This is a genomic window from Allosphingosinicella sp., assembly GCF_035626655.1.
Lineage (GTDB): Bacteria > Pseudomonadota > Alphaproteobacteria > Sphingomonadales > Sphingomonadaceae > Allosphingosinicella.
This window is the reverse complement of the sequence record NZ_DASPNF010000003.1, coordinates 1-53,601: the sequence shown is the minus strand read 5'-3', so window position 1 is coordinate 53,601 and position 53,601 is coordinate 1. Positions and strand designations below refer to the sequence as shown.

The following is a 53,601-nucleotide window of genomic DNA, read 5'->3' as shown; positions in this document are numbered from 1 at the left end:
CGCGGCTTGTCCGGAAGCAACGGCGCAATCAGCCGCCACTCCGCCTCGCTCAAATCATAGCGTCCCATCCAAGGCTCCTCCCAGCAACCTTGAATCAAGCCTCAAACAAATCAGCAAGCTTTATGAGTACAGACTCTAGGCAGAGGCGTCGGCGCAATTCATCGCTTGACCTCAACCATGGTTGAGGTTGCATGGGTGACGGCCGACGCCATTCCAGCAAGGATCGCCATGACCGCCGAAGCCGCCATCGACCCCCCTGCGCCGCGCCGCACCGACGGCTGGCGCGACCTGCTCGGCGAGGGCCGTGCGCCCGTGCTCGCCCTGCTGGTGCTCGGCTGCTGGGTGGTCGCGGCCGATTCGCTGGTCACCGCCACGATCATGCCCGCCGTCGGCACCGCCCTGGCCGGCTTCGCCTGGTTCGGCTGGGCCGCCTCGGGCTTCCTCACCGGCCTCGTCGTCGCCGGCGCCTCGGCGGGCTGGCTGGCCGAGCGGATCGGGCTGCGCGCGGCGATGATGCTTGCCGGGCTCGGCTTCGCGGTGGGCTGCACGCTGAGCGCGGTCGCCCCCGACATCATCCTCTTCCTCGCCGGCCGGGTCCTGCAGGGCTGCGCGGCCGGCTGGGTGATCGGCCTCATCTATGTGGCGCTGGCCGTCCTCTTTCCCGGGCGGCATCTGCCCCGGGCCTTCGCCACCCTGACCAGCGTCTGGGGTGTCGCCACCTTTGCCGGCCCGCTCGTCGGCGGCCTGTTCGCCGACGCCGGGGCATGGCGCGGCGTCTTCTGGCTGTTCGCGGGCCAGGCGCTCCTGTTCACCGCCGCGACCCGGCTGCTGATCCCGCGCGGCGCCGCCGTGGCCGAGGGGAGCCGGCTTCCCCTGCGCACCCTGCTGCTGCTCGCCGCCGGCATCGGCTGCATCGCCAGCGCCGGCGTGGCGGCAAGCCTCGCCGTCGCGGCCCTGCTAGCGGGCGGGGGCCTCCTCCTGATGCTTGCGGCGCTGGCGGCGGACCGCGCCGGGACGAACCGCCTGCTCCCACGGCGTGCCGCCGATCCCGCCTTCCCGCTCGGAGCCGCCTGGCTCGCCTATTTCGGCACGACCGCGGCAGGCGTCGCCTTCTCGCTCTACGGCCCGGCCATGCTGCAGTTCAGCTTCGGCCTCAGCGGGCTCGAGGCCGGCTATGTCGTCGCGATCGAGGCGCTCGCCTGGACCGCCGCCTCGCTCTCGGTGGCAGGCTCGGGCGAGGTCTGGCGCCGCCGGCTGATCGTCCTCGGCCCGGCGTCGATCCTGGCCGGCGCGACCGGCCTGACCCTGCTCATGGCCGGCACCAGCCTGATCGCCATCGCCGCCGCCGGCGCCCTGCTCGGCGCGGGCTACGGCCTGTCCTACTCGTTCATCGGACAGCGGGTGATCGGCTCGTTCGGCGAGGCGGAGCGGGCGCGTGGCTCCTCGGCGATCGGCGCGGTGCGCAATGCGGGCGGCGCGCTCGGCGCCGCTTTGGCCGGGGTCGCCGCCAATGCCGCCGATTTCGGGCGCGGCATCGACCCGTCCAACCTTGCGCCCATCGCCTGGGGCGCGTTCGGGATCGCCATCCCCTTCGCCCTGGCCGGGCTGCTCGCCGCAATCCGCCTGGCCCGCGCCCGGCCCGCCGAAGCCTAGACCGTCGCTGGCTGCGGCAGCACGGCCGCCTCGTAATCGCTCTCGGTCAGCCGGATCAGGTTGCGGTCGTCATGCTTCCAGGGATGGAAGCGGGGCAGGAAGAAAGCGAGCCAGGCGCCGAGGATCTTGCGCAGCATGCCGGGGTTGATCCAGGCGAACCAGAGCATCTTCCGCCAGGCCCTGAAGCCGGTGATCCCGTCCTGCCGAAGCAGTTCGAGCGTGCCCTTCGAGCGGTCGACGACGAAGTTGCGGGTCGTGAACAGCATCACCTTGGCCTTCACCTTCCAGCGCTTGCGGCGGCTCCAGTCCTTCGTCGCGTGCAGCCAGGTGTCGTAGGCGACGCCCTTATGCTCGATCTCCTCGATCGCATGCCAGCGCCAGAGGTCGCCGCTTTCCTTGTCAGCGCCGCGCAGATGCTTCGGATTCCTGAGCAGCTGGTGGGCGAGGATCGCGGTGAAATGCTCGAGGCACATGGTGGCGGCGAGATTCACGACGGGCGGCCGGTTGCGCACGACGGCGAGGCGCATCTCGAGCCGCGCTTCGAGCGGCGCCAGGTCGTAGCCGGCCTCGAGCGCGCGCTTGTTGAACGCGACATGCTCGCGGCTGTGCATCACCTCCTGGGTGGTGAAGGCACGGATCTCTTCCGCGAGCCGCGGCGGGGCGCCGTCGCGGAAATTGCGCACGCTCTCGACGAAGAAGGCTTCGCCCCTGGGGAAGGTGGCGGAGAGGGCATTGTAAAAGGCGGTGGCGACCGGGTCGCCGCCGAGCCACCAGCGCTGCTGCTTCGAGCCGCGCCCGAAGCGGCGGTCGCGCGGGGTGATGGTGAGGTCTTCGGGGGTGTAGGCCACTGCGCTGCCCTCGTCTTTTTCCGCTGGACTCGATGCCCGAGCGGGCCGAATCAATCCGGCATGATCCTGCAGACCACATATTTACACGAATGTCAATAGCTGCTGCCCGCCGCGAACGCCTCTCGCCCGAGGAAAGCCGCGCCGCCGCGCTCGAGGCCGCGCGCCGCCTGCTCATCGAGCATGGCCCGCAGGCGGTGACGCTGAAAGCGGTGGCCGCGGAGATCGGCAAGACCCACGCCAATCTGCTCCATCATTTCGGCTCGGCGGCCGGGCTGCAGTCCGCGCTCGCCGGGCTGATCTCGGCCCGGGTCTGCGCCGGCATCGAGGAGGCCGTGAAGCGCGCCCGGGCGCGGGAGGCGGACCCGATCGAGATCGTCGACCGGACCTTCGACGCCTTCGGCAAGGAGGGGGCCGGCGCGCTTGCGGCCTGGATGATCCTCTCCGGCAATCGCGATGCGCTCAACCCCGTGCTCGACGCGATCCACGAGCTGGTCGACCATCTGCGCGCCGGCCATGAGGACCGGCCGGTGGAGGAGACGACGCTCTGGCTGGTGCTGGTGGCGATGGGCGACTCCCTGCTGGGTGCGGAAATGGCCGGGGCGCTCGGGCTCGATCCGGACAAGGCCCGCGAGGTCGCCCGCCGCGCCCTGCTTGCGATGACCGCGCTCGGCGAAGAGAGGGAGAAATGATCACGGCCTGAGCCGCCGGATCATCCCGGGCAGCGGCGCATGCGGAACGAGTTGCCCGTGCCGATCTCGGAAACGTTCACGTCCTGACCGGCGCGCGAGAAGGACGCGAAATCGGTGATGATCGTGTCGCCGGTGGCGCTCTGGATGATCTCGAAGGATTCGCGGTCGCCGCGGAGCCGGATCCGCCGCGCGAGCACGGTGAGCTCCATCGGCGTCGTGCAATTGCCGTCCCGCGTCCAGCGTCCGTTGAGCCAGGCCGTGGGCGACGGCGCGAAGGCGATCCGCAAGGTCAGGGGAGAGGCGGCGGAATCCGTGCAATTGTCCGCCTGGCGCGGCGCCACCGCGGCGTTCTGCATGCCCGGCACGTCGTTCAGCCAGCGCGTCGCCAGCGTGGCAAGGCGCAGCGCCGCGGCGCGATCGCGCGGCGTGCAATAGACCATCTCCGCCTCGCCCGGCGACAGATCCGTCGTCCCGGCGGCGGCCGCCGGCCGGTAGCCCAGCGACAGGAAGAGGCGCGAGAAATCGTCGGCCGCGCCGTTGACGGGCGTATCGAAGGTGAAGCGCACCGGCACCGGCGTGCCGGGTGCGAAGTTCACGCGCGCCCAATATTCCGTCCGGCCCTCGCGCCGGACCGGAACGAGGCGCTGGATCAGGACCGGCGTGCCGCGGGCGATCAGCCCCATGGCCGGGCCCTTGCGCCCCTCCTCGCTCGGCGCCGTAGAGCGCAGAATGAGATTGTCGGCCATGAGGTAGGTGCCGCGGCCCACGGTCGCCTGGCCGGGGGGCACCCGGCGGCCGGCGGCATCGGTCAGGTTGGAGATCAGGCCCGCATCGGCCGCATAGGCGCTGCCGATCCAGACATAAGCGTGCGAGAAGGTGTCGCCGGTGGCGGCGCCGCCGGCGCCGGCGGTCGCCTGCGCGACGGTCTGCGCGTCGACCCGCTCGGTCTGGGCGGGCGACCCCTGCGACTTGCTGCCATTGGCCGTCCGGACAAAGGCGTCGGTGGCGCGAATGCCCTGGCGGACCACGTCCTCGGCCTGGTCCATCGCATTGTCCGCTGCCCGGTCGCGAAAATAGAAAAAGGCGGCGACGCCCCCGGCGACGAAGATCAGGATCAGCGCCAGCAGCGCCCAGCGGCCGAGCTTGCGCCAGCGGCGCAGCATGGTCCGGTCCAGCCAGGTGCGGTCCTGGCTGTCCTTCAGCAGCTTCTCGACCGCCTGCCATTCCGGCTCCTCGCCGATCTCGAGCTTGCCAGCGGGCCGGACCAGATAGGGCCGCACCCAGTCCGGACGCTCCTTGATCTGCTCGAACCAGGCGCTCAGCCGCTCGGTGGTGGCGCCGTCCAGATAGGCGCGGGGGTTCGAGCGATAGAAATCCGCATGCACGGCGAGCCAGCGCCAGAGCATCGCGTCCTGCGCCTCGCGTTCGATCCAGCCGACGGGCCGGGCATTGGCGTCGATCGCCTTGTCGCTCATCCGCGGCCAGGTCCGGATCAGCGCCTCGTGGCTGATGTCGATGACGCTCTCGCCCCCGATCTCCGCGGTCATCGCCTCGTAGGGCGTCAGGAAGGAGACGGTGTCGCGGCGGAAGGCGTCGACGATCGCGCGCGTCCCCGCCGCGTCCAGCCCGCTGAGCCGGGCGAGGCGCCAGTAACGCTGCGGGAAGCGGATCGCGCGGCTCTCGCTGTCCTTGCGGGTGAGCGCCCGGAAGATGAACTCGACCGCCCGCTCCTTGGCCGGGTCACCGCCCGTCGTCTCGGCCAGCACGCGGTCGGCATGGCCGGCGAGGATCGCGCCGAGCGGGCCCTTCTGCCGGGTCTGGCTGCTCTGCGCGGAGCCTTCCAGCGCCCGCTCGTAGTCGGCGAGGGCCAACCGCCCGCTGTCTGAGGCCAGCCACATCTGCATCAGCGCGTGCTGGATCAGCGGCAGCGAATCCTCCTCGCGCCGGGCATCGTCCGCCATCCGCTCGGCAAGGGCATGATCGACATGGCCCTCGAACACCTCCGCGGGTTCGCGGATCGCGCGGATCAGATCGTCGCGGCTCATATTCGGGAGCAGATATTGGGTGCGGTTGATCGCCTCGGCGAGGCCGGGATAACGCGAGCAATTGCCCAGGAATTCGGAGCGCATGGTGAGGATGAAACTAATCTCGGCCGGCACCGGCTCGGCCGGCCGCGCCGCCCCCTCCGCTTCCCACCAGCCGCCCTCCTCGTCGCCGCCGCCGCAGAGCTGGACGAGCAGATCGGCGAAGCGCTGCGCCTCCTCGAAGCCCTCGTCCTCGGCGAAGCGGAACAGCTCCTCGAACTGGTCGATGACGATGCAGAGCTGGTCGACGCCCGCATCGGCGGCGAGGCGCGCAACGCCGGCCCGCGCCGCCCCTGCCCCGCCCGAAATCGCGCGGTAGACCGCGTCGACCGGCGCCGGGCCGCCATCGGTCCCGCACAATTCGCCGAGCAGCCCGACCAGCGACTGCATCGGCTGGATGCCGGGGCGGAACGTCCCCGTCCTCAGCACCAGGCCGCGCCGCGCCCGCCGCCGCGCCAGCTGCGGCAGCACGCCCGCCGCGATCAGGGAGGATTTGCCGCAGCCCGAGGCGCCGTGGACGACGACCATATGCTGCTCGTTCAGGCGCACCAGCACCTGGTTGATCATCTGCTCGCGGCCGAAGAAGATGTCGCGCTCGCGCGGCAGGAACGGCCGCAACCCCGGATAGGGACCCTCGGCCATGCCTTCGAGCGGATCCGCCTCGAAGGCGCGCCAGGCCTTGTTCACGCCGCGGGCTCCGCGGCTCCGGCGCCGTCCTCCAGCCCGTAGCGCTGCCGGACCTTGCCCGCCGAGGCCGAAAGCCAGGTGCGGATATAATGCGGCCAGTTGCAGGAGGGCGCGTCGATCCAGTCGATGTCGAAGCGCCGGGCATTGCTGAGCCGCGCCGGCTTGGCCAACTCGCCGACCCGGTCGACCACCGCGCAGGGCAGATATTTCTTATATTTGGAGGCGATGAAGTTGCGCCGCTCGCGGCCGACCACGTCGAGGTCGAAATCGAGCTTCACGCCGTCGGCGGCGACCATCACCATCGCGTCGCAGCGGCTGGCGAGGCGCGCATATTCGTTGCGCTTGGCGCTGTCGTCGTCGGCATCGAGCGGCTCGGGCTCGCCCGGCGTCACCATGATGCCGAGCCCGTCCAGCTCCTTCCAGGTCGCCTCCCATTCGGCGACCTCGTCGTTGCGCCCGTAGAGATAGATGCGCTCGATCTCGCCTTTCTCCAGCCAGTCGACCAGCTCGATCTTGCGCGCCTTCTCGGTCAGCTCGCTGTCGAACGCCCTGAGGCGGCGCTGGATCTGGCTCGCCATCTCCATGAAGGCCTGGTGCATCTCGGGCGGGATGTTGCCGTGCCAGTCGGTCATCCAGCCATAGGGCAGCGGGCTGCCGCGGCGGTGGAACTCCCAGCCGACCGTCTTGTTGCCCTCGGCGTCGGTCAGCGGGGCGGGCCAGGCCAGATCGTCCGTGTCCATCGCCTTGGCGATGAAGATGCGGCCGCTGACCCCGCCGCCCCGTTCGGCGGCCGCCGCCTCGAACGTCTCCAGCTCGCGCCGGCACCAGTCGCTCTCCAGATATTGGGGCGACATCACGATCTGCAGCAGCGCCGACGCCCTGACCTTCTCGGCCAGCTCGGGCGCCAGGTGCGCGGTCTTGTTGAGCCCGTCGCCCAACGCATCGCTCTCGTCGAAGAAGATGCGCGGCGGTGGCTTCAGATTCAGGGAATCGAGCGTCTCGGACAGCGCCTGGTACAATTGCTTCGACCAGCGCTTGAGTTGCGCGTCGCCGCTTCGCCGCACATCGCCATGGGCGTAGGAAAAGAACATGTCGAAGTCGAAGCCGTGCCTGGCCAGATAACAGGATTCGGCAGAGTCTTTCCCGCTCATCGTCCCCCTGTCTTTTGCCTTTCCTGCCGGAGCGCGGACCATAACATTCTTCCCGATCCGCTCCTATCGTTATTGGGGCAGACCGGTTTGGGCCAGGTGAGCGGCGTCGCCCTGGGTCGCACGTCGCCGCCGACCCATCGGCGGCCCCTCGTTTGACTCCTGACCCGCCCGCCCTAAATGCCGCCCATGCATTTTCTCGACCAGGCCAAGATCTTCATCCGCTCCGGCGCCGGCGGCCCGGGCGCGGTGTCGTTCCGGCGCGAGAAGTTCATCGAATATGGGGGCCCCGACGGCGGCGACGGCGGCAAGGGCGGCGACATCGTCTTCGAGGCGGTCGAGGGCCTGAACACTTTGATCGACTTCCGCTACACCCAGCATTTCCGCGCCCCGCGCGGCACCGGCGGCTCCGGGCAGAACCGGACGGGCGCGGGCGGCAACGACCTCGTCATCAAGGTCCCGGTCGGCACGCAAGTGCTCGACGACGAGCGCGAGAACGTCCTCGCCGACTTCACCGAGGTCGGCCAGCGCGTCGTCCTGCTCCGGGGCGGCGACGGCGGCCGCGGCAATGCCAGTTACAAGAGCTCGACCAACCGCGCCCCGCGGCAGCACGGCACCGGCTGGCCCGGCGAGGAACGCTGGGTCTGGCTGCGCCTGAAGCTGATCGCGGACGCGGGCCTGGTCGGCCTGCCCAATGCCGGCAAGTCCACCTTCCTCAACGCCGTCTCCAACGCCAAGGCCAAGGTCGGCGACTATCCGTTCACCACGCTCCACCCGAAGCTCGGCGTCGTCCGCCACAAGGGCGTCGACTTCGTGCTCGCCGACATTCCGGGCCTGATCGAGGGCGCGGCGGAGGGCGCGGGGATCGGCGACCGCTTCCTCGGCCATGTCGAGCGCACCCGGATCCTCCTCCACCTGATCGACGCCAACAATGAGGACGTCGCGACCGCCTACCGCACCGTCCGCGACGAGCTGGAGGCCTATGGCGCCGGCCTGGACGAGAAGGTCGAGCTGGTCGCGCTCAACAAGGCCGACACGATCGACGACGAATTGGCCGAGGCCCTCGCCGCCGAGCTTGCCGAGGAGAGCGGGGCCCGCGTCTTTATCGTCTCCGGCGCGACCGGCGCGGGCGTGGAGGAGATTCTCGACGCGATCCTGCCCGAGCTTGGTGCGATCCAGCGCGAGGCGGTGGGCGACGACGAGGAACCGGGCTGGTCGCCACTATGACCCCCCCCACCCTCGCGATCACCGGCGGCACCGGCTTCGTCGGCGGCCATCTGCTGAGGGCCGCGCGCGCGGCGGGCCACCCGGTCCGTGCCCTGACCCGCGGCTGGCGCCCCGCCGAGCCGGGGATCGACTGGGTCGAAGGCGCGCTGGACCGGCCGGACAGCCTCGCCGCGCTCTGCGGGGAGGCCGACGCGGTCATCCATATCGCCGGCCTGATCAACGCGCCGGACCGGGCCGGCTTCGAGGCCGTCAATGTCGGCGGCACCGCCGCGACCGTGGATGCGGCCCGCGCCGCCGGCATCCGCCGCTTCATCCACATCTCCTCGCTCGCTGCGCGCGAGCCTGAGCTCAGCGACTATGGCTGGTCCAAGGCCCGCTCGGAGCGCGTGGTCGCCGCCTCGGGGCTGGACTGGACGATCGTCCGGCCGCCCGCCGTCTACGGGCCGGGCGACCGCGAGACGTTCGAACTGTTCCGCATGGCGAAGCGCGGCCTCGTCGCCTTGCCGCCCAGGGGCCGCTTCTCGGTCATCCATGTCGAGGATCTGTGCCGGCTGATCCTCGCCTTGCTCGACGCGCCCGCGAGCGTGGGCGAGACCTACGAGCCCGACGACGGCACGCCCGAGGGCTGGGACCACCGCCACTTCGCGCGCACGCTCGGCCGGGTCTTCGGCAAGCGCGCCGCGACCCTGGCCGTGCCCAAAGCAGTGGTGAAGGGTGCTGCCCGCCTCGACCGCCTGGTCCGCCGCGACAAGGCCAAATTGACCCCCGACCGCGCCCGCTATTTCTGCCATCCGGACTGGGTGGTCACCGCCGAGGCACGCCCGCCCGAGAGCCTCTGGCGCCCCGCCATCCGCACCCAGACCGGCCTCAAGACCACGGCCGAATGGTATCAGGAGCAGGGCTGGCTGCGCTGACTCAGAGATACTGGATCACGAACGCCGCGCCGCTCGCGATCAGGCCGAGCAGGAAGACGCGATAGGCCCAGGTCAGCATCCGGTACTTCTTGGTCTGCATCACGGTACCGGCCTGGTGGATGTCGCGGGCCATCGTCCGGTAGATGCTGTCCTCGGTGCGGAGCTTCGCCGTCACCTCGTCGATGAACTCGTCCTCCGCCATCCGGCTGAACGTCCCGAAGAAGAGAATGTTGGGCTGACCGCCCTTGCGCCTGGCGCTCGTCATCGGGATGACCGCCAGCACCGCGAAGATCGCGGCGAAGAAGGCCGCGCCGCCCAGGATCAGCAACGGCAGCGGCGGCAGGCCGCCATGCGCCTGGCCGATGGTGATGGTGAAGATCACGAAGGTCGCGCCCATCAGCAGGCTCGCCTTGGCGTCGGCCATCGCCGAAAGCTGAAGCTGGGCAAGCTGGGCTGTGCGCATCATATGGACCGCATTGGGCGGATAGACCGCGCTCGCCTCCGGCGCCGTTTCGTCGGTTTCGCCTGTCACACAAGAGTCCCTGTTTCGTCCCCGGGCCGTCATCGCACGCGGCGCGCGCTCTTGCCAAGCCGCCCCGCCCCCCGTCTCCAAACCGTCCCTTTCCTGCCGCAATCGCTTGGCACGAGGCCCTCGGAAACCTAAAGGACGGACATGACCGACAGAGACGAGACCTTCGACAAGGTCGCGAGCCTGATCGAGCCCTTCAACAAAAAGGGCGTCGCGCTCACCGAAACCACCACCTTCGCCGGCGATCTCGAATGGGACAGCCTGGTGGTGATGGACTTCGTCGCCAATGTGGAGGACGAGTTCGATATCCTGATCACGATGAGCCAGCAGGCCGAGATCGAGAATGTCGGCCAGCTCGTCGACGCGGTCGAGAGTCTGAGGACCGAAGGATGAGCAGCCGTCCCCTTCCCGCCGCGGATGCCTCCCCGGGCGCCGTCGACCTGTTCAGCAAGTTCGATCCTTTGATCCAGATCCGCGAGGGCCTGCTCGCTACCGGCGTCAAGGACCCGTTCGGGCTGGTCATGGAGAAGGTCCTCTCCCCCACCCGCGCCATCTGCAACGGCAAGGAGACGATCCTTCTCGGCACCTATAATTATATGGGCATGACGTTCGACGACGACGTCATCGCCGCCGGCAAGAAGGCGCTGGACGAGTTCGGCTCGGGGACCACGGGCAGCCGCGTCCTCAACGGCACCTATGCCGGCCACAAGGCCGTCGAGGAGGCTCTGAAGGACTTCTACGCCATGGATCACGCCATGGTCTTCTCGACCGGCTACCAGGCCAATCTCGGCATCATCTCCACGATCGCGGGCAAGGGCGACTATATCGTCCTCGACATCGACAGCCACGCCTCCATCTACGACGGCTGCAAGATGGGCGACGCGGAGATCGTCCCCTTCCGCCACAACGACATCAGCGCGCTCGAGAAGCGCCTCGCCCGCATCCCCGAGGGCGCCGGCAAGCTGGTCGTGCTCGAGGGCGTCTATTCCATGCTCGGCGACGTCGCCCCGCTCAAGGAGATGATCGCCGTCTCCAGGGCCGCCGGCGCGATGGTGCTGGTCGACGAGGCCCATAGTATGGGCTTCATCGGCCCCAATGGCCGCGGCGTCGCCGAAGACCAGGGCGTGTTGGACGATGTCGATTTCGTGATCGGCACCTTCTCCAAATCGGTCGGCACGGTCGGCGGCTTCTGCGTCTCCAACCATCCCAAGTTCGAGATCCTGCGGCTGGTCTGCCGGCCCTATGTGTTCACCGCCTCGCTCCCGCCGAGCGTCGTCGCCACCGCGGCGACCTCGATCCGCAAGCTGAAGCACGGCCACAACAAGCGCGCCCATCTCTGGGAGAATTCGAAGCGGCTCCATGCCGGCCTCAAGGCGCTCGGCTTCACGCTCGGCACCGACGAGCCCCAGTCCGCGATCATTGCCGTGATCATGCCGGATCTGGAGAAAGGCGCCGCGATGTGGGAGGCGCTCCTTGCGGAGGGCCTCTACGTCAACCTGGCCCGCCCGCCGGCGACCCCCGCCAACATGACCCTGCTCCGCTGCTCGCTCTGCGCCGAGCATAGCGATGCCGAAGTGGGCGAGATCCTTCAGATGTTCGAGAATGCCGGCAAGGCCGTCGGCGTGATCTGACCGGCGCACGCCGCGTTCAACGCCGACGCGTTCGTCACCGGCTCCGCTGCGGCCGATGCGAATGACCGGATCATCTACAACAGCGGCACCGGCCAGCTCTTCTATGATGCCGACGGCAACGGGGGCGGCGCCGCGGTGCTGTTCGCGACGCTGCAGGGCAATCCGGTGCTCGCGGCCAGCGACTTCACGGTGATCTGACGGGCACGGGCCGTACTGGGAGGACCCTCACCTCTGCGGCGGCGCCCCCCTTTCGTCATTCCTGGCGTCGCGGTCGGGGACCGTTTGACTGAGTTTGTGGAACCTTTCCCTGGATCCCGCATAGAGTGGAGGACACAAGGGAGAGGCTCAGGATCCGGTTCGGGCGCGGGGAGTCGGGCCTTTCCCGCCTTATACCCCATTGAGTTCGTTTAATGTATGATCGGGTGATCGTCGCACTGCCCGGCACGGGAGATAAGAAATGCCGCTGATCGTAGGAACGAATGAGGGGGAAACGCTGGACGGAACCTCGGACGCCGACACCATCCGCGGCCTTGGCGGGAACGACCATATCGACGGCCGCGAAGGCGCGGACCAGCTCGAGGGCGGTACCGGCGACGACGTCTTTGTCGTCGACAATGTCATGGACGTCATCGTCGAGCTCGACGGTGAGGGCTTCGACACGGTCCTGCTCGACGCGGCTGCCCTCTTTCTGAAGACCTACGTCCTTGCCGCGGAAGCGCATGCGGAATGGCTCTCGACCACCTGGACCGCAGGCCAAATGCCCGTCGACATTACCGGCAACGCCTTCGACCAATATCTTCTCGGCAACAATGGCAGCAATGCTCTCAATGGCATGGGCGGCGCCGATGTGATGATCGGCTATGGCGGCAGCGACAAATATTATGTCGATAATGCGGGCGACCAGATGTTCGAGGCGACCAACGCCGGCGGCACCGATATCGCCTACATCTCCGTCGACTACACGCTCGCTGCGGGAGTAGAGATGGAAATTCTGCAGTCAAACATCGCTACCCCCAACAATGGCGCCGGCCTCAAACTCACGGGCAACGAAATTTTCAATTGGCTCGCCGGCACCAACGGCAAGGACGTCCTGGACGGCGGCGCCGGCGCCGACAGGATGACCGGCGCGGACGGTGACGACATCTACATCGTCGATCATGCCGGGGATGTGGTGGACGAGCTCCTCGGCGGCTTCGACGTCCTCTATACGAGCACGAGCTATTCGATCGATGAAGTGTATCGGGTCGACTGGCTGTCCACGTCCCGCACGGCAGGGACTGACGCGATCGACATCATCGTCAGATCGAACGGCACCGCTCAACAGGCGCTGAACCAGTATCTGCTCGGCAACAACGGCACGAACACGCTCGACGGGGGGCGGGGCAACGACGTGATGATCGGTTTCGGCGGCGACGATGTCTATGTCGTGGGCAGCGTCGGCGACACGGTCTACGAAAATGCCGGGGAGGGTTTCGACACGATCCTCACCCAGGTCAGCTACACGCTTGCGGCGGGCCTGTCGGTCGAATGGCTATCCGCCTTCAGCACCGCGGGCTTCACCGTGCTCGATCTGACTGGCAATGAATTCGCCCAGCATCTGCTCGGCACCAGCAGCGCCAACGTGCTGAACGGCATGGGAGGTGCCGACACGTTGCTTGGCTTCGGTGGTGCCGACACCTTCGCCTTCACTACCGCTCTGGGTGGCGGCAATGTCGATCTGATCGCCGATTTCCTTGGCGGCACCGACAAGATCGCGCTCGACGATGCGATCTTCGCCGGCATCGGCGGGCCCGGCGCGTTCAACGCCGACGCCTTCGTTACCGGCTCCGCTGCGGCCGATGCAAATGACCGGATCATCTACAACAGCGGCACCGGCCAGCTCTTCTACGACGCCGACGGCACCGGCGCCGGCGCTGCCGTTTTGTTCGCGACTTTGCAGGGCAATCCGGTGCTCGCGGCCAGCGACTTCACGGTGATCTGAGCCGCTAGCGCCGCATCAGCTCGCGGCTCGTCTCGACGGCCGGCCGGCCGACCGGCTGGCTTGCCGCGGGCGGCAGGCGGCGGTCGAGCGCCGCGAGCCAGCGCTCGGCGCCGGCGCCGATGCTGACCTGCGGCTCGGACGGCCGGACCGGGAATTGCGCCTCCCAGCTGGTGATCAGAGCCTTCGCCTCCGTGAAGGCGGCGCGGAGCGGCTGCGGCTTGCGCAGCGCGTGGTTGATCATCGCGTCGCCGAAGAATGTCCAGTCATTGTCCGCGACGCAGCCGAAGGAGGAGCGTTCCGACGAGGCCGCGGTCACGATCGCCGTCGTGTCGGACTGGAGCCGCGGCACGAACACGCCGGAATAGCAGGCGCTGAGGATCAGCAGCCGGTTGCGGATGCCGGTCCGGTCGAAAATCTCGCGCAGCCGGTTCGGCGAGATCGCGCCATAGCCGTTGTCGGCGTCGTGATAGATGATCCCGAACGGCGTGCCGTGGCTCGTCGTGTACACGACGACCACGTCCTCGTTCCTGTCGATCAGCTCGGCGATCCGGGCCAGCGCCATGGCCAGCCGCTCCGGCGTGCCGCGCGGCAGCGCCGAGGCGGCATTGCCGTCCGATCCCGCGAGCACGATCGTACGGCCGCGCGCGCCGTAGCGGGCGCCGAGCACGTCGCCGGCCACCCGCGCCTCGCGCCCGAAGACCGGGTCGCTGTCGAGCGCGATCGAAATCACATAGGCATCGACCGTCCCGGCCCGCTGCGGCAGCAGCGCCCGCAGCGCCCGATCGAGCTTGCGATGCTCCGCCAGCTCCACGGCCGGATCGCGCGCCTGCTCGATCTGCATGCCGGCATCGGCGCGCATCCTGAGCGTCGCCTCGTCCGGGACGAGGAAGAAGGGGGAATTGCGGCTGGTGTGGCGCGGCGCCTGATAGCCGGTGCCGCCCTGAGTCGAGGCGACCGCCGGCAGGGTCAGCAGCAGAACCGCGAAAGCACGCAACATTGTCCGCACAGGCACTCCCTCGCCGACGCGCTCCAGCTTTGCCCGGATTACGCCGGAGTCAAGCAATCTAGCTCACTCAATACACCTCAGCAGTTCAACCGATATCCAAATCGTAGGGAATTAATGCGCCGCCGCTAACGCGGCCTAGCCGTTCGTACGCTGTCCAAGAATCCAGCGCCGGCAACGCGCACCTCAGCTCCATCATAGTATAGAGTCCGAGACTGACTAGGGAAAATCACTATCACTTTAATACGCCGGCCATCTACGACGGCGGAAGCCGTAGCGTCTGGATATTGGGAATAAACAGAGGATATCCACATGTAACCTACAGTGAACATAATCGACAAAAACAAAAGCACATAACCAGCGTATCCTGCAATCAGGCCTGCTATCAGCGAAGATGTAGATTTCTTAGCCAATGATATTCGACTTGATGCCCACCATGATAGCCAAACCAAAAGACCAGTCATCGTAACAATTGTTATTGACCTGTAAAGCACATATAGCCACACCGCCTGCCCGACAACAGCGATAGCAATAACTACTAATGCTATAATTGCCGCTTTCCGCCTATCACGCTCCGGTTTTGAATTGATCTTATTTAATATAAATGAAAATGTCGTGTGCAGTATCATTATGAATACTAAGCTCCCCAAGAAAAAGGGGAGGGACATTGTTACGATGTTGAACACGTCATCCATCTTAAAGAGAGGAAAAAACGCCAACTCCGAAGCATAAAACATTCCAAGAGCAAAGAACAAAGATGATATATAGGCGGTCGCAGAAATTGTAGCGAGCAGCCCAACTTGAAGCGCCAAGGCTAGGCCAATTCTTGCAAGAATGCCCCAACCGACCTTCGGATCCGAGAGTGTTGGCAGCTTATTCAATAGACACGCGCCTTCGGCTTGATGTACGCCACCTCGTCGGTGAGCGTATATTCGTGCACCGGGCGGTAATCGAGCCGGACATTGCCGCCCTGGCCGCCCCAGCCGTCGAACCAGGCCACCGTATGCTTCATCCAGTTCTTGTCGTCGCGCTGCGGATAATCCTCGTGCGCATGGGCGCCGCGGCTTTCCTTGCGGTTGACGGCGCCGGCGATGGTGACGCTGGCCTGGGCGATCAGATTGTCGAGCTCCAGCGTCTCGATCAGGTCGGTGTTCCAGATCAGGCTGCGGTCGGTGACCGCGATGTCGCCCATGCGCTTGTAGGTCTCGGCCAGCCTGGCGACGCCCTCCTGCATCAGCTCGTCGGTGCGGAAGACGGCGCAGTGGGTCTGCATGTTGCGCTGCATCTCGACGCGGATCTCGGCGGTCGGCGAGCCGCCCTTGGCGAAGCGGAACCTGTCGAGCCGGGTGAGCGCCAGCTCCTCGCTCTTCGCGGGCAGCGGCTTGTGCGCGGTCATCGGCTTGATGATCTCCGCGAGCCTGAGGCCGGTCGCGCGCCCGAAGACGACGAGGTCGATCAGGCTGTTCGAGCCCAGCCGGTTGGCGCCGTGCACGGAGACGCAGGCCGCCTCGCCGACCGCGAACAGGCCGGGGACGACCTTGTCCGGATCGCCGTCCTGCAGGGTGACCACCTCGCCGTGGAAGTTGGTCGGGATGCCGCCCATATTGTAATGGACGGTCGGCGTGACCGGCAGCGGTTGCCGGGTCAGGTCGACCCCCGCGAACACCTTCCCCGATTCCGTGATGCCGGGGAGGCGTTCGGCCAAAATCTCGGGCGCTATATGGTCTAGGTGCAAGTAAATATGATCTTTGTGCGGGCCGACGCCGCGGCCTTCACGGATTTCCATCGCCATCGAGCGCGAAACGACGTCACGGCTGGCGAGATCCTTCGCGCTCGGCGCATAGCGCTCCATGAAGCGCTCGCCTTCCGAATTGGTCAGATAGCCGCCCTCGCCGCGCGCGCCCTCGGTGATCAGCACGCCGGCGCCGTAGATGCCCGTCGGGTGGAACTGGACGAACTCCATGTCCTGCAGCGGCAGGCCGGCGCGCAGCACCATGCCGCCGCCGTCGCCGGTGCAGGTATGGGCCGAGGTCGCGGTGAAGTAGCAGCGGCCATAGCCGCCCGTTGCCAGCACCACCGCATGCGCGCGGAAGCGGTGGATGCTCCCGTCCTCGAGACAGATCGCGACGACGCCGCGGCACGCGCCGTCTTCCATGATCAGGTCGAGCGCGAAATATTCGATGAAGAAGTCCGCGTCATATTTGAGGCTCTGCTGGTAGAGCGCGTGGAGCATCGCGTGCCCCGTGCGGTCCGCCGCGGCGCAGGTGCGCTGGGCGGGCGGCCCCTCGCCCATATTCTGCATCATGCCGCCGAAAGCGCGCTGGTAGATCCTGCCCTCTGCCGTGCGCGAGAAGGGCACGCCCGCATGCTCCAGCTCGTAGACCGCGGCCGGCGCCTCGCGGACCATATATTCGATCGCGTCCTGGTCGCCGAGCCAGTCGGAGCCCTTGACCGTGTCGTACATGTGCCAGGTCCAGTGGTCCGGCCCCATATTGCCGAGGCTGGCCGCGACTCCGCCCTGCGCCGCCACGGTGTGGCTCCGGGTGGGGAAGACCTTGGTGATGCAGGCCGTCTTGAGCCCGCCCTGCGCCGCGCCCATGGTCGCGCGCAGCCCGGAGCCGCCGGCGCCGACGACGACCACGTCATAATCATGGTCGATGATCTTGTAGGCCGCCCCCACCTTGCTGGACTCGTCGCTCATGCCCCGCCCCCCAGCGCGATCCTGGCTACCGCGAACAGGCAGAGGCCCGCGCCGAATAGGCTCGCGAAGTTGATCGCCACCAGCAGGAAGAGCTTGCCGCCCTCCTCGTGCACATAATCCTCGACGACCACGCGCAGCCCCGCGGCGAGGTGCCAGAAGACGGTCACGATCAGGAGCAGCATCGGCACCGCGGCGAGCGGCGCGCGCAGCCATTCGCTCATTGTCTGCCAGCCGAAATCGGGCAGGCGGAGCAGCGAGACGAAGAACCAGACCAGGAGGATCAGGCTCGCGACCGAGGTCAGCCGTTCGTGCCACCAATGATGCGCCCCCGAGCGCGCCGAGCCGAGCCCGCGCACCCGGCCGAGCGGCGTCTTCAGCCGCCCGGTCTTCGCTTCCGCTTCCATCGTCATGCGAACGTCTTCCAGAAGATCCAGGTCCAGAGCAGGCCGGTCAAAGCGATCGGGGCGAGCAGCACGATCACCGCCCAGAATTTGTTGGTCCGGAGCTCATAGCCGGCGCCGATGTCGAGGACGAAATGGCGGATGCCGGAGAGCGTGTGCTGGAAGGCCGCCCAGGTCAGCCCGATCCAGACGATCAGCATCCACTTCCAGGTCGCCCAGCCCTGGAAGGCCGCATAGGCGTCCGGCCCGCTCGCCAGCGCCACCAGCCACCAGGTGAACATCGCCATACCGACTACCGCCAGCCCGACGCCGGTGATCCGGTGCAGGATCGAGACCGCCATGTGCGGCCCCCATTTCCAGATGGTGAGATGGGGCGACATGGGCCGCGCCGGATTTCGATGCATCGAGACCTCTTCCCCGGAGGTGAACCCTTGCTGTGCTATCGCATGGCGCCCCCGTTGGGGAGGGCTTTTAGGCTTGGCGGCGGCGGTTGCAAGGGTGGGGTGAGGTGATCGCGCGCGGGGTCCGCTTTCCAGCCGCTTGCGGGCGCGGCGTCGAGCCGAGACTATGGTGATCCGGCGATTGGAACCCAAGTCATTGTCGAGCGCTTCGGCGGGGGCAGACGGGTACGGAGTCGACGTGAGCGAGGATGTGGTCGAGAACATGCGCGGACGCGCGGCAAAATGCCGACGCCTTGCTGCAGCGGTGACCGACGACCAAACCGTCCAGGCGCTGCTGGCGATGGCTGCCGAGATCGATGCCGACATTGCCCGGCTGAGGGCGCAAAGCGAACGCCCTGCCGATTAGGTCCGACATGCGATCGTGCGGTTCGCCCTCACCCGCCGGTAATGATCGACTTGATCCGCGTCGCCAGCTTGTCGATCGCGAACGGCTTGCTCATCACCTGCATGCCCGGGCCAAGGTCTCCATTGGTGATTGCTGCGTTTTCCGCATAGCCGGTGATGAACAGCACCTTGAGGTCGGGCCGCTTTTCGCGGGCTGCATCCACCATGAGCTTGCCGTTCATCTCGCCGGGCAGGCCCACGTCGCTGATCAGCAGGTCGATCCGGGCGTCCGATTCGAGGACGCGCAGGCCTGATGCGGCATCGCCGGCCTCGATCGCCTGATATCCGAGTTCGGCGAGCGTGTCGGCGATCAGCATGCGCACCGTCGGATCGTCATCCACGACCAGCACCGTCTCGCCCTTGTCCGCGCGAGGCGCCGGAGAGGGCTGCTCCACTCGCTCGGGTTGCGTGACCTTGCCGTGGTGCCGCGGCAGATAGATCTTGACCGTGGTCCCCTGCCCGACCTCCGAATAGATCCTGACCTGCCCGCCCGACTGGCGGGCGAAGCCATAGATCATCGACAGGCCGAGCCCGGTGCCCTTGCCCGCGGGCTTCGTCGTGAAGAAGGGATCGAATACGCGCGCCAGAAGGTCCGGAGCTATGCCGGTTCCGGTGTCGGTTACGCAGATCGCGATATATTGCCCGACCGGAAGGTCGCGACCGGGCGAAGTTGTTTCGTCGATCCAGGTATTTGCCGTCTCGATCGTAAGGTGGCCCCCGCCAGGCATGGCGTCGCGGGCGTTGATCGCAAGATTGAGGATCGCGTTTTCCAACTGATTCGGGTCGCAGCGGCAGGGCCACAGGCCGGCCGCCAGCACGATCTCCAAAGTGTAGCTGGGACCGATAGACCGGCGCACCAGCTCTTCCATTTCCTTGACCAGATTGTTGGCGATGATCACCTCCGGTTCGAGCGTTTGCTGGCGCGCGAAGGCGAGCAACCGGTGGGTAAGCGAGGCCGCTCGCGACGAGGCGCCGAGGGCGGCATTGGCGTAGCGCTCGACATCGTTGATCCGCCCTTGCGCCAGACGCATGCGCATCATCTCGAGGCTGCCGCTTATGCCCGCGAGCAGATTGTTGAAATCATGGGCAATGCCTCCGGTCAGCTGGCCGATGGCTTCCATCTTCTGCGCTTGCACGAGCGCCTTCTGGGACTGCTCCAGCTCCAGCTCTGCCTTGCGCCGTTCGGAAAGGTCGCGCGTGACCTTGGCAAAGCCGACGAGCTTGCCGTCCGGGTCGTGGATCGCGTCGACCACCACGCTTGCCCAGAAGCGGCTTCCATCCTTGCGCTGGCGCCAGCCCTCGGCGGCGAAGCGGCCCTTGCGGCGGGCTGTCTCGAGCGCCACCGCCGGCACGTTTTTCTCCAGGTCTTCCGCCGTATAAAAGCGCGAGAAATGTTGGCCGATGACCTCGTCGGTACTGTAGCCCTTGATGCGCTCCGCGCCGGTGTTCCAGGTCGTTACCCTGCCCTCGGGATCGAGCATGTAGATCGCATAGTCCGTAACGCCCTGGACAAGGATCCGGAACGCCCGCTCGCTTTCCAATGTCGCGAGCTGCGCTTCCCGGTAATCGGTCATGTCCCGCGTGATCTTCGCGTAGCCGATGAGTTCGTCGCCCTGCCTGATCGGGTCGATCACGACCATCGCCCAGAAGCGGCTCCCATCCTTACGCGTGCGCCAGCCTTCGGCAGCATAGCGCCCGGTCTTTGCCGCCATCTCCAGAGCCTTGGCGGGCAGGCCGGCCTCTCGCTCCTCCTCGGTGTAGAATCTCGAAAAGTGCTCGCCGACAATCTCGCTGGCCGAATAGCCCTTGATCCGCTCGGCCCCCGGATTCCAGCTCACAACGTTGCCGTCGGGATCGATTACATAAACGGCATAATCCACGATCGAGTGGACAAGCTGCTCGTAGACTTCTGGATGCAAACGACCATTTCGATCGAAAAACCGCGACTTTCGAGCCACTCGGGGGAACCCTGCTTGTTGGAGCCATAACGCTAACCAGCGGTCCGGGCCGCAGGTTCCTTCCCCCGGGGGAGGGTCAAGGCATCAACCAACCGGGCGTGCCGGAACTTAGTTCGCGCGCTGGGCGGCGCCGCTGCGGATCGCCTCGGCGACCAGGGCGCGCAGCCGCACGTCGGCTTCGCGGCCGAGGCGGCTTTGTTCGCGGCCCAGCGCACTCTGCTGCCGGCCGAGCGCATCCTGCTGCAGGCCGAGCGCGCTCTGCTGTTCGCCGAGCGCGTTCTGCTGCACGCCGAGCTCCGCCATCCGGCGGCCGAGCGCCGCGGCCTCGCGCGGCGTGGCCCCGGCCTGCCGAGCGCCGAGCCGGCCCTGCTCCGCGCCCAGGGCGCCCTGGCGGCTGCCCAGCGCGGCCTGGCGGGCGCCCAAAGCGGCCTGGCGCGAGCCGAGCTCGGCTTGGCGCGCGCCCATGGCCCGCTGCGGCTCGAAGATCGCCTCGGCGCGGCGCAAAGTCTCGGCATCGCGGATCACCCAGGCGCTGCCGCCCTGCCGCACGTAAAGCAGGCCTTCGCGGCCCACGCGGAGTTGCCGCGCCCGGCGCATATCGTCGGCCGACCCGCTCATCGTGCTGCTGTTGGTGCCGGCGTTCAGCAGCACGTAGGAGGTGCGCTCGCCCGGCTGGGCCAGGCCGGGGCTCGCGGGCTGGAGCAAGGCGAGCGGGGCCGCGAACGCGACCAGGGCGGCGAGGAAGAGGCTGCGGCGCTTCGACTGGGAAGTGGCGAATGGTCCGGTCATCTGTCGTCCTTTCCGAAGGTGGTCCGAAACGGGACCGCTACGTTTGTCGCTGCAATTTCCGGGCCAGTTTCCGCCACATAGGAGGAGCGCTCGGGTGCCTTCCCGGCCGTCCGCTCGCGGACGCCCGGGAGTCCGAATTCGAACAGTAGGACGCGCCTCCGCAGCGGACGCGGCCGGCACCGGCGATGAAGGCGCCGCGGCGAAGCTGTGCTATTGGAGGGCCGATGCTTGGCCTCCTGATCCTCTTCGCCGGCCTCGGGCTGCTGGTCGTCGTGCTCGGCCTGCCCTTGCTCCTCGGCTCGGACTCGCCGGTGCCCGACTATATTGGCTTCGTCATCCTGGCTTCTATGATCGCCCTGGTAGTCTGGGGCATGGGCGCCTGGTGGCTGCTCGCGCCGATCGCCTTCCTGGTGGCGCTGACCCTGTGGCTCGACAGAGCGGGCGGGGAGGCGCCGGTCGATCCGGCGGCGCTGGACGAAAGGGGATGGAGCGCGCGGACCCGCCTGCGTTTCCGGCTCTGGGCCGCGGCCCTGCTTGCGCCCCCCTTGCTGATCGCCTCCCTCTTCATCCTGCCCGAGGGCAGCTTCTCGATCGTCGTCCCCGGCCTGGTGATCGCCATGACGGCGATGAGCCTGTTCCGGTTCAGCTTCACGCGCTCGATCCGGCGCGACGACAGCGCCTAGAACCGGTCCCTCCCCTGTGTCTCCCGCACCCTTTGGCTAACAGCATCTTAACCAATTGGGCGCTACGTCCGGCCCAACCACCAGGCGTGAAAGGGCGTGTTCGGATGACGGGTGCAGCGGGGACCGGGAGCGAGGTCCGGCTCGAGGGGCGGATTTCCCTGTTCGGGCAGGATGATGATCTGGTCGCGACGGCGCGCGAGATCTGGGAGATCATCGGCCCGGAGGCCGAGAGCGTGGCCCGCCAGTTCTGGGTGCAATATCGCCGCGCCGGCGAGGGCGGCCGCGAGATCGGCCCGACCAAGCTCGACGAGCTCACCCGCCGCGTCGCTCCCTATATCCAGGCCAAGTACAGCCAGCTGGACGATCCCGCCTGGGTCGAGACGGCCGGGCAATATGTCGCGACCGCGGCCGCGGCCGGGGTCTCGCTGACCACGCTTTTCTCCGGCATCTCCGCCGGTGCCCAGCAGGCGCACGACATCCTCGTCCGCTCGCTCGCGGAGGACACGGAACGGCTGATCCGGCTCGGCAAGGCGCTGACCCGCTGCACCGTGCTCGAGGTCGACATCTTCGCCGCCCATTATGACGTGCTCCGTCGCAAGGGCGAGCAGGAGCGCCGCGGCGCGCAGGGCGCCGAGTTCAACAAGGAAATCATGAGCGTCGTCGAGCATACCTCCGCGGGCAGCCGGAAGGTGAAGGCGCAGGCGGCCGACGCCAGCGCCGCCGCGCGCGGCATGCTGGGCAAGACCAGCGAGGTCGCCGCCGCCGCCGAGCAGAGCGCCGTCGCGATGCGCGAGGCCGCGCAGACCGCTGCCGGGCTGATCATGGCGATCGAGGAGGCCCGCTCCGAGGTCGAGGTCGCGGCAGGGGTTGCGACCAAGGCCAGCGAGCAGAGCGCCCGCGCCGTCGACGTCTCCAAGGCCCTCTCGGCGCAGGTGGAGGCGATCGAATCGATCCTCGGCCTGATCCGCGACATTGCCGGGCAGACCAATTTGCTGGCGCTGAACGCGACGATCGAGGCCGCCCGCGCGGGCGATGCCGGCCGCGGCTTCGCCGTGGTCGCGCAGGAGGTGAAGAGCCTCGCGTCGCAAACGGCTCGGGCGACGGATGACATTACGGCAAAAATTTCAGCCATCCAGAGCGCGACAAAACAGACGGTCGAAGCCAACGACTCGATCCAGTCCACGGTCGAGGAGGTGCAGGTCAGCGCCGACCGCATACGCAAGGCGATGGAGATGCAGGCGCAGACGGTGACGATGATCACCGCGGCCGTGGACGAGACGGCGCTGGCCGCGGACTCCATGTCCTCGACCATCGCCGCGATCCGCCACGACACCGAGAATGTCGCCAGCGAGATCGACAGCGTCGAGCAGAGCTTCTCCGAGGTCGACGAGCAGATGGCCAAGTTCAAGGTCAGCGCCGGCCGCTTCGTGCAGAGCTTCGCCGCGTAATTCCTCTCCCAGCGGGGAGAGGGCAGGGAGAGGGGGCTCGGCGTCGCCGACTTCTCCCCGACGCCCGACACCCCCACCCAACCCTCCCCCTCAAGGGGGAGGGCTTTCATTGTCAGGTCCGCCTGAGTATCGCCTCAGTCCATGACCCGACCCCTGAACATCCTCGTAACCGGCGCCAGCCGCGGCATCGGCGCGGCGATCCTGGCCGCACTCGGCAACCACAATGTCGTCGGCCATTCCACGAAGGGCGGCGGCGGATTGCTCGCTGCGGATCTCGCCGGGCCCGGCGCCGCCGACACCCTCTGGGCCGAGGCGCTGGACCGCCTCGACGGCCGGATCGACGTGCTGGTCAACAATGCCGGCATCTTCGAGGACGCCCCGCTCGACGCGCCGGACTGGACCGAGCGCTGGCAGCACACCCAGCAGATCAACCTCCTCGCCGCCGCGGAGCTCTGCCGCCATGCCGTGCTCCACTTCCGCGCGCGGGGCAGCGGCGGCCGCATCGTCAACGTCGCCAGCCGCGCCGCCTATCGCGGCGACAGCCCGGCCCACTGGCATTATGCGGCCTCGAAGGGCGGTATGGTCGCCATGACCAAGAGCATCGCCCGCGGCTATGCCGGCGAGAATATCGTCGCCTTCTCGGTCTGCCCCGGCTTCACCATGACCGGCATGGCCGACGATTATCTCGCCAGCCGAGGCGGCGACAAATTGCTCGCCGACATCCCGCTCGGCCGGGTCGCCTCGACGGACGAGGTGGCCGAGACCGTGCGCTGGCTCGCCACCGAGGCGCCCGCCTCCGCCACCGGCTCGAGCATCGACGTGAACGGGGCCAGCTTTGTTCGCTAGCCTGGCGGCCCTGCTTGCGGCAGTTCAGCCCGCCGCCGCCGCGGACGGTGCCGCGCTGGCCCGCGCCTGCGGGGGCCGCGACGGCTGGAACGACCCTGCCCCGCCCGCCCGCATTCACGGCAACACCTATTATGTCGGCACCTGCGGGATCAGCGCGATCCTGATCACCGGCAGGCGCGGCCATATCCTCATCGACGGCGCCACCGAGCGGGCGGCGCCGCTGATCGCGGCCAATATCGAGCGGCTCGGCTTTCGCGTCCGGGACGTCCGGCTGATCCTCAACAGCCACGAGCACCACGACCATGCCGGCGGCATCGCCGCGCTGCAGCGGCTGAGCGGCGCGACCGTTGCCGTCAACGCGGCGGCGAGGCTCAGCTTCGCGCACGGCCTGCCGACGGCGCCCGATCCGCAATATGGCACGATCGGCGCGTTCCCCGTGCCGCGGGTCGACCGGATCCTGCGCGACGGCGAGGTCGTGCCTCTCGGCAACCTGCGCCTCACCATGCACGCGACCCCCGGCCACAGCCCCGGCGGCACCAGCTGGAGCTGGCGCTCCTGCGAGGGCCGGACCTGCCTCCGAATCGTCTATGCCGACAGCGTCAGCGCCGTCAGCAGCCCGGCCTACCGTTTCTCCGATCACCCGGCCTATGTCGCAACGCTCCAGCGGACGCTCGCGCGCGTCGGCGCCCTGCCCTGCGACTTGCTGCTGACGCCCCACCCCGGCGCCAGCAACCTCTTCCAGCGCTTCGCCAGCGGCCAGCTGGCCGATCCGTCCGCCTGTCGCGATTATGCCGCGCGCGGCGTCACAGGGCTCAACAGGCGGCTTCGGCAGGAGGCCCGGTGATGTGCTGGAAGGTCACCCTGCCCTGCACCAGGGCCGAGGCGGAGGCGCTGGCCGGGGACATCGCGCCGCTGGCAATGCTCGATTCGCCGCCCGTGCTGATGACCAGCGAGCCCGATCCGGAACGGCCGGACGACTGGCGGCTGGACGCCTATTTCGAGGACCAGCCGGGGCCGGAGGATATTGCCTTGCTGCGCGACCTCCTGCCCAGTGCGGCGGGCGAGACGCCTTTGATCGAGGCGCTCGAGGAGCAGGACTGGGTGAGGCTGTCCCAGGCCGGGCTTGAGCCGATCCGCGCGGGCCGCTTCTTCGTCCACACGCCCGCGCATCGCGACGAGGTCCCCGCCCACGCGGTCGCCTTCGAGATCGACGCCGGCCGCGCCTTCGGCACCGGCCAGCACGAGACCACGACCGGCTGCCTCATCGCGCTCGACCGGCTGAAGGCGACCGGCGCGAGCTTCGCCGACATCGCCGATATCGGCACCGGTACCGGCCTGCTCGCCTTCGCCGCCATGCAGCTCTGGCCCGCGGCGCGCGCCGTCGCCTCGGATATCGACCCGGTCGCGATCGAGGTGGCGGAGGAGAATGCGCGGATCAACCAGGTGAAAATCGGCCGCGCCCGGGGGCAACTCGAACTGGCCGTCGCCGCCGGCCTCGATCATCCCCGCCTCAAGGCCCGCGCGCCCTACGACCTGATCATCGCCAACATCCTCGCCGGCCCGCTGATCGAACTCGCCCCGGCGCTGGCGGGGGCGCTGGCGCCCGGCGGCCGACTGATCCTCGCCGGCCTGCTCGACACGCAGGCCGAGGCGGTCAGGGCCGCCTATCGGCGCCAAGGGATGATGGCGGGTGGGGGCGTCCAGCGCGGGGACTGGCCGACCCTGGTGCTCAGGAAGCGGAAGAGTACCGGCTGGCGCTGAGCCCTTATTTGGCTTCGGGGAAAATCGGCCGCGTGGACCGCCTCGTCTCGTTGGCGAAGGCCACTTCGGGACAGCCATTCACGTGGCGCTCCACGGCCAGGATCAGCCGTCCCGGCGGCTGCTGGTCGAGCCGGGTCCCGTCATAGCGCCGGTCGTCGCCCGCAACCTGGCGGGGGATGGATTCGCAATTCGGCCGGGCCCGCATGACGTTCATCCGGTCGAAGCTGTGCGGATTGAGCTCCGGCGCCGTCTGGGCCGGCATGGGCGCCGGCTCGCCCCGCGGCGGTGCCGCGCCGATGCAGAGCAGGGCCAAAGGAATGAAAGCCAGGTTACGCATGGCGACTCTCCCTTTTTCGGCAGAGGCATAACACAAAACGCCCGAAGCTGCAGGCCGCTCCCGATCACTCATCCCGCTTCCGCAACGATCCGTAGCCAGGCCGCCTCATCGATGACCTCGATGCCGAGCTCCTGCGCCTTCTTGAGCTTGGAGCCAGCCCCCGGGCCCGCCACGACCAGGTCGGTCTTGGCGGAGACCGAGCCCGCCGCCTTGGCGCCGAGCTTCTCCGCCTGCGCCTTGGCCTCGTCGCGGGAAATGGCCTCAAGGCTGCCAGTGAAGACCACGGTCTTGCCGGTGACCGGGGACTCCTTCACCTCGTGGATCACGTCGGCGATCGTCACGCCCGCGGCGAAAATTGCAGCCAAAGCCTCGCGATTATGCTCCTCCTCGAAGAAATCGAGCAGGGCATTGGCGACCTCGGGGCCGATATTCTGCGTGCCGACCGCCTCGACCACCGCCTTGTCGCGGCGCTGGCGGAACTTCCGTTCGTCCTCGCCGAGCTCCGGCTGCATCCCGGAGCGGATGGCCAGCGCCGCGTCGATCATCGCGATGAAGCCGTCCCAACTGCGGTAGCGGCGGGCCAGGTCGCGCGCCGTCACCTCGCCGATATGGCGGATGCCGAGCGCGTAGAGGAAGCGGTCGAGCGGCGGGTTCCTTTTGGCGTCGATCGCGTCGATCAGGTTCTGCGCGCTGATCTCCGCCCAGCGTTCCCGCGCCAGCAACTGCTCCTTGGTGAGCGTGAAGATGTCCGCCGGCGACTGCAGCAGGCCGTCGCGGAAGAAGCTCTCGATATGGATGATGCCGAGTCCCTCGATGTCGAGCGCGTGGCGGCTGACGAAATGGCGCAGGCGCTCGACCCTTTGCGCCGGGCAGATCAGCCCGCCGGTGCAGCGGACGTCGACCTCGCCTTCCTCGCGCACCGCGTCGGAATCGCATTCGGGACAGCGGTCCGGAAAGACATAGGCCGGGCGGTCCTCGTTCGCGGTCAGATTCTCCAGCACCTGCGGGATCACGTCCCCGGCGCGCTGGATGCGGACGCGGTCGCCCACCCTGACGCCAAGCCGCGCGATCTCGTCGGCATTGTGCAGGGTGGCGTTGGTCACGGTGACCCCGCCGACGCTGACTGGCCGCAGCCGCGCCACCGGCGTCAATTTGCCCGTGCGGCCGACCTGGATGTCGATCGCCAGCAATTCGGTCTCCGCCTTCTCGGCGGGGAATTTGTGGGCCAGCGCCCAGCGCGGCGCGCGGGCGACCTGGCCTAGGCGGCGCTGCCAGTCCAGCCGATCCACCTTGTAGACCACGCCGTCAATGTCGAAGGGCAGGTCCGCGCGCTTCGCCTCGATCATGCGGTAATGGCCGATGATCCCGGCGAGATCCTCGTACAGCGCCAGATCGGCGGAGATCGGCACCCCCCAGCGCTCGATCGCGCGCATCACGCCGAGCTGGGTGTCGGCGGGCAGGGCGGAGACCTCGCCCCAGCCATGGGCGTAGAAACGCAAGGGCCGCGCCTTCGTCACCGCCGCGTCCTTCTGCCGGAGCGAGCCGGCGGCGGCGTTGCGCGGATTGGCGAATTGCCGCGCCTCCTTGCCGCTCTCCTCCGCCTCGGCAAGCAGCCGCGCATTCAGCGCCGCGAAGTCCGCCTTGGCCATGTAGACCTCGCCGCGGATCTCGAACACGTCGGGCACGTCGTCCCCGGCCAGCCGGTCCGGAATATCGGGAATCGTCCGCGCATTGGGCGTGACGTCCTCGCCCGTCGTGCCGTCGCCCCGCGTCGCGGCGAGGACGAGCCGGCCCTTCTCGTAGCGCAAGGAGCAGGACAGGCCGTCAATCTTGGGCTCGGCGGTCATCGCCACCCTCTCGCCCTCGGCCAGGCTCAGGTAGCGCCTGACGCGCGCGATGAACTCCCCGACCTCCTCCTCGGAAAAGGCGTTGTCGAGGCTGAGCATCTGCAGCGCGTGGCGGACCTTGGCGAGCGCTCCGGTCGGCGTCGCGCCCACGACGCGGGACGGGCTGTCCTCCCGCACCAGCTGCGGAAATTCCGCCTCCAGCGCATTGTTGCGCCGGACCAGCGCGTCGAACTCTGCGTCCGAAATCTCGGGCGCGTCATTGTCGTGATAGAGCCGGTTGTGATGCGCGATCTCGCGGGCGAGACGCTCCAGCTCCTCGGCGGCCTCGGCTTCGGTCACGCAAAGCACTCCGCCAGGAAATCCGCCGCCGATGTCCAGGCCCTCTTGTCCGCCAGCGCGTTGACCGGGAGCCCCTCCTCCGGCGCACGCGCATGGGTGAAGCCGTGCTCGGCGCCGCCATAGCAATGGATCTGCCAGTCGCAGCCCGCGGCGGTCAGCTCCTCGGCCAGCGCCGTCACCTGGTCCGGCGGCACGAGCGCATCCGCCCAGCCATGATAGACGGCGACGCGGGCGCCGATCCGCGGCGCGGGGATGTTGGGCGGCGGCGTGAAGATGCCGTGGAAGCTCGCCACACCCTTCACGTCCGCGCCGGTGCGCGCAAGATCGAGCACGCAGAGGCCGCCGAAGCAGAAGCCGATCGCGGCGATGCGGCCGGCGTCGATCTCAGGCTGCTGCCGCGCGAGCGCGAGCAACGCCGTCATCCGCGCCTGCAGAAGCGGCCGGTCGTCGCGCAGCGCGTTCATCAGCGGGAAGGCGTCCTCCCGCGCCGTCGGGCGGACGCCCTTGCCGTAGAGGTCGCAGCCGAAGGCCGTGTAGCCGAGCGCGACCAGCCGCGCCGCATTCTCCTCGTCGACATGGTCGAGGCCCATGACATTGGGAAAGACCAGCACGCCGGGCCGCGGGCCTGCCCCGGGCGCCGCCGCCACGAAGCTCTCGAACGTCGCCCCGTCATGCGCGGACTCGACCAGCCTTTTCGCCATCATGTCTCCGGGATCCAGAAAGGGGGAAAGGTGAAGAAGGCCAGCACGGCGATGCCGGCGAGCAGGGCGACGCGCCGCGGCCGGGGATCGGCCATCGCCCGCAGCCCCGTCACCACCGAATAGAGCGCGGCGAGGAAGGTGAGCGGCACCCAGACATAGACGGGCCAGAGCCCCGCCCGGCCGTCCCCCACCGCGTTCAGCACGAGGATCATCGGCAGGACGATCACCACCGCCAGCCCGGCGAGCAATACGAACAGCCAGAGCAGCAGGCGCAGCAGGGTCGCGCCGGCGCCGGTGCGCGGCCCGGTCGGGTGCGGGGCCTCGTCGCTCATGCCGCCTCCAGCAGCCGCTCGGCCTGGGCGCGGGCCTCGTCGGTGATCTCGGCGCCGGAGAGCATGCGCGCGATCTCCTCGCGGCGGCGCGCTTCGTCGAGCCGGTGAACGCCGGTGCGGGTGACGAGCCCGTCATGGCTCTTCTCGATCAGCAGATGCGTGGCGCCGCGCGCCGCGACCTGCGGGCTGTGCGTGACGACCAGCACCTGTCCCGACGCCGCCAGCCGGTGCAGGCGCTCGCCGACCGCACTGGCGACGGCGCCGCCGACGCCGCGGTCGATCTCGTCGAAGATCATCGTGGTCGCCCCGCCCTGCTCGGCGAGCGCAACCTTGAGGGCAAGGATGAAACGGCTGAGCTCGCCGCCCGAGGCGATCCGCACCAAAGGCCCGAAGGACGCGCCGGGATTGGTCGAGACCTCGAACTCGACCCGGTCGCGGCCGAGGGCGCCGGGCTCGGCCGGCCCGAGCACCGTCCGGAAGCGGGCCGCACCGAGCTTGAGCGGCGCCAGCTCGCCCGCCACCGCGGCGTCGAGCTTGCCCGCGGCCATGGCGCGCTCCTCGGTGAGGATGGCGGCGGCGGCGTCATAGGCGCCGCGGGCGGAGGCCAGTTCGGCCTCCAGCGCCGCGATCTGCTCGCCCCCGGCCTCGATCGCATGAAGCTTCGCGCGCAGCTCTTCGCGCAAGGCCGGCAGCGCGTCGGCCTCGACGCGGTGCTTGCGGGCCAGCGCGCGCAGGTCGAAGAGCCGGGTCTCGGCCTCCTCGAGCCGCTGCGGGTCGAAGGCCAGCGCAGTCTGCGCCTTCACCAGCGCATCCTCGGCCTCCGCCGCCTCGATCACCGCCCGGTCGAGCGCGGACAGGGCCTCGGCCAAAGCCGCATGTTCGGGCGCGATCCGGTCGAGCCGCCGCGCCGCCTGGCGGAGCCGGGCCAGCCCGCCTTCCGACCCCTGGATCAGGGCCACGATGGTGGCGAGCTCGTCGCCCAGCCGCGCGCCGGCCTGCATCGTGGCGCGCAGGCCCGCCAGCGCCTCCTCCTCGCCTTGCCGGGGCGCCGCCCTGTCGAGCTCCTCGACGGCGTGGGCCAGCCACTCCCGGTCGCGCTCTGCCGTCTCGTGCGCGGCGCGCGCCTCGGCGAGCCGCGCCTCGGCCGCCTGCACCGCGGCCCAGGCCGCGGCCGCCGCGCCTGTGTCGACCCGGCCGAAGCCGTCGAGCAGCGCCCGGTGGCCGCGCGGGTTCAGCAGGCCGCGATCGTCATGCTGGCCGTGAATCTCGACGAGGCCGGCGCCGAGCTCGCGCACCAGACCCGCCGAGACCGCCTGGTCGTTGACGAAGGCGCGGCTGCCGCCGTCCGCGCGGACGATGCGGCGGATCACCAGCGGCTCGCCCGGCTCCCAGGCCAGGCCGTTCTCCTCGAGCGCCGCCCAGGCCGGATGCTCGGGCGCGATCTCGAAGGCGACGCTCACCGCCGCCTGCGTCTGCCCGGCGCGGACCAGGCCGCTGTCCGCCCGCATGCCGAGCGCCAGCCCGAGCGCGTCCAGCAGGATCGATTTCCCCGCCCCCGTCTCCCCGGTCAGCACGCCGAGCCCGGGCCCGAATTCGAGCTCGAGCAGATCGATCAGCACGACGTCGCGGATCGAGAGCCGGGTCAGCATGGAATCGCGCAAGAGGTCATCACGATCCTCTTACGTCATTCCCCCGAAGGGACGGAAGAGCGGCTCAGTGCGTGCCTTGCGGCGCGGGCGCCGGGGCGGCCGCCGGCGCGGGGTGGCGCTGCATCAGCTCGTAGGCGCGGCGATACCAGTAGCTCTGCGGGAAATTGGCGCCGAGCACCGCCGCCGAACGCTGCGCCTGATCGGGAATGCCGAGCGCAAGATAGGATTCGGTCAGGCGCATCAGCGCCTCCGGCGTGTGGCTGGTCGTCTGGTAGGTGTCGACCACGGAGCGAAACCGCGACACCGAGGCGAGCCACTGGCGGCGGCGCTGGTAGAAGCGGCCGATCTCCATCTCCTTGCCGGCGAGATGGTCGCGGACGAGGTCGATCTTGATCCGCGCATCGTCGGCATAGGCCGTGTCCGGATAGCGCCGCACCAGCTCGCCGAGCGATTCCAGCGCCTGGCGGGTGACCGCCTGGTCGCGGGTCACGTCGCTGATCCGCTCATAATAAGAGAGCGCGATCAGATAGAGCGCATAGGGCGCGTCGCGATTGCCGGGGTGGATGGAGAGGAAGCGGCGGGCCGATTCGATCGACTTGGTATAGTCGCGCGCGGCATAATAGTTGAACGCGCTCATCAGCTGCGCGCGGCGCGCCCAGATCGAATAGGGATGCTGCCGCTCGACCTCGTCGAAAATCAGCGCCGCCTGCATGTAGTTGCGGGCACGCATCCGGTCATAGCCGGCATTGTAGAGCGTATTGACGTCGCGGGCGACGTAGCGCGTGTCGGTGCCGCGATTGCGGTTGCCGCCGCCGAGCATGGCGCAGCCGGAGAGCAGGACGGAAGAGGCGGCAAGCGCGAGCACGAGCGGGCGGGAAATCTTGAACATGGCGGGCTTCTTAGCGAAGGGTTTGGCGGAGGCCAAGCGGCATCGCCAGAAACGGCCGGACGGATGAACGGCAGTTTAATGAAGCCCGCGATTAACCACCCCGCCACCGCTTTCTGCTAGGCCTCCGCGATGCTCCGCGTGCTCACCCTGTCGACGCTCTTCCCCAATGCCGCGCAACCCACGTTCGGCGTGTTCGTGGAGCGGCAGACGCTTGGCCTGGCGGCCAGGGACGATGTCGAGCTCGAGGTGGTCGCGGCGCGCCGGTTGCCGGTCTGGCCGCTGGTGCTGCACCCGCGCTACCGCGACAAAGCGGGCCTTCCCGAGCGCGAGACCTGGAAGGGCGTCACGGTCCACCGCCCGCGCTTCCGGGGCTGGCCGCTGATCGGCGGGTCGGGGATGGCGCGCGCGCAGGCGCACGCGCTCCTCCCCCTGCTCAGGAAGCTGCGCGAGCGCTTCGCGTTCGACGTCATCGATGCCGAGTTCTTCTGGCCGGACGGGCCGGCGGCCATGCACCTGGCGAGCGCGCTGGGCGTGCCCTTCTCGATCAAGGCGCGCGGGTCCGACATCGATTGCTGGTCGCATATGCCCGCCGTCGCCCGGCAGATCCTCGCCGCCGGGCTGGCCGCGGACGGGCTGCTCGCGGTCAGCGACGTGCTCAAGAGCCATATGGTCGAGCTCGGCCTGCCCGCCGACAAGATCCGGGTCCATCATACCGGCGTCGAGGAAAGGTTTCGCCCGGTCGACCGCGCGGCGGCCAAGGCCAGTTTCGGGGTCGAGGGGCCGGTCATCGCCTTCGTCGGCCATCTGATCGAGCTCAAGGGTCCGCTGCTGGCGCTTGCGGCGCTCGAGGACATCCCCGGCGCCACCCTGATCATGATCGGCGAGGGCGCGCAGCGGCGGCAGCTCGAGCGGGTCGCACTCGAGAAAGGGCTGGGCGACCGGCTGCGGCTGCTCGGCACGCGCCCCCATGAGGAGCTGCCGGGCCTGCTCGCAATGGCCGACGTCATGGTCCTTCCCTCCCAAAGGGAGGGGCTCGCCAATGCCTGGGTCGAGGCGGTGGCCTGCGGCACGCCCGTGGTCACGACCGATGTCGGCGGCGCCCGCGACGTCATCGACCGCCCGGCGGCGGGGCGGATCGTCGCCCGCAGGCCGGAAGCGATCGCCGCCGCGGTGCGCGAGATCCTTGCGGACCCGCCCGATCCCCTGGAAGTTCGCAAGGCGGCGGAGAAATTCAGCTGGCAGCGCAACGCGGACGAATTGTTCACTCACCTGGCGGGGCTGGCAGCCCGCGCGCCGGCAGGCAGATAGCGGCGCGCAGCCCGCCGCCCGCCCGGTTTTCGAGCAGCAGCCGGCCGCCATGCCGTTCCGCGACGTCGCGGGCGATGGCGAGGCCGAGGCCCGCCCCGCCCGTGTCCCGGTTGCGGGAGTCCTCGAGCCGCTCGAACGGCTCGGTCAGCCGGCCTAGCGAGTCGCCGGGCAATCCCGGGCCCGTGTCGTCGACGATGAGGCAGATGTCGTCGTCCTCCCGCGCCACCGACAAAGTGGCGTCGCCGGCGTAGCGCAGCGCATTGTCGATCAGGTTGAGAAAGGCGCGGCGCAGGCCTTCCGGCTCCGCGAGCGGGAGGACGAGCACGGGCGGCAGCGGTTCGGCGACGGTGCAGGCCTGCGCCGGCAGCGCCTCGGCACAGGCCCGGACCAGCTCCGCTATGTCCACCGGCACGCGCCGCTCCCTGATCTCCCGCCCGCGGACATAGTCCAGCACCTGCGAGATCATCGCCGCCATCCGGTCCAGGTCGGCGATCATCCGGCTCCGCTCGGGCTCGGGCGACGCCTCGGCGCGGATGCGCAGACCGGTCAGCGGGTTGCGCAGATCGTGGGCGACCGCCGCCAGTATCCGCACCCGTTCGCGCGCCTCGCTCCGGATTCGCGCCTGCATCGCGTTGAACGCCTCGGCCGCGGCGCGGACCTCGCGCGGCCCCTCCAGCGGCACGGCCTCGCCGTCCTGCCAGAGCTGCGTCCGGGCCGCCGCCTCGGCGAGGGTGCGCACCGGCCGCGTCAGGCGCCGGGCGATCAGCCAGACCAAAGGGGCGAGCAGGACGATGCCGAGCAGGAAGGCGGCCAATATCCTGAGCCGCCAGGCCGCGAACAAGGAATCGACCGGACGCACCAGCAGCCAGCGCCCGTCGGCCTGGCGAAGACCCACCTCGAAAGGCGGCACCGGCGCCTCGGGCGAGACCCTGGCGTCGGTGCCGGAGCGCATCGTGAACCCGCCCTGCTGGCTGTCCACCACGACATCCTGCCCGGCGACGATCATCACCGTCTGCCCCCTGGGCGGCGGCGCGCCCGCCGCGCCCGACACCGGTAGCCAGACGGCGCGGACGCGCGCCTCCGGGACGCCGAGCCGGGCCGCCACGGCACGGCCGATCAGCCCGCTCGCCCGGCCCGCGGGCGGCTCTCCGGCCGGCACGCGCTCCAGCCCGGGGCGGGTTTCCCCCTGCAGGGCGGCCGCGGCGTCGGCCACCGTCATCAGCCGCGGCCCCGGCGTCGGCGTCAGCAGCACCGCGCCGAAGCTGATCAGGATCGCGGCGATGAGCGCCGTGATGGCGAGCCCGCCGACCTGGCCGAGCACCGAGGCGCCGCGCTTCATGTCCGGCGAACTGCGGTGCGCAGGCGGTAGCCGGCGCCCCGCACCGTTTCGATCATCTCCGGCCCCGCTTCGCCGAGCTTGCGCCGCAGGCGGCTGACGGCGAGATCGATCGCCCGGTCGAACGGCTCCGCGTCCGGGCCGTGGGTCAAATCCAGCAGCTGGCCGCGAGTGAGCAGGCGGCCGGGCCGGTCGAGGAAGGCGCGCAGCAGCACATGCTCGTTGGGCGTGAGCAGGACGGTCGCGCCATCCGGATCGCTCAGCCGGCATTGGCCGGGATCGTAGCGCCACCCCGCAAAGGCATAGGCCGCCTCCGCCGGCGGCTGGCTGCGCCGCAGCAGCGCCCGGACCCGGGCAAGCAGCTCGCGGGGATCGAAGGGCTTCACCAGATAGTCGGCCGCGCCCAGTTCGAGCCCGACCACGCGGTCGGTGACATCGCCGAGCGCGCTCAGCATCAGCACGGCCAGCCCGCGCGGCGCCAGCCGCCGGCAGATGGCGAGCCCGTCCTCGCCGGGCATCATCAGGTCGAGGATCACGAGGTCCGCGGCGCCGCCGCCAGCGCCCGGTCCAGCTCCATGCCGCTGGGCACCGCGCGGACCGCGAAGCCATGCTCGCCGAGATAGGTCCGAATCGCGTCGCGCACGCTGGGATCGTCGTCGACGACGATGATCTGCTGGTCGCTCGCCACGGCGTCGTCCATCGCCTTCTTATGTATCGATCCTGTGTCCGGCGAAGCGAAAATCGACATCGGCGCGATAAAGCGGCGCGCCAGGATGCGCGAAACAACGAGCGGACGTCGAGACCATGAAGCTATTGCTGCCGACCCTCTTGCTGGCGCTCTCCGCGCTCCAGCCGCGCCCCCAAAGCGAGCGCCCCGAAGCGGATTTCCTGCGGCGCTGCGAGGCGGACGGGCGGCGGCTCTGGGGGCGCAGCCTCTGCGCGCCCGTCGTCGTCGTCGATCCCGGAAGCGGGGACGTGCGGACGACCCGGCCCGCACCCGGCCCCCTGCCGCCGCTGCGCGCGAACACGGCCTTCGACTGGGCAGGCGAACGCTGGATCATGGTGCTCGCGCCCCTGCCCGGCGATCCCGCCGCGCTTGCCGAGCTGCTGTTCCACGAGGCTTGGCATGGCCAGCAGGCGGCTCTGGGCTTCCCGGCGAACAACGTCACCGCCGCGCATCTGGACGAGAGCCTGGCGCGCTACTGGCTGCGGCTCGAATGGGCCGCGCTGGCCGAGGCGCTGGCGAGCCGCGGCGAACGCCAGCGCCGCCATATCGCGCAGGCCCTCGCCTTCCGCGCGCGGCGGCTGCACGGCCGCGCCGATGCCGCGACCGCCGAGCGCGCGCTGATGCGGCATGAGGGGCTGGCCGCCTATACCGGGGCGGCTTTGTCCGGCGACCCCACAGGCCGGGCCCGCGCCGCGCTGGCCGGCGGCGTCCGGCCGGGACTGGGGCGGAGCTTCGCTTATGCGAGCGGCCCCGCCTGGGGGCTGCTGCTCGACCGCTTCCGGCCCGGCTGGCGGCGGAGCGGCAGCAGCCTCGACCTGCCCGAGATGATGCCGGTGCCGGCCGTGGCGCTGGCCCGTCCCGATGCCTATGGCGGCACCCGGCTCCTGTCCGAGGAAATGCAGGGCGGCGCGGAGCGGGCGGCACGGATCGCCGCCGCCGTCGCGGCCACGGCCGAGGGCCGCGGCCTGCGCCTGCCGATCGGCCGGATGCAGCTGGACTATGATCCCAACCGGGTGTCGACCGCGCCCGACGGCTCCACCATCTACCACCGGATCACGCTGCGGGACCAATGGGGGCGGATCAGCGTCGAAGGCGTCGGCCTGCGGATCCTCCCGGATTTCAGCGCCGCCTTCTCGGCCTGGCCGCTGTCCGAAGGCGCGCTCGAGCTGGCGCCGGGCTGGCGGATCGAGAGCCGGCAGGGCGGGGGCGCGACCCTCGTCCCGCCCCGGCGCTAGAGCGGCATCAGGGCCGCGGCGATCCAGCGGCCCTCCGCGCGCAGCACGCCCCAGGTGCGGGCCGCCGCGCGGCTGTCCATCGCCTCCACGCCGATCCCCCGCGCCTCCAGCGCCGCGACGAAGGGACGCGGCGGGAAGGCGAGGCGGGAGCCGGTGCCGAGCAGCACGAATTCGGGCGCCGGGCTGAGCGCCAGCAAGGGGGCGATGTCCGCCTCGGCGAGTCGGTCCAGGGCCGGCGCGTCCCAGCCCGAAGCCGCCTCCGGCGTCAGCAGCACGCCCTCATGGGTGACGCCGTCGACCCGGAAGCCGCGACCCGCAAAGCCCTGGACGAGCGGCCCGGGGGCCGCGGGCGTGCGTTCGGCCCTCACACCACCGCGCCGTCGTCCGTCCCGCGCTGGCCGGGCAGGCGCTCGTTACGCGAGCCCTGCGCGGCGCCGCCCGCGTCCCGCCTCGGCAGGAAGCTCGACGATTTCACACCCAGCCAGACCAGGACCGGCGAGGAGATGTAGATGGACGAATAGGTGCCGACGAAGATGCCGACGAAGATGGCGATGGTCAGCCCGAAGATCACCGTCGGCCCGAGGAGCAGCAGCGCGCCGAGCGCCAGCAGGATCGAGATGGAGGTCACCATCGTGCGCGACAGCGTCTCGTTCAGCGAGAGGTTGAGCAGCGGGACGATCTCCATCTTGCGGTATTTGCGCAGATTCTCCCGGATGCGGTCGTAGATCACGACGGTGTCGTTCAGCGAATAGCCGACAATGGTGAGCACCGCGGCGACCACGTTGAGGTCGAATTCGAGCCTGGTCAGCGAGAAGAAGCCCAGGGTCATCCAGACATCGTGGAAGAGGGTCAGAAGCGCGCCGACGCCGAACTGCCATTCGAAGCGGATCCAGATGTAGATGGCGATGCCGAGCATCGCGAGCGCGATCGCCCAGGCGCCGGAGCGGAGCAGTTCCTCCGAGACCTTGCCCGAGACGCTCTCGACGGAACGGACCGTCGCATTGCCGCGATAATTGGTCTCGATCATCGTGCGCACGCGGGCCGCGTCGGCGGCTGCGTCGTCGGCGCCCGGCCTCAACGCGATACGGATCGTATATTCGGTGAGATTCGGCCCGGCATTGCCGGCTGCGGCCTGCTGGGCGGCGGTCTGCCGGGTCTCCTGGATCGTCGTGCTGCCCACGCCCAGCGTCTGGATCTGCTGTTCCAGCTGCTCGGTCGTGGGCGCCTGCACGAAGGCGGCGCGAACGCTCTGGCCGCCGACGAAGTCGACGCCGAAATTGAGGCCGCGGGTGAACACCAGGGCCATCGCCGCGGCGGTGACCAGGATCGAGAGGATCAGCGCGACATTCCGCCAGCGCATGAAATCGATGTTGGTGTTGTCGGGGACGAGCTTCAGCAGGCGCATCTCGCGCTCCTCAAATATGCAGTTCTTTGGGCCGCGCCTTGCGGACCCAGAGCGCGACGAACATCCGCGTCACGTTCACCGCGGTGAACACCGACGTGACGATGCCGATCATGAGAACGACGGCGAAGCCGCGGATCGGGCCCGAGCCGAAGTAGAACATCAAAACGGCGGCGATGACGTTGGTCACGTTGGCGTCGAAAATCGCGGTCGACGCCTCGCGATAGCCCGATTCGAGCGCGTCGTGCAGGCGCCGGCCGCGTCTCTGCTCCTCGCGTATGCGCTCGTTGATCAGCACGTTCGCGTCCACCGCCGCGCCGATCGTCAGCACGAAGCCGGCGATTCCGGGCAGGGTCAGCGTCGCGTTGAACAGGCCCATGATGCCGAAGATCATCAGGCCGTTCAGGATCAGGCCGATCGTCGTGTAGACGCCGAACCTCCCGTAGGTGACCAGCATGAACATGATCACGACGAGGACCGACGCGATCGAAGCGATCAGGCCGCTGCGGATCGATTCGGCGCCGAGCTCGGCGCTGACGCTGCGTTCGTCGACGACGCGCAGCTCGACGGGCAGTCGGCCCGAACGCAGCGAGATGGCGAGCGCATTCGCGCTCTCCACCGTGAAGCTGCCGGAGATCGAGGCCGTGCCGCCGAGGATGGGCTCGTTGATCGTCGGCGCCGAGATGATGCGGTTGTCGAGGATGATCGCGAAGCGCCGCCGCACATTGGCCTGGGTCACCTGTGCGAAGCGCTGGCTGCCCGGGACGTTGAAGCTGACGCGGACCGAGACCTCGTTATTCTCGTTATAATCCTGCCGGGCATCCACGATCTGCTCGCCGCTGACCATGGCGCGGCTCTGCACGCCGAGGCACTGGCCCGGTTGCTCTTCGGTCGGCAGAAACTGAATGCCGGGGCGGCGCGGCGTGTTGCAGGGCACGGCGTCTGTCTCGACCAGCTTGAACTCGAGGCGCGCAGTGCGGCCGATCAGCCGCTTCAGCGCCTCGGGATCCTGCATGCCCGGCACCTGGACGAGGATGCGGTTGGCGCCCTGCTGGATGATGGTCGGCTCGAGCGTGCCGAGCGCGTTGATGCGTCTGTCGATGACGTCGCGCGCCACCTCCATCGCCTGGCGGATGCCCTCGTTCACGCCCGCATCGGTCTGGCGCATGATGACCTGCCGGCCGTCGGCCGTGCTCACCGCCCAGTCTGCCCCGCGGAAATTGCCTACCTGCCCGATCTGCCGGCGGGCGGCGTTGGCCGCATCGTTGAGCCGTGCCGGATCGTCGAGCGTCATGCGAACTTCGCCATTGCTCGTCGCGAACTGGGCACGGATGGCGGGCGAGGCGGTGCGGAATTCGCGGCGCATCGTTTCTTCCATGCTCTCGCCGCGCGTCCGCGCCACATCCTGGGTTTCCGCCTCGAGCAGCAGCTGACTGCCGCCGGCGAGGTCGAGGCCCAGATTGATATGGCTGCCGCGGGCGAAGGGGGGCAGCTGGTTGAAGGCGCTGGCCGGGAGGAAGCTCGGCACCGCCATCAGCGAGACGATCAGGCAGATCAGGCTGATGCCCCAGACCTTCCAGCGGGGGAAATTGAGCATGTCCGGGTCCTAGTCGTTCGCGGCCTTGGCCCCGTGCGGGCGGATGTCGGCAAGCATCGACTTGACCACCCGCACCTTGATGCCCTGGGCGATCTCGATCTCCAGCTCATGCTCGTCGACCTTGGTCACCTTGCCGATCAGGCCGCCATTGGTGATCACCGTGTCGCGCGGCTTGGCGCTCTGGATCATCGCCTGGTGCGCCTTCATCCGCTTCTGCTGCGGACGGATCAGCAGGAAATAGAAGATGACGAAGATCAGGAGCAGCGGCGCCATCTGCAGGAAGAAGCCCGCGCCGCCCGACTGGGCGCCGCCGCTGGCCTGGGCATAGGCTGGGGATATGAACATCGTGAAGCCTTCTGGAAAATCGGGGCGGCGCGAACGCGCTCGCCTTGAAGCGCGGTGCGACTATCATGGGGACGCCCCGTTGCCAAGGCAAGGCGAACGGCGCATCGAAACGGGACGGATTCAGGACGGGAAAGGGGAAAGGCGATGATCATCGTGACCGGCCAGGTCAGGTTCGCGGACGGGGAGATAGAGCGGCTGGCGCCGGCCTTCCGGATGAACATCCAGGCGACCCGGGCGGAGGAGGGCTGCGCGCGCTATGCCTATGGCGTCGACGTCGCCGATCCGAACCTGCTGCACGTCATAGAGGAGTGGAGCGACGAGGAGGCGGTCAGCGCCCATATGAACACCCCGCACATGGCCGAGCTGATGACCGCGCTCGGCAGCGCGAAGATCGAGGCGATCAGCATCAACGCCTATGAGGCGCACTTCCTCAAGGTCCTGCTCGGCGGGGGCGGCGCGGGCAATTGAGCCGGACGCCGGTCAGGCGCGCGGCTGGAGGATGATCAATGTCGACGTGCCGTGCGCGAGCAGCCGGCCGCTCCCGTCGCGCAGATAGGCCTCGGTGGTCGCGATGGTGCGGCCGCGGCTCAGCACCTGTCCCTCACAGCGGACCGGCCCGCCCGCGGGATCGATCGCGCGGGTGAAGTTCACCTTGGTCTCGACGGTCGTATAGCCGATCCCCGCGTCCAGCTCGCTGTGCAGGGCGCAGCCGCAGGCGCTGTCGATCAGGGTCAGCGCATAGCCGCCATGGACGGAGCCGAGCGGGTTGAGCAGATGCGGCCCGGGCGTCCCCTCGAAGACGGCTTTGCCTTTCTCCACCGCGACCAGCCGGAAGCCGAGCGGCTCGGCAATCGGCGGCGACGGAAACTCGCCGGCCACCACCTTGCGAAGCACCTCGAGCCCCGAAAGCCCCGCAATCGCCTCCCGGTCCAGAACTGCATGCTTCATCGTCGACTCATCCATTTCAGTTTCGAAACGAAACTAGGCAGGGCCGCCCTGGGCGTCAACGCGCCGCAATGTCGTGATGGTCGGGGCGACTGGATTCGAACCAGCGACCCCCACACCCCCAGTGTGATGCGCTACCAGGCTGCGCTACGCCCCGACCAGAGGGCGCGCATTTAGGCGCGGGCGTCGGGGAAGGCAAGCTATGCCTGGAACTCAGGCAGCGTCAGCCCCTCCCGCTCATTGTCCCAGATCATCGCCATGATCCGCCAGCCCGCCTCCGGATCGCGGAACAGCTGGATCGAGTTGATCCCGCGCCGCTCGGGCGCCGCGTCGTCCAGCGCGCTCCGCGCCTCATAGGCGCTCCAGACATGGGCGATATTGCCGAACAGGTCGATCCGCCGGCCGATCTCCACCTCGAAGAAGGCGTGGGTCATGAAGAAGGGCGTGGTGTCGCGCGCATAATCGTCGAGGCCCATGATCGTGCAGCCCGGCCGCCCGTCCGCGTCGAGGAAGGTGCGGATCTGGCGCGCCTCGGGGTGGAAGCAGTTCGCCTGCCGCGACCAGTCGCGCGGCCCCGCCGGCCCCGAGATCATCGCATACATTTCGTCGACCACGGCGCCGATCGCGGCCCGGTCCTCGCCCTGCGTCATGAGCGCACAGCCAGCGCAGCGACGATCGCGATCGCGACCAGCCCGACCAGCCCGGCGATCGCGATCGGCAGCCAGGCGGACGTCGGCCGCTTCGTGCGCGGCAGGACCTGGGGCGGCAAAGTGAGCGGGCGCAGCGGCGCCCCCTCCCCGCCGTCGAGCAGGCGGCCGACGATCGCGTTCAGATGGTCGAGATGATCCTCGAGCGGCGGCTGCACGGCCTCGAGGATGACCGCGTCGGCGAGATGGTAATGGAGCCGGTCGCCGGGCTCGACCGCCTCGATCCGGAGCGGGATGATGGCCAGGCCGGCACTCCGCGCACGCTCCGCCTCGCGCTCCACCTGCTTCGCATGCGCGCTGGCTCCGGACAGGATCAGCAGGAACACCTTGCAGCGGCTGATCCCCGCGAAGCTCCCCGCCGCCGGCTCCTCGCCGCTGGCCAGGTCGCGCGGCGCGATCCAGCAGAGATGGCCGTTGCGTTCGATCGCATCGCAGGCCGCCTCGGCGGCCGCGCGATCCTCGGCGCAATGGCTGATGAAGACGTCGTAAGACACCGTATATCCCCCGTATTCCCCTTAGCGCGAAGCCACGGCCTTCGCCAAGCCCGGCTCAGCTTTCCTCGCGCTCCGCCCTGAGGATCGGTCCGTAAAGCCGCCCGATGCCGATCAGGGCGATGCCGAGGACGAGGAAGGAGAGGATGCGCAGCACGCCGGTGAGGGCCGAGGCGTCGACGACGAAGACCTTCACGATCGTGGCGGTCAGCAAGACCAGGCCGGCGAGGCGGAGCGCCTTGTCCGGTGCCCTGACGCCCGCGACGATCAGGCCGATCGAGACGATCAGGAAGCCGAGCGAATAGCCATAGGCCTCGTTCGCCGCGCTGAGACTCTCGGGGAACAGGATCCCGCCATGATAGAGCTGGCGGACGAACAGGGCCGTGCCGACGATCAGCACGGCGAGGAAGGCCGCGAACCAGGGCCAGGTGCTGGCCCGCGCCGCGGCCCGGCGGCGGGCAAGATAGAGCCAGCCCGCGCCGAGCAGATATTGCGCGCTCACCAGGTTGAGCACGGGCACGGCGCCGACCCATTGCTCGGAGAAGACCGGGTTGAACAGGACGATGTCTAACCAGAGCAGGCGCGCGGCGGCGAGCGCGGTCAGCAGGGTGCCGGCATGGCGGGCACCCTCAGGATCGAGCCGGGGCAGGCGCAGCCAGCCCGTGCCGAGCAGCCAGCCGGCCGCGAACAGGACCTGGGTGATCAGCGTGCGCTCCCAGAGGCCGCGCGCCACGAAATCGCTGCCGCCGGTCAGGCCGACGGCCTGCTTGAACCAGACGTAGAGGGCGGCGACGGCGAAGGCGCCGGCGACCACCGCCACGCCGCGCTGCGCCCGCATCGGCAGGGGCGGCAAAGCGAAGCGGATCGCGGCGAGCAGAAGCGCGGGCACGGCGAGCGCCGAGAGCGTGCGCATCGCATCCGGCAGGTCGCCGGCGAGGACCGGACGGCCGAGCAGCGCCTCGATCGACACATAGGAGAATTCCGGAACCGTCCAGAGCGCGCGTGCGACCGCGCCAACCATCGCCAGCACGACGACCGTGCCGAGCGCAAGGTCGCCGAGCCGGCGCGCGGCCAAAGCGAGGCCGAGCGCGACGGCGCACCAGCCCGCCGCCAGCCAGTCCGGGTCCGCCAGCTCACGCATCGCCGCGCCCGCCAGCAGCGCGAAGCCGGCACCGGCGGCGAGCAGCGCGAGGTCTGCCGGCCCCTCGGCGCTCGCCCGCTGCCGCTGCCGCCAGACGAGCAGGGCCGGGCCGAGCGCCAGCGCCGCCGCGAGCAGGCCCCATTGGGTCTGGGTCAGATAGTCCGGCCGCAGGCAGCGCAGCACCAGCCAGGGCCCGGCGAGGCCGAACGTGCCGACCATCGTCCACATCGGGGCGGGCGCGCGCCGCACCAGCACAAGGCCGGCGCCGCCGAACAGCAGCCCGGCCCCGATCGCCGCCTCCCGCACCAAAGTGTCGGGGCCGAAGCCGGCCTTTACGCCCAGCAGCAGCAGGGTGAAGACGAGCGCGGCGGCCGGCGCCGGCCAGTGCTCGCGGCGCAAGGCGGCGAGGAGGATCGCGGCCAGGCTCAGGGCGCCGAACAGGCCCCAGGCCGGCGCGCCGAGATCGGTCCGCGCCACCAGGATGGCGAGCTGCAGCAGGCCGAGGCCGAGGGGCTGGACGAGCATCAGGGTGCGCCCGGCGCCGGGCCGGACCAGCGCGGCGGCCAGCGCCAGCGCGGCGATGAAGAAGCCGGCGAGCAGGGCGTCGTCCGCCGAGCGGTCGGCGATCACATAGAAGGTCCAGACGAAGCTCAGGACGGTCGCTGCCGCCGCCAGCCAGGTCCAGCCGCGCCGCCAGGCGAGCGCGAACAGGGCGATGTCGAGCAAGGCCAAATAGGCGAGCAAGGGCGCCGCGCTCGCCTGCGGATCGCCGACCAGCACCGGCGTCAGGAAGCCGCCGACCAGCCCCATCACCGCGGTCGGCACGCCGTGGCGCAGCGAGAGGCCGAGCGCCGCCGCGGTCACCGCCGCCATGCCGGCAAAGGCGGTCCGGCTGTCGAGCAAGGCATAGAGGACGTGGCTGCCGTAGACGGTCGCGTAGAGGACGGCGATGCCCGCCCCGACCAGGGCTTGGGCGATGCGCGGGTCGTCCGCGAGCCGCCCGGCGCGCGCCCATTCGCCGGTGCCGAGCAGGACGAGCCCGAACAGGCCCGCGCCGACCATGCGGGCGGCGGGCGTGATCAGCCCGATCTCGATCGAGTAGCGGATCAGGAAGATCGCCGCGAGGACAAGGGCGATCCCGCCCAGCCAGATCAGCAGCCTGCCCGCCACCAGCCGCTCGAACAGGCCGCCCAGCGTCTCGCGGGGCTCTTCCGGCAGAACCCCGCCGGCCTCAGGCTCCGAGCGGACCGCCTGCTCGGCCTCCGCGAGTTGCTCCGGCTCGGCGACCATGGCCGGCGCTTCGGCGGTTGCTGCGGCCCCGGCCGCCTCGCGCCGGGCCTGCGGGCCGGTGGCGCCTGCATCGATCTCGACATTGCCCGGCTCGATCAGGCCGTCCAGCCGCTGCTCCAGGACGGTGACGCGGCTCTTCAGGTTGCTGTTCGAGATGAGCAACGCGATCAGCGCGAACAGCAGGATGAGAAAGAGCAGTTCCATCGGCCTCCCAGCGTAACCGTGGAAGCCAAGCCTGTCAGCGACTTAAAGTTCCAGCCTAGATCCGCGCCAGCGGCACCTCGGTCACGTCCCCGGCCCAGATCGCCCGGGCCCGCGCCAGGTTGCGCTCGGCGGAAGCGGCGTCGCCGGCCGCCCGGTCCGCCTGGGAGAGGACGTAGAGCGCGAGCGCGTCGTTCGGCCAGCGGCGAAGCGAGGCGTAGATCTGCGCCCGGGCGCTCTGCGCGTCGCCCGCCGCCAGGGTCGCCGCGGCGAGGCTGCGGCGCACCGAATACCAGAAGATTGGCGGATCGCTGCCCCAGCCCGCGGCGAGCTGGGTCTCCATCGCCTTGCGATAGGCGGTCTGCGCCGCCGCCGCATTGCCGGCCAGCATCGCCGCCCGCCCCTCCAGCACATGTTGGAAGACCTCGGCGAGCTTGCCGCCCATGCGTCCGAAGGCCGGCGAGTCCCTGCCCTCGCGCAGCGCCGCGATCGCCGCCGCCTCGGCGCTCACCCCCGCCGCATCGCCGCGCCGGGCCAGCGCCTCGCCGCGCGCATAATGCAGCTGCGCCTTGTCGAAAACGTGCTCCGGCATGGGCATGGCAAGCACCGAGGCCACGTCGTCATGCAGCCCCCGCGTATAATAAGTGGCGGTGCCCAGCATCGCCGTGCGGTTGTCGCGCGGGCCGGACATGTAGGTCTCGCGATATTGCCGCGACATCTGCATGGCGGTGTCGCCGTCGCCCCGGGCGAGCGCGCTCTCGATCGCGAAATGCATGTTGTGGGCATTGAGGCCCCAGCGATAGTCCGACGCCGCCGGCCTGGTCCGCGCCCGGAAGGCCTGGTCCGCCGCGACCGCCAGCACGTTCACCCGCGCCGCATCCTGGTAGCGCCCGACCCCGTAGAAGGTGTGCGAGGGCATGTGGACGAGGTGGCTCGCCGCCGGCGCGATCCCGCCCAGCCGCTCGGCATAGGGCACGGCGAGATTCTGCCGGTCGATCCAGTCGGTGAGGTGGATGTAGTAATGGATGGCGCCGCCATGGTCGGGGTTGCGCGCCAGCACCCGCTCCAGGAAGCGCTGGGCGAGGTTGCCCGGGCGCGGCTCGTTATTCTCGTCCCAGGTGATCATCCGCGCGTCGGCGGCCATGATGTTGATGATGTCGTCCCCGGGATGGCGGAGTGCTTGGGTTTCCATGAAGCCGGCATAGGCGGCGTTGCGGAAGGCGTCGCCCGGCCCGGTCCGGAGCACCATCGCCTCGACCAGGAGCCGGTCGCGCGCGGAAAGGTTGGCCGAAAGCGCCAGCGCCCGCTGCGCCGCGGTCCGCGCGGCCGCCAGTTCCTCCGTGCGCGGCTGCAGGTTGATCGTCGGGCCGCGCGCCCAGGCCTCGCCGAAATGGCACATCGCGCAATTCGGATCGGCGCGCTGCGCCTGCTGGAAGGCGCGGATCGCCTCCACCTCGTCGAACGCCCAGATCAGGCGAACGCCCTGCGCGAACCAGGCCCGCGCCTCCTCGTTCCGGCTGTCCGGCTCGATGCCGGCATAGCCGAGCCCCTCCATGAGCACGGGCGGGGTTTGCGTTGCGGGCCCGGCGGTGGCTCCGCCCGTCGCCTCTTGCCAACTGCTGACCAAGCCGACGCACTCGGCATCCGGCAGCTCCGCTGGGCGGAGCAAGGTAGCGTCGCGGCTCGCCGTCGCCGGCCAGGCGGCCACGCCCAGAACCGTGGCCAGCATCATCCCTTTCGTCACGCTTCTGCGCATCCGAGGCCTCCCCTGTTTGCGACAAGACTAGCGCGCCTCGCCGGCAAAAACCACTTTCCTACATGTAACCTGTTTGGTTATCAGTTTATCATGGAAATCACCGAAGACTTGAGTCGCCTGCTTCAGCGCTCGCTCAACGCTCTCGGGCGCGGCACGGCCAACCCGCTCCTGAGAGTGGACGGGAGGCCTGGGCGGAAGACGAAAGCTGCCCTGTTCCGCTTCCTGGCCGCCGGCGGATGCGGGGGCGAAGCAAAACTGCTGCGCGCCATGCGGGCGCTCGGCTCCTCGGTTCGTCACAATTCCCCGCGCACGGAGCGGGTACTTTGTAACCTTAGGAGACCCGAATGACCCAGGACGACAGGCCCGGTACCGATCTTACCCCGTTCCGCGCCGCCATCGCGATCGTCGCGCTCGCCGGGGGCCTGATCGGAATGACCGCGCTCTTCTTCGTGCCGATCCCCGCTGGCAATCGCGAGCCGCTGCTGCTCGCCCTGGGCCTGGTGCTCGGCTGGGGCTCGACCGTGATCGGCTATGAGTTCGGCTCCTCGCCTGCCGGGCGGCGCGCCGCCGATGCCGGCATTCGCGATCCGGCATTGCAGGGCGAGCCCGCCGCTCCCAAATAGTCCGCGAACGGAATGAGCGGGAGCCCGACATGGAAGTGTGGCACGGCACGACGATCATCGGCGTGCGCAAGAACGGCAAGGCGGTGATCGCCGGCGACGGCCAGGTCTCCCTGCAGTCGACGGTGATCAAGCCCAATGCGAAGAAGGTTCGCCGCATCGGCGCCAAGGACAAGGATGGGGCTGGCAAGGTGATCGGTGGCTTCGCCGGCGCCACGGCCGACGCCTTCACCCTGTTCGAGCGGCTGGAGAAGAAGCTGGAGGCGCATAACGGCCAGCTGATGCGCGCCGCGGTCGAGCTCGCCAAGGACTGGCGGACCGACAAATATCTCCGCAACCTCGAGGCGATGATGATCGTCGCCGACAAGGACGTGACTCTGATCCTCACCGGCAATGGCGACGTGCTGGAGCCGGCCTCCGGCGTCGCCGCGATCGGCTCGGGCGGCAATTTCGCGCTCGCCGCCGCGACCGCGATCTTCGACTATGAGGAGGATGCCGAGACGATCGCCCGCAAGGCGATGAAGATCGCCGCGGAGATTTGCGTCTACACGAACGAGAATCTGACCGTCGAGACGATCGAGGGCGCGGCGGCCTCGTAAGAACCGCAGGGCCCTTGTCGCTTTGCTGCAACAATGCGGCAGATTCGCGCCGATTGCCGTCACAAACCGCGCCTTCGCCCTCGCCAAGGCCGGGTCGTTCTGCGCAAGTAACGTGCGACCCGCCCTCGGGGAACTTGACCTGCATCAAGGGGGAAATCGCAATGAGCCTGATCGGCCGCCGCTGCCTGGGCGCCAGCCTTTTCTGCATCACGATCGCCGGCCTCGCGCAGCCCGCGCTGGCCCAGGATGATCCGCCCGCGGCCGAAAGCGACGACCAGCTCAACACGGTCTACGTCACCGCCAACCGCCGTTCGGAGAACCTCCAGGAGGTCGCGATCTCGGCGGCGACGCTCGAGGCCGACCGGGTGCAGACCATCTTCGACGCCGGCGCCGACGTGACCGCGCTGGCGGCGCGCGTGCCCGGCCTGTTCGTCGAAAGCTCGAACGGCCGCGTGGCACCGCGCTTCTACATCCGCGGCCTCGGCAACACCGATTTCGACCTCGCCGCCTCGCAGCCGGTCTCGGTGGTGATGGACCAGGTGGTGATGGAGAATGTCACGCTGAAGAGCTTCCCGATCTTCGACGTCGAGCGGATCGAGGTGCTGCGCGGCCCACAGGGGACGCTCTTTGGCCGCAACACCCCGGCCGGCATCGTCATGATCGAGACGCGCCGCCCGACCGACCAGTTCGACCTGCGCGGTTCGCTCAGCGTCGGCAGCTACGGGACGGTCGCGTTCGACGGCGCCGTCGGCGGCCCGATCGCGCCGGGCGTCTCCGCCCGTCTCTCCGTGCTGCTGCAGCGGCGCAGCGACTTTATCGACAACGGCTTCACCGGCGAGGACGATGTCTATGGCGGCTATACCGACTTCGCCATCCGCGGCCAGCTGCGCTTCGAGCCGACCGACCGGTTCAGCGTGCTGCTGCTCGGCCAGTATCGCAAGCTCGACGGCCAGAGCACCCTGTTCCGCGCCAACATCCTCGGCCCCGGCAATAACGAGCTGAACGCCAATTATGATCGCGACACGGTCTTCTACGATGCCGGCGGCGGCAACCCGGCCGAATATGAGGTCTGGGGCGGCTCCGTGCAGGCCAGCTACGATTTCGGCGGCGCGACCCTGACCTCGATCACCGCCCATTATGAGAGCGAAGGCTCCAGCCGCGGCGACATCGATGGCGGTTTCGGCGCGGTCTTCCTGCCGGTGATGGGGCCGGGCTTCATCCCCTTCCCCTCCGACACGCAGGATTCGATCGACCTCAACCAGACCACGCAGGAGCTCCGTCTCGCCTCGAATGCCGGCGGGCGGTTCACCTGGCAGGTCGGCGCCTATTATTTCGACAGCAGCTTCGACGTGCTGACCGAAGGCTTCACCTTCCCGCCGCCCGTGACCGTGCGGCACAGCAACGAGAGCTGGGCGGTGTTCGGCCAGGTCGGCGTGCGGGTGGCGCCCGGCGTCACCCTGACCGGCGGCCTGCGCTACACCGAGGACGACAAGGATTTCGAAGTGGTCGCCGGCGCGCCGCCCAACGACCGCAGCGTCGGCGACGAAAGGCTGAGCTGGGACCTTTCCGGCATCGCCGAGGTCGCGCCCGACGTCCGGCTCTACGCCCGCGTCGCCAGCGGCTTCCGGGCCCCGACCATTCAGGGCCGCGACGTGGCCTTCTTCAGCCCGCCCTCGGTGGCGACGTCCGAGAAGATCATGTCCTACGAGGTCGGCTTCCACACCGAGCTTGCCAATCGCCGGGTGCGGCTGAACGGCGCGGTCTTCCATTACCGCGTGGACGACCCGCAATTCACCGCCGTCGGCGGCGGTGGCAATCTCGTCCAGCTGGTCAACGCCAATGAGGGCACGGCCTGGGGCTTCGAGCTGGAAGGCGCGTTCCGCCCAAGCGAGAATTTCATCCTGACCGCCGGCGTCAGCTACAACGACACCAGGATCAACGACGACACGCTCGCCGTCGGCATCTGCGCGCAGTGCACCGTGCTCGATCCGATCGTCGTCATCAACGGCACCAACCGCGCCCTGGTCGACGGCAACCCGTTCCCGAACGCGCCGGACTGGATCTTCGACTTCACCGCGCGCTGGAGCATGCCGGTGACCAATGACGGCGAGATCTTCGTCTTCACCGATTGGTCCTATCAGGGCCGGACCAACTTCTTCCTCTACGAATCGCGCGAGTTCGTCACCGACGGCCAGATCGAGGGCGGTCTCAGGATCGGCTATGCGGCGCTCGACGGCCGCTGGGAGGTCGCAGTCTTCGCCCGCAACATCACCGACGCCGACAATGTCCGGGGCGGCATCGACTTCAACAACAATACCGGCTTCGTGAACGACCCGCGGACGTTCGGCGTCTCGGGCCGGTTCAACTTCTGAGACGCTGAACGGAATATGGGGGTCATCCCGGCGAAAGCCGGGACCCGGGAACACGGTCCGCGCAGCAGAACGGAGACGCGCTCTCTTACCTGCAACCTGCGCAGCTCATGGGTCCCGGCATTCGCCGGGATGACTCATTTGTAATTCCGCGCGCAGCCAGGTCTCGAAGGCGGTCATCGCCGCGGTCGGTCGCTTCGACTTGAGCCGCGTCAGCCAATAGCCGCCGCGGTCGATCTCGACGGCGAAGGGCCGCACGGCGCGGTCCCCGAACAAAACCGCCGGCGCCAGCGCCACGCCCTGCCCGGCCAGGGCCGCCTCCACCATCAGCGCCGCGCTGTCGAACACCGGCCCGGTCAGCGGTGGAACCTGCTCCACGCCGGCCGCCTCGAACCAGGCCGGCCATTCGTCGCTGCGGTAGGAGCGGAGCAGGGTTTCGCCCGCCAAATCGGGCGGCGCCTTCAGCCGCGCCGCCGTCTCGGCGCTGCACAGAGGCGTCAGCGGCGCCGCGAACAAGGGCATCGCCTCGGTGCCGTGCCAGGCGCCGTCGCCGAAGCGGATCGCGAAGTCCAGGCCTTCCTCGGCGATATCGACGCGGTTGTTGTTGGTGCTGAGCCTGAGATCGACCTCGGGGTGCGCCGCCTCGAACCCGGCCAGCCGCGGCAGCAGCCAGGCGATGGCGAAGCTGCCCACCGCGCCGACGCTCAGCAATTCCCGCCCGCGGCCCTCGTCGAAGCGGGCCAGAGCCGCCGCCATCCGGTCGAAGGCGTCGCGGAGCACCGGCAGCAAGGCCTGCCCCTCGTCGGTCAGCGCCAGCCCGCGCGGCAGCCGGCGGAAGAGCGGCGTGCCCAGCCTTTCCTCCAGTGCCTTCACCTGGTGGCCGAGCGCCGCGGGCGTGACGTTGAGCTCGATCGCCGCCCTGGTGAGGCTGGCATGGCGCGCCGCCGCCTCGAAGGCGCGCAGCCCATTCAGCGGCAGGTAGCGCCTGATCATCCCGCCCTTCTAGCCGCCCCGCGCCGGCAGGAAAGCGGAAGAAAAATATCCGCTCCCCCAAATTCTCCTCGTTTGCACGGCGGCCGGCGTGGCGCGATGATCCCGGGCGAGGAGGCGAGCATGCAGGACCATCTTCTATGGGGACGCCGCGAGACGCTTGGCGCCTTCCTCTCCGCCTTCGCCGCGGTGGCGCTGGTCCGCGAGGCGCGCGGCGCGGCGCGATCCGGCGAGGCGGCGGTGCGGCGCTGGCTCGACGGCCAGCAGGACATCGCCGAGGCACTCGCCGCCGGCCGCCTGTCGGGCGCGCGCTGGGCGGCGGAGGTCGAGCGGCTCGCCCGCGAGGTGGAGGTGCCAGCGCTTATGGCGGTGGTGAACCGCTCGGAGATAAGCCGCGCCGGCCCGCCCTTCGGCAACGACCCGCAGAAGCGCCTCATTCGCTTCCGCGACGCGGCCGGCCAGCCGCGCCGTCTCGCTTATGGCGCCGCCCTGTTCGACTTCCAGCCGCACAATGTCATCACCCCGCACGGCCACCGCCACATGGTCTCCGCCCATCTCGTCGTCGCCGGCCGATTCCGGGTGCGCAATTTCGACCGGCTGGGCGACGAGGGCGGCGCAATGCGGCTGCGCCCGACCCGCGACTATGTCGCCCGCACCGGCCAGGTCTCCACCATGTGCAGCGAGCGGGACAATGTGCACTGGTTCGTGCCGCAGGGCGGGCCTGCCACGACCTTCGATGTCGTCATCTCGGGCCTCGATCCCGGCGCTCCCGACCATCTCATCCAGGCGGTCGATCCCCTGCGGGCCCGCCGCCGCGCGGACGGCACCTTGCTCGCGCCCGTCATCGGCTTCGCCGAATCCTCCCGCCGCTACACCGCCGCCATATGAGGCTCGCGCCCGTGCGGTCCGCGGGCTAGGCTGGAGCGATGGACCGGCGCTTTTTCCTCGGCTCGGCCGCCGCCAGCCTCGCTTTGCCCGGCTGCGCCACGACCATGACGGCCCGCCGGCCGGCTGCAGCGCCGACGGGCTGCCTGCCGCCGGTCCTGGCCACGCCGGACCGCGTGATCCGTACCTTGGCCGGCCTGCGTCCCTATCGCGCGCCCGGGTTCGTCGTCCGGGCCGAAGCGCTGGGCGACAAAAGGCTCGTCCACAATTACGGCCATGGCGGCGCCGGCATCACCTTGTCCTGGGGCACGTCGAAGCTGGCCACCCAGCTCGGCCTGCAGGGTCACCAGGGCCCGGTCGCGGTGCTCGGCGCGGGCGTGATGGGCCTCTCCACCGCGCGCCTCATCCAGGAGGCCGGCTTCGAGGTCACGCTCTACGCCAAGGCGCTGCCGCCCGAGACGACGTCGAACATCGCCGGCGGCCAGTTCCATCCCTTCGGCCATTTCCGCCGCAGCCGGGTCACGCCCGAATGGCAGGCCCAGTTCGTCGCCGCCGTCGACTATAGCTGGCGCCGCTTCCAGATCATGGTCGGCGACGATTACGGGATTCGCTGGCTGCCCACGTTCACCGACGCGACGGAGCCCGAGGAGCAGCTGATCCCGACCTTCCCGCCGCGCAACCGCCTGCTGCGGCCGGAGGAGCATCCCTTCCCCTGGGCCTCTGCGACCAGCTTCGACACGCTCTATGTCGAGACGGGCCGCTATCTGCGCCAGCTCATGCGCGACATCCAGGTCGCCGGCGGCCGGATCCGGGTCCGGGACTTCGCCACGCCCGCGGACATCGCCGCGCTGCCGGAGCGGCTCGTCTTCAACTGCACCGGGCTCGGCAGCCGGGCCCTGTTCAACGACGAGGAGCTCCGTCCCGCGCGCGGGCAGCTCGCCATCCTGCTGCCGCAGCCGGAGGTGCGCTACGCCTTCACCGGCGGGGACGGCTATATGTTCCCGCGGCCCGACGGCATCATCCTCGGCGGCACCTTCGAGCTCGACGAATGGGACGCCACAGCCGAGCCGGCGACGATCGCGCGCATCCTGGAGTCGCACCGGCAGCTCAACGCGAGGCTGCGCTGCACCACTTGAACCGCTTCGTTGCGCCTCCAATGTAATTCGGCGATGAACTACCAGACCTCTGTCCCGGAGAGCGGCCGGGAGCCCACCTTATCCACCGAAACCCCGAGGGCGGCAGGACGAATGAACGAGCAACTCACGCCCAAGGCCGTCGTCGCCGCGCTCGATGCGCATATCATCGGCCAGGACGAGGCGAAGCGCGCCGTCGCCGTCGCGCTGCGCAACCGCTGGCGCCGCCAGCAGCTGCCCGAGGCGCTGCGCGACGAGGTGACGCCGAAGAACATATTGATGATTGGCCCCACCGGCTGCGGCAAGACCGAGATCAGCCGGCGCCTCGCCAGGCTCGCCGACGCGCCCTTCGTCAAGGTCGAGGCGACCAAGTTCACCGAAGTCGGCTATGTCGGCCGCGACGTCGAGCAGATCGCCCGCGACCTGGTCGAGGAGGCGGTGCGGCTGGAGCGCGAACGCCGCCGCGCCAAGGTCCGCGCCGGCGCCGAAGAAGCGGCGATGGAGCGGCTGCTCGATGCGCTCACCGGCAAGGGATCGAGCGAGGCCACGCGGCAAAGCTTCCGCAATCGCTTCTCGGACGGGAGCCTCAATGCTGCCGAGGTCG

53 protein-coding genes and 1 tRNA gene are annotated in these 53,601 nt (G+C 69.2%); 23 read left to right on the top strand and 31 right to left on the bottom strand.

The window, feature by feature from the left end:
* The first annotated feature begins 177 nt into the window (after positions 1 to 177).
* Positions 178 to 1,653, top strand: coding sequence for an MFS transporter (locus VEC11_RS02050; protein ID WP_464128686.1), 1,476 nt, complete (start codon positions 178 to 180; stop codon positions 1,651 to 1,653).
* Here VEC11_RS02050 and VEC11_RS02045 read toward each other — a convergent pair.
* Complete coding sequence (locus VEC11_RS02045) at positions 1,650 to 2,501, bottom strand: metal-dependent hydrolase (protein ID WP_464128684.1); 852 nt, start codon at positions 2,499 to 2,501, stop codon at positions 1,650 to 1,652. The genes VEC11_RS02050 and VEC11_RS02045 overlap by 4 nt on opposite strands.
* Positions 2,502 to 2,590: 89 nt before the next feature.
* On the opposite strand from VEC11_RS02045, the gene VEC11_RS02040 reads away from it, so the two are divergent.
* Positions 2,591 to 3,190 carry a TetR family transcriptional regulator gene (locus tag VEC11_RS02040; protein WP_464128682.1) on the top strand — a complete coding sequence of 200 codons (600 nt, stop codon included), beginning with the start codon at positions 2,591 to 2,593 and terminating at the stop codon, positions 3,188 to 3,190.
* A gap of 20 nt (positions 3,191 to 3,210) precedes the next feature.
* Here VEC11_RS02040 and VEC11_RS02035 read toward each other — a convergent pair whose 3' ends face one another.
* Together VEC11_RS02035 and VEC11_RS02030 are read right to left on the bottom strand one after the other, a co-directional pair.
* Positions 3,211 to 5,961 carry an nSTAND1 domain-containing NTPase gene (locus VEC11_RS02035; protein ID WP_464128681.1) on the bottom strand — a complete coding sequence of 917 codons (2,751 nt, stop codon included), beginning with the start codon at positions 5,959 to 5,961 and terminating at the stop codon, positions 3,211 to 3,213.
* Positions 5,958 to 7,112 (bottom strand): toll/interleukin-1 receptor domain-containing protein, encoded by a 1,155-nt coding sequence (locus VEC11_RS02030; RefSeq protein WP_464128679.1) that lies wholly within the window; start codon positions 7,110 to 7,112, stop codon positions 5,958 to 5,960. The genes VEC11_RS02035 and VEC11_RS02030 overlap by 4 nt, the downstream gene beginning before the upstream one ends.
* A gap of 186 nt (positions 7,113 to 7,298) precedes the next feature.
* Here VEC11_RS02030 and obgE point away from each other — a divergent pair, with 186 nt between their 5' ends.
* On the top strand, positions 7,299 to 8,336 hold the full coding sequence (gene obgE / locus VEC11_RS02025) for a GTPase ObgE (RefSeq protein WP_464128677.1): 1,038 nt from the start codon (positions 7,299 to 7,301) through the stop codon (positions 8,334 to 8,336).
* Positions 8,333 to 9,250, top strand: coding sequence for an NAD-dependent epimerase/dehydratase family protein (locus tag VEC11_RS02020; protein WP_464128676.1), 918 nt, complete (start codon positions 8,333 to 8,335; stop codon positions 9,248 to 9,250). The genes obgE and VEC11_RS02020 overlap by 4 nt, the downstream gene beginning before the upstream one ends.
* Before the next feature lies 1 nt (position 9,251).
* Here VEC11_RS02020 and VEC11_RS02015 read toward each other — a convergent pair whose 3' ends face one another.
* Positions 9,252 to 9,782: a Pycsar system effector family protein gene (locus tag VEC11_RS02015; protein ID WP_464128674.1), complete on the bottom strand. Its 531-nt coding sequence runs from the start codon at positions 9,780 to 9,782 to the stop codon at positions 9,252 to 9,254.
* 141 nt (positions 9,783 to 9,923) lie between these two features.
* Here VEC11_RS02015 and VEC11_RS02010 point away from each other — a divergent pair, with 141 nt between their 5' ends.
* The 3 genes from VEC11_RS02010 to VEC11_RS02000 all read left to right on the top strand — a co-directional run bounded on the left by VEC11_RS02010 (position 9,924) and on the right by VEC11_RS02000 (position 13,391).
* Positions 9,924 to 10,172 carry an acyl carrier protein gene (locus VEC11_RS02010; protein ID WP_464128673.1) on the top strand — a complete coding sequence of 83 codons (249 nt, stop codon included), beginning with the start codon at positions 9,924 to 9,926 and terminating at the stop codon, positions 10,170 to 10,172.
* Complete coding sequence (gene spt / locus VEC11_RS02005; protein ID WP_464128671.1) at positions 10,169 to 11,410, top strand: serine palmitoyltransferase; 1,242 nt, start codon at positions 10,169 to 10,171, stop codon at positions 11,408 to 11,410. Before VEC11_RS02010 ends, spt begins: the two co-directional genes overlap by 4 nt.
* A gap of 457 nt (positions 11,411 to 11,867) precedes the next feature.
* Positions 11,868 to 13,391 (top strand): hypothetical protein, encoded by a 1,524-nt coding sequence (locus VEC11_RS02000; RefSeq protein ID WP_464128669.1) that lies wholly within the window; start codon positions 11,868 to 11,870, stop codon positions 13,389 to 13,391.
* A gap of 4 nt (positions 13,392 to 13,395) precedes the next feature.
* Here the strand turns inward: VEC11_RS02000 and VEC11_RS01995 are convergent, their stop codons facing one another.
* From VEC11_RS01995 to sdhC, 5 genes are all read right to left on the bottom strand, one after another.
* The gene (locus VEC11_RS01995) at positions 13,396 to 14,388 is read right to left on the bottom strand and encodes a C13 family peptidase (RefSeq protein WP_464128667.1); all 993 of its coding nucleotides are present in this window, start codon (positions 14,386 to 14,388) and stop codon (positions 13,396 to 13,398) included.
* A gap of 134 nt (positions 14,389 to 14,522) precedes the next feature.
* Positions 14,523 to 15,275: a hypothetical protein gene (locus VEC11_RS01990; protein ID WP_464128665.1), complete on the bottom strand. Its 753-nt coding sequence runs from the start codon at positions 15,273 to 15,275 to the stop codon at positions 14,523 to 14,525.
* Positions 15,272 to 17,095, bottom strand: a complete 1,824-nt coding sequence (sdhA, locus tag VEC11_RS01985) for a succinate dehydrogenase flavoprotein subunit (protein ID WP_464128663.1) — start codon at positions 17,093 to 17,095, stop codon at positions 15,272 to 15,274. The genes VEC11_RS01990 and sdhA overlap by 4 nt, the downstream gene beginning before the upstream one ends.
* Positions 17,092 to 17,505, bottom strand: a complete 414-nt coding sequence (gene sdhD / locus VEC11_RS01980; protein WP_464128661.1) for a succinate dehydrogenase, hydrophobic membrane anchor protein — start codon at positions 17,503 to 17,505, stop codon at positions 17,092 to 17,094. The genes sdhA and sdhD overlap by 4 nt, the downstream gene beginning before the upstream one ends.
* The gene (gene sdhC, locus VEC11_RS01975) at positions 17,502 to 17,900 is read right to left on the bottom strand and encodes a succinate dehydrogenase, cytochrome b556 subunit (RefSeq protein ID WP_464128660.1); all 399 of its coding nucleotides are present in this window, start codon (positions 17,898 to 17,900) and stop codon (positions 17,502 to 17,504) included. The genes sdhD and sdhC overlap by 4 nt, the downstream gene beginning before the upstream one ends.
* Before the next feature lie 235 nt (positions 17,901 to 18,135).
* Here sdhC and VEC11_RS01970 point away from each other — a divergent pair, with 235 nt between their 5' ends.
* The gene (locus VEC11_RS01970) at positions 18,136 to 18,303 is read left to right on the top strand and encodes a hypothetical protein (RefSeq protein ID WP_464128659.1); all 168 of its coding nucleotides are present in this window, start codon (positions 18,136 to 18,138) and stop codon (positions 18,301 to 18,303) included.
* Positions 18,304 to 18,331: 28 nt separating this feature from the next.
* Here VEC11_RS01970 and VEC11_RS01965 read toward each other — a convergent pair whose 3' ends face one another.
* A complete protein-coding gene (locus tag VEC11_RS01965; RefSeq protein WP_464128657.1) occupies positions 18,332 to 20,299 on the bottom strand; it encodes a hybrid sensor histidine kinase/response regulator in 1,968 nt (655 codons plus the stop codon).
* Between the two features lie 108 nt (positions 20,300 to 20,407).
* Positions 20,408 to 21,088 (bottom strand): hypothetical protein, encoded by a 681-nt coding sequence (locus VEC11_RS01960; protein ID WP_464128656.1) that lies wholly within the window; start codon positions 21,086 to 21,088, stop codon positions 20,408 to 20,410.
* A 224-nt stretch (positions 21,089 to 21,312) separates the two neighbouring features.
* Between VEC11_RS01960 and VEC11_RS01955 the strand changes: the two genes are divergently transcribed.
* The 5 genes from VEC11_RS01955 to VEC11_RS01935 all read left to right on the top strand — a co-directional run bounded on the left by VEC11_RS01955 (position 21,313) and on the right by VEC11_RS01935 (position 25,826).
* Positions 21,313 to 21,771, top strand: a complete 459-nt coding sequence (locus tag VEC11_RS01955) for a hypothetical protein (protein WP_464128654.1) — start codon at positions 21,313 to 21,315, stop codon at positions 21,769 to 21,771.
* 104 nt (positions 21,772 to 21,875) lie between these two features.
* The gene (locus VEC11_RS01950; RefSeq protein ID WP_464128653.1) at positions 21,876 to 23,219 is read left to right on the top strand and encodes a methyl-accepting chemotaxis protein; all 1,344 of its coding nucleotides are present in this window, start codon (positions 21,876 to 21,878) and stop codon (positions 23,217 to 23,219) included.
* A gap of 141 nt (positions 23,220 to 23,360) precedes the next feature.
* Positions 23,361 to 24,065: an SDR family NAD(P)-dependent oxidoreductase gene (locus VEC11_RS01945; RefSeq protein ID WP_464128651.1), complete on the top strand. Its 705-nt coding sequence runs from the start codon at positions 23,361 to 23,363 to the stop codon at positions 24,063 to 24,065.
* Positions 24,055 to 24,909 carry a subclass B3 metallo-beta-lactamase gene (bla, locus tag VEC11_RS01940; RefSeq protein ID WP_464128650.1) on the top strand — a complete coding sequence of 285 codons (855 nt, stop codon included), beginning with the start codon at positions 24,055 to 24,057 and terminating at the stop codon, positions 24,907 to 24,909. Before VEC11_RS01945 ends, bla begins: the two co-directional genes overlap by 11 nt.
* Entirely contained in the window at positions 24,909 to 25,826 is a 918-nt protein-coding gene (locus VEC11_RS01935) for a 50S ribosomal protein L11 methyltransferase (protein ID WP_464128648.1), read from the top strand. Before bla ends, VEC11_RS01935 begins: the two co-directional genes overlap by 1 nt.
* Before the next feature lie 4 nt (positions 25,827 to 25,830).
* On the opposite strand, the gene VEC11_RS01930 is transcribed toward VEC11_RS01935, so the two are convergent.
* The 6 genes from VEC11_RS01930 to VEC11_RS01905 form a co-directional block, all read right to left on the bottom strand.
* Positions 25,831 to 26,163, bottom strand: coding sequence for a hypothetical protein (locus tag VEC11_RS01930; RefSeq protein ID WP_464128647.1), 333 nt, complete (start codon positions 26,161 to 26,163; stop codon positions 25,831 to 25,833).
* A gap of 68 nt (positions 26,164 to 26,231) precedes the next feature.
* A complete protein-coding gene (gene ligA / locus VEC11_RS01925) occupies positions 26,232 to 28,349 on the bottom strand; it encodes an NAD-dependent DNA ligase LigA (RefSeq protein ID WP_464128645.1) in 2,118 nt (705 codons plus the stop codon).
* Positions 28,346 to 29,053, bottom strand: coding sequence for a dienelactone hydrolase family protein (locus VEC11_RS01920; protein WP_464128643.1), 708 nt, complete (start codon positions 29,051 to 29,053; stop codon positions 28,346 to 28,348). Before VEC11_RS01920 ends, ligA begins: the two co-directional genes overlap by 4 nt.
* Complete coding sequence (locus tag VEC11_RS01915) at positions 29,050 to 29,382, bottom strand: hypothetical protein (RefSeq protein WP_464128642.1); 333 nt, start codon at positions 29,380 to 29,382, stop codon at positions 29,050 to 29,052. Before VEC11_RS01915 ends, VEC11_RS01920 begins: the two co-directional genes overlap by 4 nt.
* Positions 29,379 to 31,031 (bottom strand): DNA repair protein RecN, encoded by a 1,653-nt coding sequence (gene recN / locus VEC11_RS01910; protein WP_464128687.1) that lies wholly within the window; start codon positions 31,029 to 31,031, stop codon positions 29,379 to 29,381. The genes VEC11_RS01915 and recN overlap by 4 nt, the downstream gene beginning before the upstream one ends.
* A gap of 64 nt (positions 31,032 to 31,095) precedes the next feature.
* Positions 31,096 to 31,920 (bottom strand): outer membrane protein assembly factor BamD, encoded by an 825-nt coding sequence (locus tag VEC11_RS01905; RefSeq protein ID WP_464128640.1) that lies wholly within the window; start codon positions 31,918 to 31,920, stop codon positions 31,096 to 31,098.
* 129 nt (positions 31,921 to 32,049) lie between these two features.
* Here VEC11_RS01905 and VEC11_RS01900 point away from each other — a divergent pair, with 129 nt between their 5' ends.
* Positions 32,050 to 33,228, top strand: coding sequence for a glycosyltransferase (locus VEC11_RS01900; protein WP_464128638.1), 1,179 nt, complete (start codon positions 32,050 to 32,052; stop codon positions 33,226 to 33,228).
* On the opposite strand, the gene VEC11_RS01895 is transcribed toward VEC11_RS01900, so the two are convergent.
* The 3 genes from VEC11_RS01895 to VEC11_RS01885 are packed head-to-tail and all read right to left on the bottom strand — an operon-like array spanning position 33,182 to position 35,264.
* On the bottom strand, positions 33,182 to 34,567 hold the full coding sequence (locus tag VEC11_RS01895) for a sensor histidine kinase (protein WP_464128637.1): 1,386 nt from the start codon (positions 34,565 to 34,567) through the stop codon (positions 33,182 to 33,184). The two genes, VEC11_RS01900 and VEC11_RS01895, sit on opposite strands and share 47 nt — an antisense overlap.
* On the bottom strand, positions 34,564 to 35,100 hold the full coding sequence (locus tag VEC11_RS01890; RefSeq protein WP_464128635.1) for a winged helix-turn-helix domain-containing protein: 537 nt from the start codon (positions 35,098 to 35,100) through the stop codon (positions 34,564 to 34,566). The genes VEC11_RS01895 and VEC11_RS01890 overlap by 4 nt, the downstream gene beginning before the upstream one ends.
* Entirely contained in the window at positions 35,097 to 35,264 is a 168-nt protein-coding gene (locus tag VEC11_RS01885) for a hypothetical protein (RefSeq protein ID WP_464128634.1), read from the bottom strand. Before VEC11_RS01885 ends, VEC11_RS01890 begins: the two co-directional genes overlap by 4 nt.
* Positions 35,265 to 35,368: 104 nt before the next feature.
* Between VEC11_RS01885 and VEC11_RS01880 the strand changes: the two genes are divergently transcribed.
* The gene (locus VEC11_RS01880; protein ID WP_464128632.1) at positions 35,369 to 36,526 is read left to right on the top strand and encodes a hypothetical protein; all 1,158 of its coding nucleotides are present in this window, start codon (positions 35,369 to 35,371) and stop codon (positions 36,524 to 36,526) included.
* Here the strand turns inward: VEC11_RS01880 and VEC11_RS01875 are convergent.
* The 4 genes from VEC11_RS01875 to yajC are packed head-to-tail and all read right to left on the bottom strand — an operon-like array spanning position 36,523 to position 39,870.
* Complete coding sequence (locus tag VEC11_RS01875; protein WP_464128631.1) at positions 36,523 to 36,894, bottom strand: Mth938-like domain-containing protein; 372 nt, start codon at positions 36,892 to 36,894, stop codon at positions 36,523 to 36,525. The two genes, VEC11_RS01880 and VEC11_RS01875, sit on opposite strands and share 4 nt — an antisense overlap.
* The gene (secF, locus tag VEC11_RS01870; RefSeq protein WP_464128629.1) at positions 36,891 to 37,931 is read right to left on the bottom strand and encodes a protein translocase subunit SecF; all 1,041 of its coding nucleotides are present in this window, start codon (positions 37,929 to 37,931) and stop codon (positions 36,891 to 36,893) included. Before secF ends, VEC11_RS01875 begins: the two co-directional genes overlap by 4 nt.
* Before the next feature lie 10 nt (positions 37,932 to 37,941).
* Complete coding sequence (secD, locus tag VEC11_RS01865; protein WP_464128628.1) at positions 37,942 to 39,525, bottom strand: protein translocase subunit SecD; 1,584 nt, start codon at positions 39,523 to 39,525, stop codon at positions 37,942 to 37,944.
* 9 nt (positions 39,526 to 39,534) lie between these two features.
* Positions 39,535 to 39,870, bottom strand: coding sequence for a preprotein translocase subunit YajC (gene yajC, locus VEC11_RS01860; protein WP_464128626.1), 336 nt, complete (start codon positions 39,868 to 39,870; stop codon positions 39,535 to 39,537).
* A gap of 144 nt (positions 39,871 to 40,014) precedes the next feature.
* On the opposite strand from yajC, the gene VEC11_RS01855 reads away from it, so the two are divergent.
* A complete protein-coding gene (locus tag VEC11_RS01855; RefSeq protein ID WP_464128624.1) occupies positions 40,015 to 40,338 on the top strand; it encodes a putative quinol monooxygenase in 324 nt (107 codons plus the stop codon).
* Between the two features lie 12 nt (positions 40,339 to 40,350).
* Here VEC11_RS01855 and VEC11_RS01850 read toward each other — a convergent pair whose 3' ends face one another.
* From VEC11_RS01850 to VEC11_RS01825, 6 genes are all read right to left on the bottom strand, one after another.
* On the bottom strand, positions 40,351 to 40,818 hold the full coding sequence (locus VEC11_RS01850; RefSeq protein ID WP_464128622.1) for a PaaI family thioesterase: 468 nt from the start codon (positions 40,816 to 40,818) through the stop codon (positions 40,351 to 40,353).
* Between the two features lie 77 nt (positions 40,819 to 40,895).
* A tRNA-Pro gene (locus VEC11_RS01845) sits at positions 40,896 to 40,972 on the bottom strand.
* Between the two features lie 43 nt (positions 40,973 to 41,015).
* Positions 41,016 to 41,465, bottom strand: coding sequence for a hypothetical protein (locus tag VEC11_RS01840; protein ID WP_464128621.1), 450 nt, complete (start codon positions 41,463 to 41,465; stop codon positions 41,016 to 41,018).
* Complete coding sequence (locus VEC11_RS01835) at positions 41,462 to 42,016, bottom strand: toll/interleukin-1 receptor domain-containing protein (protein ID WP_464128619.1); 555 nt, start codon at positions 42,014 to 42,016, stop codon at positions 41,462 to 41,464. The genes VEC11_RS01840 and VEC11_RS01835 overlap by 4 nt, the downstream gene beginning before the upstream one ends.
* Before the next feature lie 55 nt (positions 42,017 to 42,071).
* Positions 42,072 to 44,648 carry a DUF2339 domain-containing protein gene (locus VEC11_RS01830; RefSeq protein WP_464128617.1) on the bottom strand — a complete coding sequence of 859 codons (2,577 nt, stop codon included), beginning with the start codon at positions 44,646 to 44,648 and terminating at the stop codon, positions 42,072 to 42,074.
* A gap of 55 nt (positions 44,649 to 44,703) precedes the next feature.
* Entirely contained in the window at positions 44,704 to 46,401 is a 1,698-nt protein-coding gene (locus VEC11_RS01825) for a hypothetical protein (protein WP_464128616.1), read from the bottom strand.
* Positions 46,402 to 46,491: 90 nt separating this feature from the next.
* Between VEC11_RS01825 and VEC11_RS01820 the strand changes: the two genes are divergently transcribed.
* From VEC11_RS01820 to VEC11_RS01805, 4 genes are all read left to right on the top strand, one after another.
* Positions 46,492 to 46,749: a hypothetical protein gene (locus VEC11_RS01820; protein ID WP_464128614.1), complete on the top strand. Its 258-nt coding sequence runs from the start codon at positions 46,492 to 46,494 to the stop codon at positions 46,747 to 46,749.
* The gene (locus VEC11_RS01815) at positions 46,746 to 47,024 is read left to right on the top strand and encodes a hypothetical protein (RefSeq protein ID WP_464128612.1); all 279 of its coding nucleotides are present in this window, start codon (positions 46,746 to 46,748) and stop codon (positions 47,022 to 47,024) included. Before VEC11_RS01820 ends, VEC11_RS01815 begins: the two co-directional genes overlap by 4 nt.
* A gap of 29 nt (positions 47,025 to 47,053) precedes the next feature.
* Entirely contained in the window at positions 47,054 to 47,620 is a 567-nt protein-coding gene (gene hslV, locus VEC11_RS01810) for an ATP-dependent protease subunit HslV (protein WP_464128611.1), read from the top strand.
* Between the two features lie 161 nt (positions 47,621 to 47,781).
* On the top strand, positions 47,782 to 49,992 hold the full coding sequence (locus VEC11_RS01805; RefSeq protein WP_464128609.1) for a TonB-dependent receptor: 2,211 nt from the start codon (positions 47,782 to 47,784) through the stop codon (positions 49,990 to 49,992).
* A gap of 105 nt (positions 49,993 to 50,097) precedes the next feature.
* On the opposite strand, the gene VEC11_RS01800 is transcribed toward VEC11_RS01805, so the two are convergent.
* On the bottom strand, positions 50,098 to 50,982 hold the full coding sequence (locus VEC11_RS01800; protein WP_464128607.1) for a LysR family transcriptional regulator: 885 nt from the start codon (positions 50,980 to 50,982) through the stop codon (positions 50,098 to 50,100).
* A gap of 96 nt (positions 50,983 to 51,078) precedes the next feature.
* Here VEC11_RS01800 and VEC11_RS01795 point away from each other — a divergent pair, with 96 nt between their 5' ends.
* The 3 genes from VEC11_RS01795 to VEC11_RS01785 form a co-directional block, all read left to right on the top strand.
* Positions 51,079 to 51,867, top strand: coding sequence for a cupin domain-containing protein (locus tag VEC11_RS01795; RefSeq protein ID WP_464128606.1), 789 nt, complete (start codon positions 51,079 to 51,081; stop codon positions 51,865 to 51,867).
* 38 nt (positions 51,868 to 51,905) lie between these two features.
* Complete coding sequence (locus VEC11_RS01790; RefSeq protein WP_464128604.1) at positions 51,906 to 53,000, top strand: FAD-dependent oxidoreductase; 1,095 nt, start codon at positions 51,906 to 51,908, stop codon at positions 52,998 to 53,000.
* Between the two features lie 111 nt (positions 53,001 to 53,111).
* The coding region (locus VEC11_RS01785; RefSeq protein WP_464128602.1) for an AAA family ATPase at positions 53,112 to 53,601 on the top strand (490 nt) is incomplete at its 3' end.

Coding starts and splice junctions, on each gene's coding strand:
- VEC11_RS02050 (WP_464128686.1), top strand. CDS start 178: ATGGTTGAGGTTGCATGGGTGACGGCCGACGCCATTCCAGCAAGGATC.
- VEC11_RS02040 (WP_464128682.1), top strand. CDS start 2,591: ATGTCAATAGCTGCTGCCCGCCGCGAACGCCTCTCGCCCGAGGAAAGC.
- VEC11_RS02030 (WP_464128679.1), bottom strand. CDS start 7,112: ATGAGCGGGAAAGACTCTGCCGAATCCTGTTATCTGGCCAGGCACGGC.
- obgE (WP_464128677.1), top strand. CDS start 7,299: ATGCATTTTCTCGACCAGGCCAAGATCTTCATCCGCTCCGGCGCCGGC.
- VEC11_RS02020 (WP_464128676.1), top strand. CDS start 8,333: ATGACCCCCCCCACCCTCGCGATCACCGGCGGCACCGGCTTCGTCGGC.
- VEC11_RS02010 (WP_464128673.1), top strand. CDS start 9,924: ATGACCGACAGAGACGAGACCTTCGACAAGGTCGCGAGCCTGATCGAG.
- spt (WP_464128671.1), top strand. CDS start 10,169: ATGAGCAGCCGTCCCCTTCCCGCCGCGGATGCCTCCCCGGGCGCCGTC.
- VEC11_RS02000 (WP_464128669.1), top strand. CDS start 11,868: ATGCCGCTGATCGTAGGAACGAATGAGGGGGAAACGCTGGACGGAACC.
- VEC11_RS01995 (WP_464128667.1), bottom strand. CDS start 14,388: ATGTTGCGTGCTTTCGCGGTTCTGCTGCTGACCCTGCCGGCGGTCGCC.
- sdhA (WP_464128663.1), bottom strand. CDS start 17,095: ATGAGCGACGAGTCCAGCAAGGTGGGGGCGGCCTACAAGATCATCGAC.
- sdhD (WP_464128661.1), bottom strand. CDS start 17,505: ATGACGATGGAAGCGGAAGCGAAGACCGGGCGGCTGAAGACGCCGCTC.
- sdhC (WP_464128660.1), bottom strand. CDS start 17,900: ATGCATCGAAATCCGGCGCGGCCCATGTCGCCCCATCTCACCATCTGG.
- VEC11_RS01960 (WP_464128656.1), bottom strand. CDS start 21,088: ATGACCGGACCATTCGCCACTTCCCAGTCGAAGCGCCGCAGCCTCTTC.
- VEC11_RS01955 (WP_464128654.1), top strand. CDS start 21,313: ATGCTTGGCCTCCTGATCCTCTTCGCCGGCCTCGGGCTGCTGGTCGTC.
- VEC11_RS01950 (WP_464128653.1), top strand. CDS start 21,876: ATGACGGGTGCAGCGGGGACCGGGAGCGAGGTCCGGCTCGAGGGGCGG.
- VEC11_RS01945 (WP_464128651.1), top strand. CDS start 23,361: ATGACCCGACCCCTGAACATCCTCGTAACCGGCGCCAGCCGCGGCATC.
- VEC11_RS01935 (WP_464128648.1), top strand. CDS start 24,909: ATGTGCTGGAAGGTCACCCTGCCCTGCACCAGGGCCGAGGCGGAGGCG.
- VEC11_RS01930 (WP_464128647.1), bottom strand. CDS start 26,163: ATGCGTAACCTGGCTTTCATTCCTTTGGCCCTGCTCTGCATCGGCGCG.
- VEC11_RS01920 (WP_464128643.1), bottom strand. CDS start 29,053: ATGATGGCGAAAAGGCTGGTCGAGTCCGCGCATGACGGGGCGACGTTC.
- VEC11_RS01915 (WP_464128642.1), bottom strand. CDS start 29,382: ATGAGCGACGAGGCCCCGCACCCGACCGGGCCGCGCACCGGCGCCGGC.
- recN (WP_464128687.1), bottom strand. CDS start 31,031: ATGCTGACCCGGCTCTCGATCCGCGACGTCGTGCTGATCGATCTGCTC.
- VEC11_RS01905 (WP_464128640.1), bottom strand. CDS start 31,920: ATGTTCAAGATTTCCCGCCCGCTCGTGCTCGCGCTTGCCGCCTCTTCC.
- VEC11_RS01900 (WP_464128638.1), top strand. CDS start 32,050: ATGCTCCGCGTGCTCACCCTGTCGACGCTCTTCCCCAATGCCGCGCAA.
- VEC11_RS01895 (WP_464128637.1), bottom strand. CDS start 34,567: ATGAAGCGCGGCGCCTCGGTGCTCGGCCAGGTCGGCGGGCTCGCCATC.
- VEC11_RS01885 (WP_464128634.1), bottom strand. CDS start 35,264: ATGGACGACGCCGTGGCGAGCGACCAGCAGATCATCGTCGTCGACGAC.
- VEC11_RS01880 (WP_464128632.1), top strand. CDS start 35,369: ATGAAGCTATTGCTGCCGACCCTCTTGCTGGCGCTCTCCGCGCTCCAG.
- secF (WP_464128629.1), bottom strand. CDS start 37,931: ATGCGCCTGCTGAAGCTCGTCCCCGACAACACCAACATCGATTTCATG.
- secD (WP_464128628.1), bottom strand. CDS start 39,525: ATGCTCAATTTCCCCCGCTGGAAGGTCTGGGGCATCAGCCTGATCTGC.
- yajC (WP_464128626.1), bottom strand. CDS start 39,870: ATGTTCATATCCCCAGCCTATGCCCAGGCCAGCGGCGGCGCCCAGTCG.
- VEC11_RS01855 (WP_464128624.1), top strand. CDS start 40,015: ATGATCATCGTGACCGGCCAGGTCAGGTTCGCGGACGGGGAGATAGAG.
- VEC11_RS01850 (WP_464128622.1), bottom strand. CDS start 40,818: ATGAAGCATGCAGTTCTGGACCGGGAGGCGATTGCGGGGCTTTCGGGG.
- VEC11_RS01840 (WP_464128621.1), bottom strand. CDS start 41,465: ATGACGCAGGGCGAGGACCGGGCCGCGATCGGCGCCGTGGTCGACGAA.
- VEC11_RS01830 (WP_464128617.1), bottom strand. CDS start 44,648: ATGGAACTGCTCTTTCTCATCCTGCTGTTCGCGCTGATCGCGTTGCTC.
- VEC11_RS01825 (WP_464128616.1), bottom strand. CDS start 46,401: ATGCGCAGAAGCGTGACGAAAGGGATGATGCTGGCCACGGTTCTGGGC.
- VEC11_RS01820 (WP_464128614.1), top strand. CDS start 46,492: ATGGAAATCACCGAAGACTTGAGTCGCCTGCTTCAGCGCTCGCTCAAC.
- VEC11_RS01815 (WP_464128612.1), top strand. CDS start 46,746: ATGACCCAGGACGACAGGCCCGGTACCGATCTTACCCCGTTCCGCGCC.
- hslV (WP_464128611.1), top strand. CDS start 47,054: ATGGAAGTGTGGCACGGCACGACGATCATCGGCGTGCGCAAGAACGGC.
- VEC11_RS01805 (WP_464128609.1), top strand. CDS start 47,782: ATGAGCCTGATCGGCCGCCGCTGCCTGGGCGCCAGCCTTTTCTGCATC.
- VEC11_RS01800 (WP_464128607.1), bottom strand. CDS start 50,982: ATGATCAGGCGCTACCTGCCGCTGAATGGGCTGCGCGCCTTCGAGGCG.
- VEC11_RS01795 (WP_464128606.1), top strand. CDS start 51,079: ATGATCCCGGGCGAGGAGGCGAGCATGCAGGACCATCTTCTATGGGGA.
- VEC11_RS01790 (WP_464128604.1), top strand. CDS start 51,906: ATGGACCGGCGCTTTTTCCTCGGCTCGGCCGCCGCCAGCCTCGCTTTG.